This is a genomic window from Paenibacillus sp. B1-35 (assembly GCF_050474385.1).
In the GTDB taxonomy this organism is placed as follows: domain Bacteria; phylum Bacillota; class Bacilli; order Paenibacillales; family Paenibacillaceae; genus Paenibacillus_B; species Paenibacillus_B alvei.
The window spans coordinates 230,685-288,355 of sequence record NZ_JBCHVJ010000004.1; the positions used below are offsets into that span (position 1 = coordinate 230,685).

At 47.1% G+C, this 57,671-nt stretch carries 54 protein-coding genes (2 of these 54 cut by a window edge); 10 read left to right on the forward strand and 44 right to left on the reverse strand.

Annotated features, from left to right (window positions below):
- From ACQ5BJ_RS15295 to ACQ5BJ_RS15310, 4 genes are all read right to left on the reverse strand, one after another.
- A protein-coding gene (locus ACQ5BJ_RS15295) for a methyl-accepting chemotaxis protein (RefSeq protein WP_268620914.1) crosses the window boundary here: on the reverse strand, positions 1 to 1,067 show its 5' portion. It extends 208 nt beyond the left edge of the window; 1,067 of the gene's 1,275 nt are visible here — the first part of the coding sequence; the start codon lies at positions 1,065 to 1,067; the stop codon falls past the left edge of the window.
- A gap of 35 nt (positions 1,068 to 1,102) precedes the next feature.
- Positions 1,103 to 1,519, reverse strand: coding sequence for a disulfide oxidoreductase (locus ACQ5BJ_RS15300; RefSeq protein ID WP_005543394.1), 417 nt, complete (start codon positions 1,517 to 1,519; stop codon positions 1,103 to 1,105).
- Between the two features lie 76 nt (positions 1,520 to 1,595).
- Complete coding sequence (locus ACQ5BJ_RS15305) at positions 1,596 to 2,387, reverse strand: DsbA family protein (protein WP_430111314.1); 792 nt, start codon at positions 2,385 to 2,387, stop codon at positions 1,596 to 1,598.
- A gap of 356 nt (positions 2,388 to 2,743) precedes the next feature.
- Positions 2,744 to 4,063: a cell wall-binding repeat-containing protein gene (locus ACQ5BJ_RS15310; protein ID WP_268620911.1), complete on the reverse strand. Its 1,320-nt coding sequence runs from the start codon at positions 4,061 to 4,063 to the stop codon at positions 2,744 to 2,746.
- Positions 4,064 to 4,276: 213 nt separating this feature from the next.
- On the opposite strand from ACQ5BJ_RS15310, the gene ACQ5BJ_RS15315 reads away from it, so the two are divergent.
- Entirely contained in the window at positions 4,277 to 4,837 is a 561-nt protein-coding gene (locus ACQ5BJ_RS15315) for an N-acetyltransferase (protein WP_005543398.1), read from the forward strand.
- Between the two features lie 90 nt (positions 4,838 to 4,927).
- Here ACQ5BJ_RS15315 and ACQ5BJ_RS15320 read toward each other — a convergent pair whose 3' ends face one another.
- From ACQ5BJ_RS15320 to ACQ5BJ_RS15365, 10 genes are all read right to left on the reverse strand, one after another.
- Complete coding sequence (locus ACQ5BJ_RS15320; protein ID WP_430111318.1) at positions 4,928 to 7,252, reverse strand: heavy metal translocating P-type ATPase; 2,325 nt, start codon at positions 7,250 to 7,252, stop codon at positions 4,928 to 4,930.
- Complete coding sequence (locus ACQ5BJ_RS15325) at positions 7,224 to 7,664, reverse strand: ArsR/SmtB family transcription factor (RefSeq protein WP_005543403.1); 441 nt, start codon at positions 7,662 to 7,664, stop codon at positions 7,224 to 7,226. Before ACQ5BJ_RS15325 ends, ACQ5BJ_RS15320 begins: the two co-directional genes overlap by 29 nt.
- 264 nt (positions 7,665 to 7,928) lie before the next feature.
- Positions 7,929 to 8,867, reverse strand: coding sequence for a PD-(D/E)XK nuclease family protein (locus tag ACQ5BJ_RS15330; protein WP_005543405.1), 939 nt, complete (start codon positions 8,865 to 8,867; stop codon positions 7,929 to 7,931).
- Between the two features lie 288 nt (positions 8,868 to 9,155).
- The gene (locus ACQ5BJ_RS15335) at positions 9,156 to 9,830 is read right to left on the reverse strand and encodes an SOS response-associated peptidase (RefSeq protein ID WP_268598870.1); all 675 of its coding nucleotides are present in this window, start codon (positions 9,828 to 9,830) and stop codon (positions 9,156 to 9,158) included.
- Positions 9,831 to 9,920: 90 nt separating this feature from the next.
- The gene (locus ACQ5BJ_RS15340; RefSeq protein ID WP_005543410.1) at positions 9,921 to 12,944 is read right to left on the reverse strand and encodes a DEAD/DEAH box helicase; all 3,024 of its coding nucleotides are present in this window, start codon (positions 12,942 to 12,944) and stop codon (positions 9,921 to 9,923) included.
- Positions 12,941 to 14,569: an SWIM zinc finger family protein gene (locus ACQ5BJ_RS15345; RefSeq protein WP_268620909.1), complete on the reverse strand. Its 1,629-nt coding sequence runs from the start codon at positions 14,567 to 14,569 to the stop codon at positions 12,941 to 12,943. Before ACQ5BJ_RS15345 ends, ACQ5BJ_RS15340 begins: the two co-directional genes overlap by 4 nt.
- Before the next feature lie 240 nt (positions 14,570 to 14,809).
- Positions 14,810 to 15,865 carry a PTS sugar transporter subunit IIC gene (locus ACQ5BJ_RS15350; RefSeq protein ID WP_268598872.1) on the reverse strand — a complete coding sequence of 352 codons (1,056 nt, stop codon included), beginning with the start codon at positions 15,863 to 15,865 and terminating at the stop codon, positions 14,810 to 14,812.
- 143 nt (positions 15,866 to 16,008) lie between these two features.
- On the reverse strand, positions 16,009 to 17,328 hold the full coding sequence (locus tag ACQ5BJ_RS15355; RefSeq protein WP_430111326.1) for a Ger(x)C family spore germination protein: 1,320 nt from the start codon (positions 17,326 to 17,328) through the stop codon (positions 16,009 to 16,011).
- Positions 17,325 to 18,425: a GerAB/ArcD/ProY family transporter gene (locus tag ACQ5BJ_RS15360; protein WP_005543417.1), complete on the reverse strand. Its 1,101-nt coding sequence runs from the start codon at positions 18,423 to 18,425 to the stop codon at positions 17,325 to 17,327. Before ACQ5BJ_RS15360 ends, ACQ5BJ_RS15355 begins: the two co-directional genes overlap by 4 nt.
- Before the next feature lie 26 nt (positions 18,426 to 18,451).
- A complete protein-coding gene (locus ACQ5BJ_RS15365) occupies positions 18,452 to 20,089 on the reverse strand; it encodes a spore germination protein (protein ID WP_289356937.1) in 1,638 nt (545 codons plus the stop codon).
- A gap of 425 nt (positions 20,090 to 20,514) precedes the next feature.
- On the opposite strand from ACQ5BJ_RS15365, the gene ACQ5BJ_RS15370 reads away from it, so the two are divergent.
- Positions 20,515 to 21,387 (forward strand): AraC family transcriptional regulator, encoded by an 873-nt coding sequence (locus tag ACQ5BJ_RS15370; protein WP_430111331.1) that lies wholly within the window; start codon positions 20,515 to 20,517, stop codon positions 21,385 to 21,387.
- Between the two features lie 56 nt (positions 21,388 to 21,443).
- Here the strand turns inward: ACQ5BJ_RS15370 and ACQ5BJ_RS15375 are convergent, their stop codons facing one another.
- On the reverse strand, positions 21,444 to 22,634 hold the full coding sequence (locus ACQ5BJ_RS15375) for a stalk domain-containing protein (RefSeq protein ID WP_430111334.1): 1,191 nt from the start codon (positions 22,632 to 22,634) through the stop codon (positions 21,444 to 21,446).
- Positions 22,635 to 22,814: 180 nt separating this feature from the next.
- Positions 22,815 to 23,618, reverse strand: coding sequence for a DUF2935 domain-containing protein (locus tag ACQ5BJ_RS15380; protein WP_005543421.1), 804 nt, complete (start codon positions 23,616 to 23,618; stop codon positions 22,815 to 22,817).
- A gap of 176 nt (positions 23,619 to 23,794) precedes the next feature.
- Here ACQ5BJ_RS15380 and ACQ5BJ_RS15385 point away from each other — a divergent pair, with 176 nt between their 5' ends.
- A complete protein-coding gene (locus tag ACQ5BJ_RS15385) occupies positions 23,795 to 24,157 on the forward strand; it encodes a hypothetical protein (protein WP_005543422.1) in 363 nt (120 codons plus the stop codon).
- Positions 24,158 to 24,326: 169 nt separating this feature from the next.
- Here the strand turns inward: ACQ5BJ_RS15385 and treC are convergent, their stop codons facing one another.
- The 11 genes from treC to ACQ5BJ_RS15440 form a co-directional block, all read right to left on the reverse strand.
- Positions 24,327 to 26,027, reverse strand: coding sequence for an alpha,alpha-phosphotrehalase (gene treC, locus ACQ5BJ_RS15390; RefSeq protein ID WP_430111337.1), 1,701 nt, complete (start codon positions 26,025 to 26,027; stop codon positions 24,327 to 24,329).
- Between the two features lie 75 nt (positions 26,028 to 26,102).
- Positions 26,103 to 27,515 carry a PTS system trehalose-specific EIIBC component gene (gene treP, locus ACQ5BJ_RS15395; protein WP_268598873.1) on the reverse strand — a complete coding sequence of 471 codons (1,413 nt, stop codon included), beginning with the start codon at positions 27,513 to 27,515 and terminating at the stop codon, positions 26,103 to 26,105.
- Between the two features lie 257 nt (positions 27,516 to 27,772).
- On the reverse strand, positions 27,773 to 28,489 hold the full coding sequence (gene treR / locus ACQ5BJ_RS15400) for a trehalose operon repressor (protein ID WP_005543424.1): 717 nt from the start codon (positions 28,487 to 28,489) through the stop codon (positions 27,773 to 27,775).
- Between the two features lie 231 nt (positions 28,490 to 28,720).
- Positions 28,721 to 29,203 carry a hypothetical protein gene (locus ACQ5BJ_RS15405; RefSeq protein WP_197267444.1) on the reverse strand — a complete coding sequence of 161 codons (483 nt, stop codon included), beginning with the start codon at positions 29,201 to 29,203 and terminating at the stop codon, positions 28,721 to 28,723.
- 381 nt (positions 29,204 to 29,584) lie between these two features.
- Positions 29,585 to 30,409: an urease accessory protein UreD gene (locus ACQ5BJ_RS15410; RefSeq protein WP_289356934.1), complete on the reverse strand. Its 825-nt coding sequence runs from the start codon at positions 30,407 to 30,409 to the stop codon at positions 29,585 to 29,587.
- The gene (gene ureG / locus ACQ5BJ_RS15415; RefSeq protein ID WP_289356933.1) at positions 30,410 to 31,021 is read right to left on the reverse strand and encodes an urease accessory protein UreG; all 612 of its coding nucleotides are present in this window, start codon (positions 31,019 to 31,021) and stop codon (positions 30,410 to 30,412) included.
- 34 nt (positions 31,022 to 31,055) lie between these two features.
- A complete protein-coding gene (locus ACQ5BJ_RS15420) occupies positions 31,056 to 31,742 on the reverse strand; it encodes an urease accessory protein UreF (protein ID WP_262866462.1) in 687 nt (228 codons plus the stop codon).
- Positions 31,735 to 32,190: an urease accessory protein UreE gene (gene ureE / locus ACQ5BJ_RS15425; RefSeq protein WP_005543433.1), complete on the reverse strand. Its 456-nt coding sequence runs from the start codon at positions 32,188 to 32,190 to the stop codon at positions 31,735 to 31,737. The genes ACQ5BJ_RS15420 and ureE overlap by 8 nt, the downstream gene beginning before the upstream one ends.
- A 10-nt stretch (positions 32,191 to 32,200) precedes the next feature.
- Complete coding sequence (gene ureC / locus ACQ5BJ_RS15430; RefSeq protein WP_005543434.1) at positions 32,201 to 33,913, reverse strand: urease subunit alpha; 1,713 nt, start codon at positions 33,911 to 33,913, stop codon at positions 32,201 to 32,203.
- On the reverse strand, positions 33,910 to 34,233 hold the full coding sequence (locus tag ACQ5BJ_RS15435) for an urease subunit beta (RefSeq protein WP_430111344.1): 324 nt from the start codon (positions 34,231 to 34,233) through the stop codon (positions 33,910 to 33,912). Before ACQ5BJ_RS15435 ends, ureC begins: the two co-directional genes overlap by 4 nt.
- A 25-nt stretch (positions 34,234 to 34,258) precedes the next feature.
- The gene (locus tag ACQ5BJ_RS15440; RefSeq protein WP_430111347.1) at positions 34,259 to 34,561 is read right to left on the reverse strand and encodes an urease subunit gamma; all 303 of its coding nucleotides are present in this window, start codon (positions 34,559 to 34,561) and stop codon (positions 34,259 to 34,261) included.
- 552 nt (positions 34,562 to 35,113) lie between these two features.
- On the opposite strand from ACQ5BJ_RS15440, the gene ACQ5BJ_RS15445 reads away from it, so the two are divergent.
- On the forward strand, positions 35,114 to 37,525 hold the full coding sequence (locus ACQ5BJ_RS15445) for a S8 family serine peptidase (RefSeq protein ID WP_430111350.1): 2,412 nt from the start codon (positions 35,114 to 35,116) through the stop codon (positions 37,523 to 37,525).
- A 354-nt stretch (positions 37,526 to 37,879) separates the two neighbouring features.
- On the opposite strand, the gene ACQ5BJ_RS15450 is transcribed toward ACQ5BJ_RS15445, so the two are convergent.
- The 14 genes from ACQ5BJ_RS15450 to coxB form a co-directional block, all read right to left on the reverse strand.
- Positions 37,880 to 38,275 carry a DUF4367 domain-containing protein gene (locus tag ACQ5BJ_RS15450; RefSeq protein WP_430111353.1) on the reverse strand — a complete coding sequence of 132 codons (396 nt, stop codon included), beginning with the start codon at positions 38,273 to 38,275 and terminating at the stop codon, positions 37,880 to 37,882.
- A gap of 238 nt (positions 38,276 to 38,513) precedes the next feature.
- Complete coding sequence (locus ACQ5BJ_RS15455) at positions 38,514 to 39,155, reverse strand: RNA polymerase sigma factor (RefSeq protein ID WP_430111356.1); 642 nt, start codon at positions 39,153 to 39,155, stop codon at positions 38,514 to 38,516.
- A 121-nt stretch (positions 39,156 to 39,276) separates the two neighbouring features.
- On the reverse strand, positions 39,277 to 40,086 hold the full coding sequence (locus ACQ5BJ_RS15460; RefSeq protein WP_430111358.1) for a protease inhibitor I42 family protein: 810 nt from the start codon (positions 40,084 to 40,086) through the stop codon (positions 39,277 to 39,279).
- A gap of 374 nt (positions 40,087 to 40,460) precedes the next feature.
- Positions 40,461 to 41,747: an ABC transporter permease gene (locus ACQ5BJ_RS15465; RefSeq protein WP_430111361.1), complete on the reverse strand. Its 1,287-nt coding sequence runs from the start codon at positions 41,745 to 41,747 to the stop codon at positions 40,461 to 40,463.
- Positions 41,740 to 42,645 (reverse strand): ABC transporter ATP-binding protein, encoded by a 906-nt coding sequence (locus ACQ5BJ_RS15470; protein WP_430111364.1) that lies wholly within the window; start codon positions 42,643 to 42,645, stop codon positions 41,740 to 41,742. The genes ACQ5BJ_RS15465 and ACQ5BJ_RS15470 overlap by 8 nt, the downstream gene beginning before the upstream one ends.
- Entirely contained in the window at positions 42,642 to 43,547 is a 906-nt protein-coding gene (locus tag ACQ5BJ_RS15475; RefSeq protein WP_005543450.1) for an ABC transporter ATP-binding protein, read from the reverse strand. The genes ACQ5BJ_RS15470 and ACQ5BJ_RS15475 overlap by 4 nt, the downstream gene beginning before the upstream one ends.
- Before the next feature lie 21 nt (positions 43,548 to 43,568).
- On the reverse strand, positions 43,569 to 43,961 hold the full coding sequence (locus ACQ5BJ_RS15480) for a GntR family transcriptional regulator (RefSeq protein ID WP_005543452.1): 393 nt from the start codon (positions 43,959 to 43,961) through the stop codon (positions 43,569 to 43,571).
- Positions 43,962 to 43,998: 37 nt separating this feature from the next.
- The gene (locus ACQ5BJ_RS15485; protein WP_005543454.1) at positions 43,999 to 44,724 is read right to left on the reverse strand and encodes a hypothetical protein; all 726 of its coding nucleotides are present in this window, start codon (positions 44,722 to 44,724) and stop codon (positions 43,999 to 44,001) included.
- Positions 44,725 to 45,079: 355 nt separating this feature from the next.
- On the reverse strand, positions 45,080 to 45,544 hold the full coding sequence (locus ACQ5BJ_RS15490) for a DUF420 domain-containing protein (protein WP_005543456.1): 465 nt from the start codon (positions 45,542 to 45,544) through the stop codon (positions 45,080 to 45,082).
- 86 nt (positions 45,545 to 45,630) lie between these two features.
- On the reverse strand, positions 45,631 to 46,539 hold the full coding sequence (ctaG, locus tag ACQ5BJ_RS15495) for a cytochrome c oxidase assembly factor CtaG (RefSeq protein ID WP_005543458.1): 909 nt from the start codon (positions 46,537 to 46,539) through the stop codon (positions 45,631 to 45,633).
- A 118-nt stretch (positions 46,540 to 46,657) separates the two neighbouring features.
- A complete protein-coding gene (locus tag ACQ5BJ_RS15500) occupies positions 46,658 to 46,978 on the reverse strand; it encodes a cytochrome C oxidase subunit IV family protein (RefSeq protein ID WP_430111370.1) in 321 nt (106 codons plus the stop codon).
- Positions 46,979 to 46,982: 4 nt separating this feature from the next.
- Positions 46,983 to 47,603, reverse strand: coding sequence for a cytochrome (ubi)quinol oxidase subunit III (locus ACQ5BJ_RS15505; RefSeq protein ID WP_005543460.1), 621 nt, complete (start codon positions 47,601 to 47,603; stop codon positions 46,983 to 46,985).
- Positions 47,600 to 49,450, reverse strand: coding sequence for a cytochrome c oxidase subunit I (gene ctaD / locus ACQ5BJ_RS15510; RefSeq protein ID WP_051135070.1), 1,851 nt, complete (start codon positions 49,448 to 49,450; stop codon positions 47,600 to 47,602). The genes ACQ5BJ_RS15505 and ctaD overlap by 4 nt, the downstream gene beginning before the upstream one ends.
- Before the next feature lie 64 nt (positions 49,451 to 49,514).
- A complete protein-coding gene (gene coxB / locus ACQ5BJ_RS15515) occupies positions 49,515 to 50,588 on the reverse strand; it encodes a cytochrome c oxidase subunit II (protein ID WP_040734902.1) in 1,074 nt (357 codons plus the stop codon).
- Positions 50,589 to 51,134: 546 nt separating this feature from the next.
- On the opposite strand from coxB, the gene ACQ5BJ_RS15520 reads away from it, so the two are divergent.
- Positions 51,135 to 51,884, forward strand: coding sequence for a hypothetical protein (locus ACQ5BJ_RS15520; RefSeq protein WP_430111373.1), 750 nt, complete (start codon positions 51,135 to 51,137; stop codon positions 51,882 to 51,884).
- Between the two features lie 134 nt (positions 51,885 to 52,018).
- On the opposite strand, the gene ACQ5BJ_RS15525 is transcribed toward ACQ5BJ_RS15520, so the two are convergent.
- Positions 52,019 to 52,180, reverse strand: coding sequence for a hypothetical protein (locus tag ACQ5BJ_RS15525; RefSeq protein WP_367667489.1), 162 nt, complete (start codon positions 52,178 to 52,180; stop codon positions 52,019 to 52,021).
- A 204-nt stretch (positions 52,181 to 52,384) separates the two neighbouring features.
- Positions 52,385 to 52,573: a hypothetical protein gene (locus tag ACQ5BJ_RS15530; protein ID WP_005543464.1), complete on the reverse strand. Its 189-nt coding sequence runs from the start codon at positions 52,571 to 52,573 to the stop codon at positions 52,385 to 52,387.
- Positions 52,574 to 52,818: 245 nt separating this feature from the next.
- Here ACQ5BJ_RS15530 and ACQ5BJ_RS15535 point away from each other — a divergent pair, with 245 nt between their 5' ends.
- The 4 genes from ACQ5BJ_RS15535 to ACQ5BJ_RS15550 all read left to right on the forward strand — a co-directional run bounded on the left by ACQ5BJ_RS15535 (position 52,819) and on the right by ACQ5BJ_RS15550 (position 56,327).
- Entirely contained in the window at positions 52,819 to 53,844 is a 1,026-nt protein-coding gene (locus ACQ5BJ_RS15535; protein ID WP_430111376.1) for a serine hydrolase domain-containing protein, read from the forward strand.
- A 79-nt stretch (positions 53,845 to 53,923) separates the two neighbouring features.
- Positions 53,924 to 55,099 carry an MFS transporter gene (locus ACQ5BJ_RS15540; RefSeq protein WP_430111379.1) on the forward strand — a complete coding sequence of 392 codons (1,176 nt, stop codon included), beginning with the start codon at positions 53,924 to 53,926 and terminating at the stop codon, positions 55,097 to 55,099.
- A gap of 177 nt (positions 55,100 to 55,276) precedes the next feature.
- Positions 55,277 to 55,882: a TVP38/TMEM64 family protein gene (locus tag ACQ5BJ_RS15545; RefSeq protein ID WP_005543467.1), complete on the forward strand. Its 606-nt coding sequence runs from the start codon at positions 55,277 to 55,279 to the stop codon at positions 55,880 to 55,882.
- A 163-nt stretch (positions 55,883 to 56,045) separates the two neighbouring features.
- The gene (locus tag ACQ5BJ_RS15550; protein ID WP_005543468.1) at positions 56,046 to 56,327 is read left to right on the forward strand and encodes a hypothetical protein; all 282 of its coding nucleotides are present in this window, start codon (positions 56,046 to 56,048) and stop codon (positions 56,325 to 56,327) included.
- A gap of 109 nt (positions 56,328 to 56,436) precedes the next feature.
- On the opposite strand, the gene ACQ5BJ_RS15555 is transcribed toward ACQ5BJ_RS15550, so the two are convergent.
- Positions 56,437 to 57,219 carry a sporulation protein gene (locus ACQ5BJ_RS15555; protein WP_268620889.1) on the reverse strand — a complete coding sequence of 261 codons (783 nt, stop codon included), beginning with the start codon at positions 57,217 to 57,219 and terminating at the stop codon, positions 56,437 to 56,439.
- 316 nt (positions 57,220 to 57,535) lie between these two features.
- Between ACQ5BJ_RS15555 and ACQ5BJ_RS15560 the strand changes: the two genes are divergently transcribed.
- On the forward strand, positions 57,536 to 57,671 hold the beginning of the coding sequence (locus ACQ5BJ_RS15560) for a diacylglycerol/lipid kinase family protein (RefSeq protein WP_430111591.1). 788 nt of this gene lie beyond the right edge of the window; the window shows 136 of its 924 coding nt (coding positions 1-136); the start codon lies at positions 57,536 to 57,538; its stop codon lies beyond the right edge, outside the window.

The following is a 57,671-nucleotide window of genomic DNA, read 5'->3' on the forward strand; positions in this document are numbered from 1 at the left end:
ACTTCATTTGCAATATCATGAACAGCCTTCGATGCTTGCTTCGTCACATGAGCGATGGCGCTGAGGGCATTCGCAGCTTTGTCCTTCTTTGCAGCCTCCACGCTTACGATATTGACTTGCTTCGTAATCAATTGCACAGCCTGCACGACCTGAGACTGCATAAGCACGATACGGTCGTTAATATTGCTTACAGCAGAAGCACTTTGCTCCGCCAGCTTTCGTACCTGTGAGGCGATAACGGCAAATCCCGCTCCATGCTCGCCAGCTCTGGCAGCTTCAATAGAAGCATTCAAGGCGAGCAAATGGGTTTGATCCGCAATATCCCGAACCGTGGTCGATATATCGCCAATTTGCTCTGCCTGCTCACTAAGCCGCTGGACGGTATTGATCGAAGCCTGCCCCGATTCAGCCGCCATTAACATACCGTCGATGATCGATTTCAACATCCCTTCGCTCGCTGCAAGAGTTTCCAACATATCTTTGGTCATTCGCTCAGTCTCTTCCGCTCGTGCTTGTACAGCACCGGCAGAGGCATGTATCTGTTCAACTGACTTAGCAGCTTCTGCAGTCCACATCGCTTGCTGCTCAGCCCCGCGATTCATCTCATCTGCCGCACAGGAGATTTGTTCAATCTGGTGAGCAGCTTGCGTCATTGCCCCACTTAATGTCGATGTATTTTGCGTCGTGATATCTACACTGCTTTTAATCTCTGTTATCATATGCTGCAAATTGCGTACCATCTGGCCGAACGAGGTAATCAGGACATTGACCTCATCATGGAAGCGGTATGTTGGCAGTACCACGTTCAGTTTACCTTGCGCCGCCTCATCCGCCGCCTTCGTTAATTGAATAATCGGCTTTACGACCAGTCGTGCCGCAAGCCAGCCCAGCAGGCACGTCCAGAATACGCCAAGCATAAAGATGATGCCGTCATACAGCAGTTGATTCATGCTAGGTGCTAGATAGGGCTTTAGCACGAAGATAAATAACCCGCTTGTCGCATAGGTAACGCCAGATACCACCAGCATGCCGACAACCATTTTCATTTGCAGTCCCAATTTCATCATTTCATTCTCTCCCATCTCGTTGACAACACTACGCCTTATTCCTCTGGTTCGTTCTTGCGTCCGATAATCAGTAGAATCGTGATGAGTAGAAATGCGATAAACGCTAGCGACGGAATTGTAATCCAACCTTCCATGTAATCATAGTTGCACGGAACTCCTGATCGACAAGGAGTTAAGCTTGCCATTCCCGGTACCTTTTGCAGCAAGTAATGATAAATAGATACAGATCCGCCAATGATCGTAAGCGGAAGCGTGTATCTTACGATGCTCCGATCATTGCGGTATGCAGCTATGCCAAGCAAGAGAACAAGCGGATACATGAATATCCGTTGAATCCAACATAGCTTGCATGGTTCCCATAACAACACTTCACTCATATACAAGCTTCCACTGGTTGCAATCAAGGAGATGATCCAAGCAAAATACAATGCGTAACGCCGGATTGCGGACATATATCGTTCCTCCTGATTTAAATATTACTCTCAATACATCATGAATCACGTACAGCTTGTATACTCGTTGTATATGCTATTTCGCTTCATTCAATGCTTGTTCGATGAACGCTTTCAATTCACTGTAGCTGTCCCACTGCCCTGTGAACTCCTTGCCATTCACATATACAGATGGAGTTCCTGATACTTTGGCAAGATCCTTCAACTTCAAATCTTGGCTAATTGCATCTTTATGTGTTTGCTCGTCAATTGCTTTTTCTAATTTCCCAAGATCAATATCCGGCGACACCTGCTTCGCAAGGTCTAAGAGCAATGGGGTTGTTATCCAGTTGTCTTGTTCATTGCCTTGCGCATGATAAATTGCCTCATGATAGGGCCAGAAGGCTTCTGGCTTCTGAAGGAATACTTCCTCTGCGGCATTCGATGCCATGTAGGAGTTCCCAATAAATGGATAATTAATAAAGGAAAACTTTGCCTTACCCGTATCGATAAAGTCCTTTTTCAGCTGCGGAAACACGGTTGTTTCCCAATCCTTACAAGCAGGGCATTTGTAATCCCCAAATTCTACAATCGATACCTTCGCCTCTGAAGAACCTAGCGTTGGCTGGCCTGTCAGATCGAACTGTACGGCAGGTCTGCTCACCATCTCATCCTGCTTGATCTTCTCCCCTTGCTTGTTCAATACAAATATGAGCCCAAGAAGCACAACTATGGCTACAGGAATCATGAATAAGAAGATGCGGTCATTCCGTTTCTTATTGTTGCGTGAAGTTGGCACTGTCCGGGCTTGTCCCTCAGTAGATGCTGAAGTTGACGGCCTAACCTGCCCAGGCTGCTTGTTACGTTTGGATTTTGGAGTTTTTCCCAATTCATTCACCTCTTCTAACTTTTTTTCACCTTCCTTAAATGTAATGGAAAGCTGCCCATTTTTCCATTTCTTTTGTGCAAAATAAACGACTATTTATCAAAAAATTTCCACAAGTTTCTAAACCCCCTGCATAATCGATAATTAAAACCTATAAAAAGTATAGATGTTATATATTAGACCTATATAAGTACTTCTGTCATACTTTGACACCGCCATTCACTTCGAACGCCCTACTCCACTTGCTAACGAGGATGAAGCATCCTAACCTCTGATTTTCCGGCCATAAAACAGCAGCTTCCTTCCTCTAGTGATCACGTAAGGGGAAGGAAGCTTGAAAATTAACGCTTCACTGTAAATTATGAGCTATGGTGATGGGCGGCTCCATGCGCTGTGTCTCTCTTGGACTGAATCTCAAGCAGGGCATCTAACTCACTCTGTATTCGAGGGGCAACGGACACTTCAGCTCCAGTTAACCAGGCAGCATTATAAGGCCCTTCTGCTGGCGTATGCTCATAATGAGGCCGTATTGACTGCACATAATCATACACGGCCATCGGCACCTGATCGCCTTGCACCCACAACAGCGGAGCATGCTTGCCCAAATGAGCAAATGGAGCTTGAGCAATTGCCAGCCGCTCACTCCCTTGCTTCACAAAGGAGAAATTATGTCCTGGCGACGTAATTCCCCAACCGAACCCAGTCTTCTTATCTTTGTATCGAGCAAAGGCAATAGCTTGTTCTATCGGAGATGCTGCAGGAATGCGCTCAACTCGTCCGAACACCTGCAATTCATCGGTGACTTCCTGTGGAATGGTGTTCTCTGAGCCAAGTACATACATGACCGCCTTCTTACGACGCTTCGCGAGCGCGTCAGCTGTTGACTGCGGAATCCCCTGCTTGCTCACGTACAGTACGGGCTCTGGCATATGTGCAATCCAATTAACCGCAGGCAGGGCATAGGACGGATCATCGGAAGAAGCAATAATGACTGACATCGGCCGATCTTTGCTTACTCTTGCGTAATAATCGTCGATAGCAGCTGCAACGGCTGCCGGATTATCGCCAGCAATTACATCTACTTTTAGTCCCAACTTCTTCACCTCGTCTACCACTGTCGCATCCACCTTGCCTACAACGATCGCTTGCACTCCTTTATTGTCAGGCGAGCCTTTAGGCTTGAGACGCTGCAATTCTATTCTAGTTTCCTCCGGAATGCGGTCGGACTTAATATAGAGCAGCGGGCCATTATTGGGGAAATGAATAAGATCGGCAGCCGCCATTGCAACCGACCACTGTTCATCCGGTACAAGTACAACCCCATTAGGCCGCTGTTCGTCAATATACCCGGGCCATACTGTTCGAGATACAGTGACTGCCGCCTTCACGTGATCATCTGTATTAATACGCGTCATATTTTTCGTAGCAATCCAAGGTGCATGTGTCGCCTGCTCGTTCACTAGAGGCTCTCCGGCATAGAACGCTGCTTCGTCGGAGGCTACAGTCATCGTTGATCCGCACCCTGCCAGCACTATGCATAACAACAGCACTCCCCAGGAAGACGCGCGCATTAAGCGCGATCTTGCCCCCAATTGCCATGGACACATCCCTGTGGTCTGATCCCATTTTCTATCGTCCCTGTTACTCGTCTGATGTCTTGATATCCATGACTCATTCATGAACATATACCTCCCGTCAATCCATCCATATCTTGTAAGATGCCCGACAGATCCGGTTCTTACTCTTGATTTGTTTATTGATAGGAACGAGCAACTTTGGTACGTGCAAAGAAATACGTCAATGCGATACAATAGCAGCAAAATGAAATTCGCCTTACAACAAACGAGATTTGAACTACTAATACTAGGCGTGAAAAAGGGTGGGATATTGCTGTGAATGAGGGAATAATTCAACAGAAAACGTTGCCTAACGGACTTATTGCTGTTCGTGCGCTTTCAACTGATACTGAACATGTAATGGCACTGCTGCACAACACCGCCAAGTGGCTACAAGAACGAGGCTCTACCCAATGGAATGCATTGCTTCAAGGACAAGACACCCACAATACAGCGGACGCGATTCTGAACGGCGATGTCTTCTTATTTAAGCAGGAGGGGCAGATTGCCGGCATGGTCATATTGCTAACAACGCCAAGTCCATGGGATCGCTTGTTGTGGGGAAATGATTCCGTAGAGGAATCCGTATATGTGCACCGTCTCGCCATCAACCGTAATTATGCAGGTCAGCATGTCGGAAGTGGAATTCTAGCATGGACAGCAAGCGGCATCGCGTTTCCGAATAAGCGCAGCATTCGTCTTGATTGCATGTCCGGTATTCCAGCACTGGAGTCGTTCTATCGTGGAGCGGGCTTTGCGTACCAAGGTCGTACAGACAATGGATATCTACTATTTGAGAAGAATCTTGCGTTATTCCCCCCGGTCAATCAATCCTAAAAAGCAAGCCGACAAAAAACCGCCTGCCTCCTCCACAGATGGAGAATACAGGCGGTTTCTATTTTCGGATGCAGCTATGATGATTTTACGTTATTCTTCATGATCTCGTCCGAGAAGCACAGTCATACCAAGCAAAGTAACTACGATGGTCGCCCCCATATCGGACAAAATTGCAATCCAAAGTGTCAGCCATCCCGGGATCGTAAGCAGCAAGGCAATAATTTTCAAGCCAAGCGCGAGCCCGATGTTCCAGCGCACGATACGGTTCACCTTATGCGAAATCCGAATTGCGCTAGGCAGCTTCCCGAGATGATCCTGCATGAGGACGATATCCGCCGTTTCAACGGCACTGTCTGTTCCTTTGCCCATTGCGATTCCCAACTGTGCAGAAGCTAATGCAGGCGCATCGTTAATGCCGTCGCCAACCATAGCGACAGGGTATTTCTGACCAAGTTCCTTAATTTTATCGACTTTCTGCTGCGGCAGCAACTGTGCATACCAGTCGGTTACACCCACACTCTTAGCTACTTGTTCCGCAGATTGAGCATGGTCGCCTGTCAGCATGACCGTATGCTTCACACCAGCAGCGTGGAGAGCCGCAATCGTCCGCTTGCTTTCCTCACGAATCTCATCGGCTAATCCAAATACCCCTAACGGCTTACCGTCTTGTTCAGATACAACAACCACTAAAGTAAGCCCACGCGACTTCATTTGCTCCGCAGTTTTACGTGCCTGACGCACTCTTTCAGCCGAACCACCCTGCAGCTTATCCAGTACGCGCTCACTGCCTACCCAGTAGACGGCACCCTGAATTTCAGCCCGAATTCCTTCTCCCGCCACGGTCTCACTGTGTGCTGGTTCTTCGAAGGAAGTGCTTCCCTTCGCCTCCAGATGCCTCATAATGGCCTTGGCAAGCGGATGTAAGGAAGCCTGCTCAATGGAACCAGCGATCTGGTAGAAGCGATCTTCATCATATATCGCCTCATCTTGTACCGCAGGCTCCCCCTTCGTCAAGGTACCTGTCTTGTCAAAGGCCAGTGCCTCAATCTTGCCAAGCTGCTCCAGATGGACGCCGCCCTTGATCAGAATTCCGTTGCGAGCGTTGCGTGTAATCCCGCTGACAATAGCAATTGGCGATGATAGAATAAGTGCACATGGACAGCCGACAATCAGAACGGCAAGCCCTTGATAGAACCATTTATACCACTCTCCACCCATGAATAGCGGCGGTACGAGCATTACAAGTGCTGCAATTACCATAATGATTGGTGTATACACACGGGCAAACCGATCAATGAACAGTTCTGTCGGTGTTTTCGTATCCTGTGCTTCCTGCACAAGATGCAAAATTTTCGCCAGTGACGAATCTTCATACGCTTTATCAATACGTACCTTCAGGATGCCGTCGGTGTTCACACTGCCTCCGTATACCACATCATCAGCCGCTTTGGATACCGGCAAAGATTCTCCTGTAATAGCCGCCTCATTGACGGCGCTGTTTCCTTCAACGACCGTCCCATCGGAGGGAATCTTTTCCCCGGGACGCACCAGTACAACATCGCCGACTACCAATTGTTCAATCGCAATTGTTACACTTTGCCCATTGCGAAGCACGGTAGCCTGCTTCGGAGCTACTGCAAGCAAGGCTTCCATCGATTGACGAGCCCGCTCCATGCCGTAGCCTTCCAACATTTCATTCAGCCCGAATAAGATGGCGACGAGCGTCGCTTCTTTCCACTCTCCGATAACAACCGCACCAGTGAGCGCCACTGTCATCAGCGTATCCATATTGAAGCGCAGCCGCAGCAGGTTCCGAAGCCCTTTCATGAAGGTGCCATATCCACTAAGCAGCATGGCGAGCAGATACATGCCAATCAATACGCCGTAAGGTGCAGCATTGTCGAGTACGAATGTAGCAACATACAACAAGCCGGAAGTGCCCAGCAGCCACTTCATCCGATTCATATCCCCGTGGCTGTGATCATGTCCATGGCCTTCTGCATCATGGTCGTGATCATGTCCATGATCATGCTGATGTGCCTTACCGCTTGAATGGCTATGCGAGTGACTGTGAGAATGTCCTTCGTGACCATGTCCCTCGTGGGAATGCCCATGATCATGACCATCGCAAGCACACTCTGCGTGCGCATTGGCTGATGCATGCGCCGAGCTTGAAGCAGCCCCGCCTGATTCCACCAGCTTCGCGCCGTCTGTTCGCAAGATCCGCTTCACGGCAGTCAAGTCGATATTCTTATTCAGCTTCAATGTTCCACTATTATAGCTTAATGTCGCATCCTCACCATGCTTCAACCGGCGAATCTCGCCTTCCATCTCCCGTGCACAGTTCCCGCACGACAATCCTTGCACTCGATATGCAATTCGTTCGTCAGCCTTCTCTATGCCCCGCGTCGTCATGGCAATGCTCCTCTCTCAAATGTTCTAGTGTCATTCGAACGAGCATCCGAATATGATGGTCATTCAAGGTATAAAAGACATTCTTGCCATCCTTGCGTGATTTCGCGATTCCTAGATTCTTCATGACTCGCAAGTGATGCGAGGTAGTCGCAATGGATTGACCTGTTAATATAGCCATATCGCATACACACAGCTCTTCCCCCTCATCCAGCAAGCATGCCATCTTCATCCGGGTCGGATCCGATAAGGCCTTGAACATCTGAGCCATCCCTTGTACCTCAGTGTCCTCAACGCGGCCTTTCAAGGCATTAATTTTTACGGCGTCATAACATACAATTTCACATACATCTTCTTTATTGTGTGTATGCGATTGGATGTTCTCCAAATCATTCGTTGATCGCTGTGCTACCATTTTGTTCACCTCTTAACTATATTGTTGTTAATTTCATTGAAGATTAAGCGCATTAATCACATTCGCTTGAAAGTTGAATCATCCTTTGCTTAATCGTAATCATTACAATATTCAAAAGAATGTTTGAATGTTATCTGTAGTTGTAGTATATCTTATCCCATTCATAAATTCAAACGATTATTTTAATGTTCATAAAAAATGGGCTTCTCCCTACTATAACTAATCTCCTTATTGCTGCAATCGTGAGCGAAAATGCTTTCTCATCTACGATACTGCTTCCTCACGCCGTCCATACTCACATATGTCCAAATACGGACAACGACGGCAGCGCTTCACCTCTTCTGTCGGTTCGAACGCATCGATGGACATTGGCTGATTGCGCAATGGCTCTTCCAAATAATCTCGCATAAGCAGCATACTGTCGACGACATGACGTTCCAATTCCTCCATCTCTTCCTCATACACAGCATCCTCTACACAGCTCCCGCTAAGCAAATATTCCGTCCGGATATCAAGCTTTTCATAAGGCACCCCATACACACGATGCACATACAATCCATACAAGCGAAGCTGTGTCTTATTGCGCTCATCTTCCTGACCGGTCTTCCAATCTACAATGATATAATGGTCATGATGACGGAACATAACGTCCAGCTTAACAAATACGTTCGTGCTGGCCACCTCTATCGTGTTCAATCGCTCTAACTCCATAAGCCGTACATCCGAATCTTCCCGATATTGCTGCACACTGCGGCTGTTTAGGAACCGGTCTGCCAAAATGGGAATGCGAGTTTTAATCATTTCAATCGTCCGAGCTGGCAACTGCCCGCCATAGTACATTTCATGAAGCATCGTACGCTGCTTCGGCAGCTCCTTCCATGCTTCTACATCAAGGGAATCCGTATATGCCTGATTAAGTAGATTACGCACGCGACGCACGATATCCTCCGCATCCATCATTCGACCGGATTGATGCATCTGCATCAATGTCGCTTCTGCCATCTTATGCATCGCTTCCCCGAACACAAGATGCAAGTTGGTCATCTGTTTCAACTGATAAGCTTGTCTTGCCAATGGCGGCGCATCTCGAAACCAGCCATTATGCGAGGCATAATAATGATAATAATATTTGCGTCTACACTCTTCGAACAGCACATGCCGCGAGGGTGACCATGACCATTCCGGGTAAAGCTTTCGCTGCAAAGAAATCTCCCCCTTCGCCAAATCTTTCACCGAACAACGGTTTAATTAAGCTATTATAGCATGTTCACGAGTAGGGAAAAGAAACGTACCTCAGTGAATAAATGTTCTCGGTAACCAAGAAAGACAATACATGCTGAATAATGCAGAACAACAGGAACAGCCTTGACCCGTAATCATTGAGCCAAGGCTGTACATAATATCTTTCTATCTGAACCACCGCATCTGATCATTCAACGATTCCCTAATGATGTGATGATGTTGTATCCCCACTGTAACGTGCTCGTTAATTCATGGCTTAACCCAGCCAAGTCTCATATCCAATTCCTGAACACAGTCCGAATGGTCATATTGTTCATCCTCGATACGCGGTGTAACTGGGTAGAACATCATTCGTTCCGCTGCATATGGACGCAGCAATCGAGCAAGCGACTCGATCTCAGTAGATACCGGTCGAAGCCAAGCATCCACTTCCACAGGATCCAATATAGCCGGCATGCGTGTCTCGAATTCAGCAACAAGCTCATTTGACCGCGACATTAATAACGTGCATGTCTGCTGCACTCTTCCTTGTGCATCGCGCCATACCTCATACAGTCCTGCTACCCCGAAGACGCCCCGCGAACGCAGCACCATATGAACAGGAAGGCTTTTTTTCCCTTGTTGCCTCCAGTAGTAGAAGCCGCTGCACGGAATAACGCACCGTTGACGCTCCGTTAGCTTCCAATAAGCCGAATTGCTATGAACCGAATAAATATCGGCATTCAATGAATCCTTGCCCCAAAAGGGCACCATTCCCCACCTGAATTTATCCAGTACACGCCTGCCCTTAAGCTCTAAAATTGCCGGCACCGCTTGTGTCGGGCTAATATTATAGCGCCGTTGATAGGGATAGAGCACTTGCTCGATCTCAAATACCCGTTCAATCTCAGATAGATCTGCGGAAATTGCATATTTCCTGCACATGCCCATCATCCTCCTCATGGACAATATTGTCTGTAGAATGAGGATATTTATGCAGACAATTCCATCTGGAAGGATCGAGCTTGACTCCGCCTACTCCATTACATGTCTCCGCAATGCAAACAGCTCCCGCAATTCGGTTGGAGACAGCTCTGTAATCCACTTCTCTCCGCCGCCAATTACTTGTTCATTCAAGGTTTGCTTCTGCTCAATCATATCATCAATCCGCTCTTCAAGGGTTCCAAGGGCAATCAGCTTGTATACTTGCACATTGCGTGTCTGTCCGATTCGATACGCCCGGTCAGACGCCTGATTCTCCACCGCTGGGTTCCACCAGCGATCGTAATGGAACACATGGTTAGCAGCTGTCAGATTCAACCCCGTGCCGCCAGCCTTAAGCGATAAGATGAAAATGCGAGGCCGTTCTTCCTCCGGCAGCGATTCATCCTGAAATCGCTGAACCATGCGATCACGTTCAGCCTTCGGTACACTACCATGCAGAAATGGAACTGATTCCTTCGTGTTTCGCTCAAGTACTTCTTGCAGCAACTTTCCCGTCTCGGCATATTGTGTAAATATGAGACTTCGTTCCCCTGTCGAACGCAGTTCCTCCAGCATTTCCAACAAGCGCGTCAGCTTGCCCGAACGAGTGGAATCCCGTCCCGTTGCCCGATCTCGCAGCACAAGGGACGGATGATTGCATACCTGCTTCAGCTTCGTTATTGCAGCCAACACTCTGCCCCTTCGTTCCATTGGATCAAGCTGATCCAGATCCTCGAACAACGCGTGCAGCGTCTGCTCATACACCGAAGCCTGCTCAGCTGTTAACGGCACATAGACCTTCGATTCATTTTTATCCGGCAAATCAAGCTGAATCTCCGGATCCCGCTTTAGCCTGCGCAACAGAAACGGCTGCACAAGCCGCTGGACGAGCTTCGTCCACTCCGCATCTCGACTGCGCTCAATCGGATTGACGTAGGTTTTCCGGAACTGGGCCAGTGTACCCAAGTACCCTGGGTTGACGAAGTCAAAGATGGACCACAGCTCAGTCAAATGGTTTTCCATTGGCGTACCCGTCAGCGCTATTCGGTGCCTAGCACGCAGCTTCCGAATTGCTGCCGACTGCTTCGCATAGGGATTCTTAATATTCTGTGCCTCATCCAAACATACCGAATTCCACATAACCGGCCATAGCAGCTCGCGATCCATTAATGCCAGCGTATAGGTTGTAATTACTACATCGGCACTTTGAATCTCCTTTGCAAACCTTTCATCCCGAAGCCGATCAGCCCCATAATGCAAATATACCTGAAGATCTGGAGCGAATCGCTCCAATTCCTTCTGCCAGTTGCCGATTAGCGAGGTCGGGCAGATTAACAGGGAAGGCCCGGAATCCGGTTCAACTTCCCTCACTCTTAACACGTAAGCAATCCATTGTATGGTTTTTCCTAGTCCCATATCATCTGCTAGACAAGCGCCAAGCCCGAAACGGCGAAGGAACATCAACCAAGAGTACCCGTCAGCCTGATATTTCCGCAGTGTTCCGAGCAATCCTGCCGGCATAGCGCTTGGCGGAATCGATTCATGATGCTGGAGCATGGCAAGCCAGTGCTGCAACTGCTCATTCAGCTCTAATTCAAGCCGAAGACGATTGTCCCGCTCCATGTCCTCCTCCAGCAAGCCTTCCTCCAGCCGCTGACGCTCCATAGCCATATGATGTTCGAGCACCTCGCCGAATGTCATTCCGCCGCCATCCACCTGATTCATTAGGCGACGGATTTCCTTTACGTCGTCAGGATTCAATTGAATCCATTGGCCATTCAGCCGGACAAGCCTCCGATCCTCTTCAATCAGTTGGCGGAATTCTGCTTCACTTACGTCTACATCCCCGATTGCAAGTCTCCAATCAAACTGAATCATCTGATTAATACCCATCGTCGAAGCAGAGAAGGATCCTGCAGAGGATGGAACACGCGCTTTAAGCCGTGTTCTCATTTGACGTACTCGCTGCCACCAAGCGGGGACGATCACTCGAAATCCTGCCTCTGCAAGCAACAAGCTTCCCTCAGCTAAGAAGCGCCATGCTTCTTCTTCCCCAAGCCTCTCCTTCAATCGGCACCAAGTAGCATTAGCCGTTTTTTCTACCGTATCTATCTGGCCAATTCCGCTAGTTTCTTGAATTTTGATAAGTGGTTCATTATCGGAATCCTTCAATTGGCTGTTCGATGTCTCTTCAAGCCACGGGACGATCCGCAGCACCTTACGAATATCCCGAGACAGTCGTTCTTGCAGAAACGGCTTCCATGCCTCCGGGAAGTCTCCTGCTGCTGCCTTCACTTGACAGGACGTGTCACTCTCATCCATGCCTTTGCTCCATACGCATGCCACTTGAACATCGGGATCTCCTTTTTCCTGCAGCAATATGCGCAATGCCCACGGCATACGTTCCTGCTCCGGCTCATCAATACGAAGCACAACACGAAAAGGAGTCTCGTCAATCGACCATCCTATCATTTCCAGCCAATCCTGCTCGCTTGTCCACTGTGACCGCTGTGAAGGTATCCGCATCTCTTCCAGCTCCGGACGCACTCGCAACACTTCCGAGCGCAACAAATTCCGATCCTGATTGTCAGTCAACAATTCGGCCATCAGGTCATCGAACCAATCGACTAACTCCGGATGCTCTATTTGTTCAGCTTGATAAAGCAATTTGTCTATCGTCTTCTGCTCAGACTCGCTCAGCAGCAGCTCCCAGCCAAATGATCCCGCCTTCCATTTCTCGAAGGACGGCTCGAATCGGCCTTCGCGCAGCACCTCCATATACAGCTTCGCCATAGTACAAGCAATACGGAAGCTATCTCCCTGCTTCAGCTCCGTCCAGCGCACGCCTGGCGCCATCGCGACCGCCTCCAGCATTTCAGCCGCAGTAACCACAATTCCTTCGATCCGTCCCTCATTCTCTATGGGAAGCATCGTGCCATAGAAGGAAGGAGCATGCCAACCGAACAGCAAATGCTTCAGAGCACGTACGTCTCGCCGTATTCCACTATGGAACAACAGGAATGTCCCGTCACCTCGCTTCATGCATTCTACAATCCAAGGCGATTGTTCGATCATGTCAGCAGTGCCCCTCCCCTCAACTCTTCTTGAAATGCTCTTAGACGGGAATACCGTTCATGTAAGCAATCCATGTATCGTTCCCACGTATGAAGTGAACCACTGCGCTCATACATAGAGCGCAGCTCATGCAGCAAAGTGACGGCAATCCGATAATGATCTCGATTGCGCTCTTCAATATGCCGCTCAATGGCTTGATGGTATAACGGCAGCAGCAAACTTGGCGCAGCATCTGCAACTCGTCTCCATTCCGCCACATCCGCTTCCGCTGGCGATATGCGGCGTACCATTTGAATATCCGCCCAATCCCGGTACCTGCCCTGTTCTAATAGGAATGTGGACAAATACGGATATATGCCGGGCAGCAATACAAGCAGCAAATCATCAAGCTCTTGATGCATATCGGCATGGGCATCGTATGACCGCTTCCACAATCCCCAATATCGCTCTAAAAGTTCACGATGACGCGCTTGACTGACCATTGGGGCCAACGCCTTCAACCACATCAGCAGCTTCTCATGATCGCCACTGTCCATCCGCTCATCGGCATACTGCAAAAATCGCTCCGGATCATTATAGAAAGTAAGTGCATGCAGATGGCCAATTGCCCGTTCATCATAGCCTAACAAGGACTCGATATGGATGAGCGCAACCCGTATGGCGTCACGAAGGCGAGGCCGAAGTTCGGACAAAGGCTTCAATCGTTCCTGCAGACGCGTTCGCGCAAGGCGCAATTCATCTGGATGGTTCAATATTTCCGACCACACGAGCGCAAAGACTGCAAGCCTATCCACAGGCGACTCCTCTTCAGATAGGGCAATCTGCTCCGCTACTATGCCCAAATATCGGACATGCTCCCTATAATTTGTTGGAAGCTCTGAACGTTCAAATTTCATACACAGTTCCTTTAACTCCTCCATGCAAGGATGTACGGCATCATCCGCCGAAATATCCCGGGAATGGTATCCGCGTGCAGCCTGCGCATAGCGCTCTGCCATCTGCTGAATCAAGAACAACTGTACATGCATCCGCAGCAGCGTTTGTATCGATTTAGGCATCGCCTCGCTATCGCGATACAGCTGCTCTTGTACCCATTTCGTAATTTCCGTTACGGATGATTGAAAATCGGTGAAGGGCTTTGCATATTTTCTATGAAAAAAGAGATGCCACTCCTTTGCAGAAGCATCCTGTGAGAGTGTCATCTGGCTGGCGCGGATACGGCGTTCCCGCTCTGCCTTCTGTGCTTCGCGCTTGCGTGCAGCAGTGCGTTGTCTCTCGAGCTCGATGTAGGCATGACGGAAATCAGATAAATACAGCTCCGGCTTTTTACCCGCCGCTTCGCATAATTGGAAAAACACGGCCGCCTTATGCTTGCACCCACTTCCAGCCTGACACGTACACGTACTCTCCTCGACCCGCTTCATATGAAACCTTACATGATAGTGCTCTGTCTCATGTACATCAGCCTGAATGATCCGAGTCCGTCCCTCAGCCTTGCGCACACGGGACACTGCATGCTTGCGATAATATCGCCAGCCTTGCTCCAGCGTCGCGTACGTAAAGTGCTCCTTCATTTGACCGGCGAGCCGGTTGATGTCGTCCACAGTGACGTCCGGTTGCAGCAACGTGATTACCCTCCATTACTACGGCTATACTTCTCCAGACCTGTCCGATCGCAAGCAGCCGCAAAATTCTGTATCCTTTCAGTTTACACAAAAAAACCGGAATATAGAAGAAAAAGAGCGTCTCCAATATGGAAACACTCTTTACATCCTCTTGTGCGGGTTCATTCCTCGCCTAATTCAGTTCATTAAAACGTCTTGTAGAAAGGAACCCTCAAAGTTATGAAGAATGCTCCTTCCTGCTCATACCGTAGACTCCAACGTCCCTTCGGGTTCTTGGCTGTTCGATCCGCGAACCTCCGCTACCGTTCGAATCGGATAGCGGCGGAATACAATCGAGCCGAGAAGCCCCGCACCAGCGCCTGCTAATGCACATAGCACAGCTGCAATCGTAACGATTACAGGATCATTGAAGCCGTACATCACCATAAGACCTGCTATCGGCGTTGCCGTACCTGTCGCATTGTTGATGAGACCAAAGAGTGCCACAATCACGCCTGCAGCCGCCCCTCCGATAAAATTCGTCACATAGACCGGAATCGGATTGGCCGATATTAGATCCGCCTGGGTCAGCGGCTCTATGGCGACTGCAAGCGTTGTTCTGCGGTCACCAAACTTCATACGATGGAAAAAGACGAAGTTCATGAATGAAGAGCCCATAACTGACAAGGCTCCAATCGCCATAGGCAAACCGGTTAAGCCGAGCATGGCCGTCAGCGCCATCGAACTGAGCGGTGCTGTCGCCACTACAGTGATCACGCCGCCCAATATAATGCCCATAATAATCGGATTATTGGTAGCCGTAGCCGAGATGATGCTGCCAATATTGAGCAATGTTGCGTCAACAACTGGGCTTATAAGCTTGGCCAAGCAGCGTACCAAGGGCGCAGCTACTACAATACATGCAATTAGATCAAGTCCTGCCGGCACCTTTTTCTCGAACATCTTTACGAGAAACGAGACGATGTAGCCAGCTATAAAGCCCGGCAGAAGCCCTTGCCCCCCGCAAGCGACACCGAGCATTAGCGCATACACTGGCGATACTCCCATAGCCAGGGATACGAGCGATGCTGCGGCAACACCGCCGAGCCCCCCTGCCGTTATTCCTACTTCCCCTAAGAAATCCAGCTTCAGCATGTCTCCCCCGACATAACGGTGGAACGCTTCAACCAAAAAGCTGGCCACGGCAGCATTCGCCAAGGCTCCCATCGCCTTCATCCCGTTAGGCGCCTTGAAGCTAAATAAACTAAATAAAGATAGTACAAGCAGCAGCAATGCTGTTCCTTGAATGATTTGCATCTTCTCTCCCCCAATGCATGTACTGCAAGCAAATCATGTAGGTTTCGAAATCCGTAAGACTATATGTGCACTCATTGTAACAATTGAAGAGTAAGGTTGCACTGTATATAATACCCATCCCAGACTATGATTACATTATATACTTAACTTTGTGCCTCCGATTGTCGTTCCCGCATATTGGATGTGCCGTACTCTCGAATCGTCACTTTGACATCATATCGGATCACTGCTGTACTGAAAGTTTCATCCCAATTTTCCTTTTCTTGCTCCCACAGTCGAGGATAGGCGATGCGCAGCTTATCTCCGAATCTTAATACATCGGCACGATACTCCTTTTGCAGCTTATTAAACAGCTTCGTTACGAGTTCTTTAATTCGTTTCTCCGTATCTGCTTCCAAACGCTTTAAGAACTTGTTATCAAAGTCATTTCCTCCACTCATTTGTTCCCCAAGACGGCCATCCGACTCCACCCGCACATCGTATGATATTCGTCCATTTTCGACATGAGGAGTAATATGGCTCTTCACGTTTGTGATTTCGTATGCAGATATTTGGCCTGTGGCGTTATCCTTGCTTTTCACTATCCCCCCCTTGGCACCGCCCAGCACCCAGTTCACAGCCTCCATATCCTCTTCATTAAGGTAACCTAACTGCTTGCCTGTTTTGCCAGATATGACGGAAGCTCCCGACAATTTCAGCTCTTCATTAGCCGTGACTACATTTTGCAACAGAAAGCTGGTCATCGAATTCAGCTTATCTTGCAAATTGGTGAGGGACATCGGCTTCAGCAAACGGTTAGTCCGATAGTGATTATCTGATATTCCTAACAAACGGAGTGCAGGAATCTCCCCAGAGGTGTTGGTGTCCAATATTTCTTGTCCCGTTCCTTTACTGACATACACTAAGCAGCTTGGGCGAAACTCTTGTTCCCGCATGAAAAAGTCCAGCACTTCGCGAAAATTCATTTGTTTCGCCAACTCAGAGCCAATTACCAATGCTTTATAATGCTGCCCGAAAATCGGCTTCGATTCCTTGAGTGATATTTCTCTTGACATCTGATAGATCGAGTCTCCTGACAACGAAACATTTCGATACTTTTTCTTGTTTCCTGACGCTTCTTGACCTGATGACTGCTCCGGCTTCGCCATTTGATAAGTTAACACAAGTCTTCGTTCACGAGGGTAATCCGCATCTTTTTTTTCAAATTCCTGTTCCTGCTTCACGGCATGACCGAGATCAATCGCCGCTGCTACTGTGAAGTTCAAGTCCTCAATTTCCCGTCTGCTCCAACAGCCGCTCAAAAGCAGAAGACTGCAGGAGATAGCCATAATTCTCCTTGCTGTGCGCAGCCAACTTCCATTCTGGTGGATTTGATCGGTTAGTCGTTTATCTGCACCATTCACAGCCGGAACAGCAATGCACTGGCAATTCGCTTGTGCCTTATTTCCATTGTTCCTGCTCATTGCGCGCCAATTCTCCTTCTCCACTTCACAATGATGAGTAAAATAGCTGGCAAAATCCCAAACATGATCATGGCGACATCACTAATCCGATCTCCCATAGAGAACAGATCATTAATATTTCTTGGCGACATTGAGGCAAGATAAATGACCGGAATAAGCGCGTACAGCATCGGACGAATATCCTTGTTCACCATTCGCGCAATGCCAAGTGCAGCCGCATAATGGGTAATCGCATACGTTGTAAAGATTTGAATTACCCAAATAACCAGCAGCAAGGATTCATAGCGTTCAAATAGAATCCCTGGGTATTCGAAGCTGCGGAACAATGTTATCGTCGGCCAGGTTTGGCTGACTACACCGCTAATCGATAAGGCTCCAACTACCATTACTACTGTCACAACGTAGAAGAGCATCGGAATGAGTATCCCAATTACAACCGCACGGACAGCCTTTTTCGGTGTAGACATGTACGCCTGCAGAACAAGCAGTATTTCAAAGCCGGAGAAGGAAAGCCCAGTTGTCTTTACCCCGTTCAATACAGGGCCAATCCCTTGTCCAAGTACTGGCCTTAAATTGTTAACATCAAATATTTTAAAACTCAATAGCGCCAAGAACAGAATGGTCAATATCGTCAGCGGAAACACAATTTCGAAAAAGCGGGCAATCGCGGAAACCCCACCGACTATGATGTACATCCCCACCCACAGAAAAGACATGATCACAACCCAGCGCGGGGTTCCTTCAAGCAAGTACAGGTTCATCACTTCCGACATAGCCCGCACCATATTGCCAGATGTAGCTATGAAATAGATAATAATCGACGCATTCAGCACGATCCCTAGCCATTTTCCAACAATAAGCTGACTGTATTCATAAAAAGTTTTGCCTGGGTATTGCTGGCTAAGCTTCGCTACAATAATGCCGGCCACCATAGCTATAAGACCGCCGAGAATGACGGTCAACCAGATATCGGGCGTTTTAACCTTCTCCGCCGCTGCCCGGGGAAGCGTTAAAATGCCAACTCCTAAAATATAATTAGCCACAAATACAGCCGCCTGCTGTGTCGTTATTTTCTCATTCGACCCAATTTGACTCAAGATACTCCACAGCTCCTTCTATCAGCTTAATCTTCCCGGGTTGGATTACGTGTCCCCAGCATCTTAGGACGCTTCTTCATCAACCTTAGCGGTGCGCGCAAAATGAAATCCTTCCAATCTGACAACCGATAAGGTACAGCAGGACTCATATATGGTACACCGAAGCTCTTCAATTTAACTAGGTGACTGCATAGTAATAAGAAAAACAACACGACACCATACAAGCCGAGTATGGATGCGGCAAATATCGCTAAAAAACGCAAAATACGCAAGGAAATGCCTGCACTGTATTGGGGAATGGCAAAAGAGGATATCGCGGTTACAGCAACTACGATGACCATGAATGGGCTGACAATGCCCGCCCTGACTGCCGCATCCCCGATGACAAGACCGCCCACAATACCGACCGTTTGGCCAATCGGCTTCGGCAGGCGCAGCCCCGCTTCACGCAAAATCTCTAGAGACACTTCCATAATGAGCACCTCAATAATCGAGGGGAACGGAACACCTACTCGGGTACCCGCAATTGACAATGCCAGCTTCGTAGGAATCAGCCCTTGATGAAACGAGATTAAGGAAATATACAAGGAGGGGCCGAAAGTCGATACAAAAGCAGCAAAATACCGTAGACAGCGAACTAGTGTCCCTGCAATCCAGCGCTCATAATAGTCCTCTGGCGATTGGAGCAGCATCGTGAACGTCGCAGGGGCAATAGATGCAAAGGGGCTGCCTTCAAGAAATATCGCAACCCTGCCCTCTAACAAGGCACACAGCGTTCGATCCAGCCGTTCCGTACTTTGCAGTTGCGGAAAGGGAGACAAATAATTGTCTTCAATAAGCTGTTCAATATAGCTGGAATCAGGTAGATCATCAATATCGATTTTGCTAATGCGATCCAAAACCTCGGTCACAAGCTGCTTTTCCGCTATATCCTCGATGTAAGCAAGAACCATCTCTCGCTGTACCCTTTTCCCTACGCGGCGATGAATGAAAGTCAGTTTTTTATTTCCACCCTGCTGCCTAAGCAGCGTCATATTGTCAACGAGACATTCATTAAATCCTAGCCTCGGCCCCCTTACGAGTACCTCGGATGGCGGCTCATCCACGCCGCGAACTTTCACTTTCCGCGTATTGAACATGATTGCGCCGAGATGCCCTTCAATGAACAGAGCTGTATCCCCTTTTAATATGTCGTACGTGCAATCATTCACAATACGATTTTCCTTCATCGAGCCTACAGGGAGAGTATGCTCAACCAAGTACTCCTTCGTATACTTATAATCCGGGGATGCAACCGCTCCTCCTTGAGAAGGAGGCTGTAATTTCCCCATTAAGGATTCCAGCAAATGGGTATCAATGAAGTCTCGGTCGCTTATGCCTCCTACGAACACAAGCGCAGCACGTTGCGTTGTATAGCCAAGCTGGAACATACGTACATTGAGATCTTCCAGCTGTCCGAGATCTGCCTTGAGCATATCAAGATCCTCATCAAAATTGCCGATGAAGCCTTCATAAGCCGATTCAGGCTTCTGTTGACTCTGATCGGATTCCGCCTTCATCGTGACGGCCATAATCTTCGATAATATATACGGCACAATGCCTGCAATCGCCGCTTGTGCGAACGCTTGCCAACTTGGTATATAAGGCGTAATCGCCTGCCACATTTTTCATCACCTATCCGTAATATGCCCCGCCCATTTTTGACTATGCATTTCATGGAAGACGATGATGACGATTGGGGCAAAGCAGATATTTCGACCTTTTGCGGCTTTATTAAACCTATTAACGTAAAGAAGCGCAAACCATGTTGTTTGCAGCATCAAATGTTAAGGAAATCTAATTTAAAGTAGACAGCTATATTTTAGAATTAAATATTTATATAATAAAATTCGGCATTCAAGGGTTGTATTCGGCCTGTACTTGCTGCTATGGAGCAAGCCATCTTCAATGAACATTCGCAGAAAGACATCTGCGTCAGTCAGTGTAGAAGATGTAATTGCTTCACTACCATTCCGACCGTTTCCATACGCGAAATGTCGGATGTCAATCATTCAACCTCGATACAATGAAAGGGAAAGGAGGTCATGACATGGATATGCTGAAGGATATGAATCAAGCTTTGGCCTATATTGAAGAGCATTTGGATCAGGACATCGATTACGCCAAGGTGGCTCAGCTTGCAGGAACCTCGGAGTATCACTTCCGAAGACTCTTTTCCTACCTAGCCGGTATTTCTTTGAACACGTATGTCCGCAACCGAAGACTGTCCCAAGCCTGTCAGGAATTGCACATAAATAACATGAAAGTGATAGATATCGCAATCAAGTACGGTTACCATTCAGTAGACGGATTCACGAGAGCGTTCAAAGATTGGCTTGGGATCGCTCCTTCGGAAGTAAAAAGCGTTCAAGATCTGAAAGTATTCCCGCGCATGACTTTCCAACTCACCATTCGAGGAGGAATCGACATGAATTACCGGATCGAACAGAAAGACGCCTTCAAGCTTGTCGGTATTAAGCGTCGTGTGGCCATCGTATTCGAGGGCGAAAATTCTGCAATTGTGGAACTGGCGCAATCGATAACCGAGGACCAGCGAAGAAGGCTGCAAAGCTATCGAAACACCGATGTCACCACTGTGGTCAATGCTTCTTATCATTTCAGCGAGGATCGATATGAGGAAAAGGGGGAGCTGGATCATCTCATCGGATCGATTACGACGCTTGATGCTGATTTTGAAGGCTTTGAGGTTGTGGAGGTGCCTGCCTGTACATGGGTGATTTTTAACTCGGTAGGCCCCTACCCCCATACATTGCAAGAAACATGGGCAAGAATCGCTTCCGAATGGCTGCCTTCATCCTCCTATGAATTGATCGAGGTTCCCGAAATTTGTTTTAGTGGGAATTTGTCCGACCCCGAGCGGGTGTACAGTGAAATATGGATCGGCGTAAAAGAAAAAGCATAATAAGCAGAAACCCCTTGAATCGGTTTTATAAACGGATTCAAGGGGTTTTTCTATTGTCATTTATACACTTCAACAACGATTTCCGCCCAAGCACCACGATCAAATGCCGGAACATTGTCGGCGCTATAGAGTGTAATCAAATAGTATCCTTTATTTTGAAGCTTCACCGATCCTTTAAAGGCTTGTTCTTGGATAGGCATTTTTCCTTCCTTGATATCCTTATAAGGATCAGATTTTATAGCTTGCTTGTCATCATATTGCTGCACGGTAAAATTAAGCGCTCCAAGCTTCTCATTTCCAGCAAGAACCCGACCGGCAATATCGATTGAGCCTCCTTGCGGGATACGGAGATAACCGGACGCAGACTGATCGAACGCGATGTATTTTTTCCCCTCATCAGACAGACGGACAGGGGTGGTGCCTTCCTTCGAAACTTTCCGCATTACCGAAATAAGCTGTTCTCCACCCGAAACGGCTGTAATTTTCAGCGCATTTGGTCCGGGACGAAGAGGTAGGGTAAACTCGATTCGGTTATACTTTTGACCATCAAGCAAAATGTCCTTTTTCAAGACCTTAGCATGATCATTGCCCCCTAACCAGCCTCCTCCACTCAAGGCGGTCGCGATCGATGGCGTGTTCATATCCTTTTGATAAAGCATCGTAAAGGTTGTGCTGTCCTTATCTGTTTCCCACTTCGGCTTTAGAAGTTCGATGATTTTATTGCTCCACTTCAGCGATACCTTCTGGTTCGCTGTAGCCGGGGTAATGCCCAGGTAGGTCAAAGCTTGAATCGGTATGTACGTGACACCCTTGGCAACGAATGGCTGTGCAATGGTTACGTCCGGCAGCGCAGAGCCATTCTCCATATAAACCTTATCAGAGCCTATCCGAAAGAATAGCTGCTCAAGTGGTGGCTTAAGCTCACTATTCATGACGACCTGGACTTGCTGTGAAGACGCGTCGAACTTCAATACTTTAACGGCTTCTGTCGCACGCAATGTGCGAAGAGGTACAAAGACACGCCCGTTTTTCATGATCGGCTTATCAAGAGACAAGGACTTCCCGTCAAGTACGGCCTGTCCGTTATTCAAATCAACAATAAGCTCATGGGAAACACGATACATCTTGGCCGCATCCAGAGTTCCTTGTTCTGTGTCGGCTGGAGGAGCAGACTCCTTGGCTAATACATTCGATCCAACACCAAAAGCTAACGTAACAGCCATCAGTAAGGCTATGCATTTTTTCATATAATCATCTCCTCATTGTCTTGTCTCTTAGTTAGACGTGTCGATAATCTAAATGGTTTCGTAATTGAGAGTCTTTTTTACGACGCTCTCAAAGATAATTGAAGAAAGTCATCACTGCGTTAACCTTAATGAAATTTGAAACTTGCCACCAATAAGTAAAAGCCGCTTTGCAGCGGCATATTAAACCTTCTCTTCTATTCGCGGATGATCTGGATTGCATTCCGGATCGGGTACTAAGCCTATTTGAGCTAGCTTCATTAAATAATAACACTCTTCCCTCATCATATGATCTGGTATGAGCGGGGAAATGCGATCAAGCACCTCGGCCGACAGTTCTAAATCCTCCAGTTCCTTCAAGAAAGCCCTAAACAAATTCATCTCCATATCAATGTCAGTGTGAAATCTGCGAAAGGCGGGGAAATCCCGAAGTTGTGTCCGCATGTATCCCGCCATTTCGATGCTCTTCAAATAAAACTGTTGAAAATGATCCTCAAAATCTTTACTTTTCTGAATCAACCGCTTTTCTACAAAATCCAAATCACTGGAAATGGATGCAGCATGACCCGCTGCGTCAGGCAGCCAAAGGAAATCGTGGTGCAGCGCATCAAATTGGGGAACCGGCTTCCCTTCCAATAAGTTGGTTAAAATACGCAAGTATTCCTCAAGTTCATTCACCATGTGATTGATGAAGGTTGGAGTGAACGCAATTGTAACCCGACCAAGGATTAGGCGTTCAAGTATGCTCAGCTTAAATTGCCGCAGGTTGATTGTTAGCGTGTAGGCTTGTTGATTCAGTGTTCCGATCTCTGTATCCGATTGCAGTCCTCGAGCTTGTTGAAGAAGCTGATCGAATGCTTGAATAAATTGTTGTGCAGTCTGTATATCTGACGTTTCTTTCGGTGAAAGCGCATTGAAGATGAATCTCGCATGATCGCCTAAAATTTGCAGCCAGAAACGATGCTCAAACAGCGCTGATTGATTCAACGGTATGACCTCCTTTGTCGTTCTTACAAAGGTTTATGAAGGAGGCTTAAAATTAATAACTTAGAGATATCCCCGCATTTGAATTCATTGTGCCATTGTGCATAAATAACATAATGGCTAGACAACATAAGGAGGATGGAACATTCTAAACTATGGATGAAAAGGAGCAAGTCCCCATGACAAATACAAATACGACGATGCAAATCGAACAGCTTGCGCAACAATTGATTCAGCAAACAAATGCGGCAACGCAAAAATACCAACAGCTACTGCAACAAGAGCAACAAAACGCTGCGCGCTTACAGGAGCTTTCTAAAATTGAACAGCATGCGGCTCATGTGATTCAAACTGCGCTTCAAGGCCATCAAACAGCTGTACAACAATTGCAGCAAATTATCAACCTTGCTCATCAGACACATACGGCACCAACCAGTTATGCAACAGGGTATGTGACTCATACGTATCCACAGGTAGGCGCTATGCAACAGTCCGTCTCCAATGTAAATACTACTCCTCAATCGGGATATAGAGGCTATTAATTAACTAGACGTTAACAACTTAATTTAACCAGGAAAGCAGACAGCCGACTGACAAGATTATGTCTTAACTAGAAGACGTCAGATGAAGCTGTCTTCTTTTTTTCCACTTTCGAACTCAAAAAAAACAATGCTCGGCAGAAATATACGCCAAGCATTGCAGTTATTTTATCTAATCATGGGTTTCGATAAGAAAGGCTACAGATTCATAAGGGCGGAGCGTAAGCTGTTGGAACATGCTCGGTGTATCCTTATAATTGCTGATAAGGATGTGTGCTTCGCCGCTTGTAGTCGCTTCTCTTGGAAGCGCAAACTCCGCCTCTTCGCTGTAGAAGTTGCTGATAACGAGCAATCGCTCTGATCTGTATGTGCGCATGTAAGCAAATATGCGCGGATCGTCCTCCAGCAGCAGACGGTAGTCGCCATGTACAATAATGTCGTGCTGCTTGCGCAGTGCAATCAATTCGCGATAATGATGGAAGACGGAATCCGAATCGCGCAGCGCTGCTTCGGCATTAATGTCTCGATAATTCGGAGCCGAGCCGATCCAAGGGATGCCCGTCGTGAAGCCCCCATGCTCCGAAGCATCCCACTGCATTGGCGTGCGCGAATTGTCGCGCGACTTCTGTTGCAGTGCGGCCATTATGTCCGCTTCAGGAACGCCCTGCTTCTGTAGCAGGCAATGTGCATTGATTGATTCGATGTCCCGATACTCGCTAATACGTGAAAAATGAGGATTCGTCATGCCCAACTCTTCCCCTTGGTACACGTACGGTGTGCCCTGCATCAAGTGCAGCGTCGTGGCGAGCATTTTTGCCGATTGTACGCGATAGGCGCCATCATCACCAAAGCGAGATACTACCCGCGGCTGATCGTGGTTGCACCAGAACAAGGCGTTCCAGCCGCCGCCTTTATTCATGCCGACCTGCCATTCGCTCATGATCCGCTTAAGCTGAAGGAAGTCGAATTCAGCCTTGACCCATTTCTCCCCATTCGGATAATCGACCTTCAGATGGTGGAAATTGAACACCATACTCAGCTCATGCTCATCTGGGCGCGTATACTTAATGCAGTTATCCATCGTCGTCGACGACATTTCGCCAACCGTCAGCATATGCGGATATTGCGAGAATACGCGAGCATTTATTTCCTTCAGGAACTCATGAATGCGCGGACCGTCAGTGTAATATTTACGTCCATCGGCCGTTGCTGTTGCCAGCGTATCATTCGGAAAGCCCTGATCCTTGGATATCACATTAATGACGTCCAATCGGAATCCGTCGACGCCCTTGTTCAGCCAATAGTGCATCATGTCGTACACTTTATCCCGCAGCTCCGGATTCTCCCAATTCAAATCAGCCTGGGAAACGTCATATAAGTGCAAATAATACTGCTCCGTTGTCTCGTCATACGCCCAGGCGCTGCCGCCAAATTTGGATTGCCAGTTGTTCGGTTCCCCCCCGTTCACGCCGTCCTTCCAAATATAGTAGTTGCGGATCGGACTGTCCGTGCTGCTTGCAGCCTCCTTGAACCAGGCATGCTCCGTCGAGGTGTGGTTAACGACGATGTCCATAATGATGCGGATATCTTTATTGTGCGCTTCGTGCAGCAGTTTCTCGAACGTATCCATCGTGCCATATTCCGGCTGGATGCTATAGTAATCGCTAATATCATACCCATTGTCCTTCTGAGGAGACTCGTAAATCGGCGTTAACCAAATGACATCAATTCCGAGCTCCTTCAAGTAGTCCAGCTTGTCGATAATGCCCTGCAAATCCCCGATTCCGTCACCATTCGTGTCGTTGAAGCTCTTCGGATAAATCTGATAGATGACGGATTTTTTCCACCACTCCTGCTCCAATTGTTGTATCATTGTCTTGCACCACCATGTAATTCTTATTTTTTGTACGATATAGAATCGCTCTGTGTATTGTTATTAATGCCCCAATTATGCCTGACGCTTCGTCTTCCCGATAATAAGCGTAATGACGAACGGCACAATTAACGCCACTGCCATGCCGAGGAAGAATGGAACCCACTGCTGTGGGAAGATCGACAGGAAGCCCGGCAATCCACCGACGCCGATGGACACTGCCTTTACCTTAAATGCTGTGATGACGACTGCTCCCAAAGCGGAACCGATCATCGCTGAAATGAATGGATACCGCAGCCGCAGATTCACCCCGAACATCGCCGGCTCGGTAATGCCTAAGTAAGCAGATATTGCTGAGGTCACGGACATTCCTTTCAGCTTCTCATCCTTGGAGACGAACACCATCGCAAGCGCCGCCGAGCCCTGCGCAATGTTGGACAAGGCGAGAATCGGCCACAGGAACGTGCTGCCCGTGCTTGCAATGAGCTGCAGGTCGACAGCCAGAAATGTATGATGCATACCTGTTACGACAAGCAGCGCATACAAGCCGCCGTAAATAAGTCCACCCAACACAGCCGCGTGCTCAAAAATTCCAACGAAGGCCGATGTGATGGCATTGCCGATTGTGAAGGTCAACGGCCCGATCACGATGAAGGACAAAAACCCTGTAAGAAGCAGCGTAGTCGGAGCGACCAACAACAGCTTGAAGCCATCCGGAACGCGCTTGTTTAGAAAGCCCTCGATCTTTGCCAAGCAGAAAGCGGATACAAGTACTGGAAGCACTTGCCCTTGATAACCAATTTTTTCGAATTCAAAACCGAACAAGTTCCAGTGCGGAACCGTACCCTTCGCGATTGCATCTCCATATGCCCAAGCATTCAGCAAATCTGGGTGAATAAGCATCAAGCCAAGCACAATCCCAAGCAGCTCACTGCCGCCGAACTTCTTAACAGCCGACCAGCCGATCAGCCCCGGCAGGAAGACGAAGGCGGTATTGGCGATCAGGTTGATCATCTCCGCGAAGCCCTTCCACTGGGCATATACGTCAATGAAGGCTTGATCCGCGAAGAAAATGCCCTTGCCGGTCAATATATTGTTGATCCCCATCAATAGACCTGCTGTAATAATGGCCGGCAAAATCGGAATGAAGATATCTGCAAGCGCCTTCACAGCACGCTGCAGTGGATTTAGTTTTTTAGCGGCCACATTTTTAATGTCCTGTGTGGAAGCCCGTTCCCCGCCGCTAATTTGAAGCAACTTCTCGTATACCTTCTGTACGAGTCCTGGGCCGATAATGACTTGGAACTGCCCGTTCGTCGCAAATGATCCTTTGACAAGCTCATTCTTCTCCAATGCTTGCTGATCAACAATACTCTCGTCGTTCAATGCAAAGCGGAGTCGCGTTACGCAATGCGTAACCGCAGAAATATTATCTTTCCCACCAATGGCCTCTAAAATCTGCTCAACCGAACGTTGATCAACTGCCATATCGATGTACCTCCCTAATGGAATCGCTTCCATGTTGTTTGTTGAGACCATTATAACTTGTATAGACAGGTTTGTAAACACTTGTATAGACAAGTTGGCTTGTAATTAGTGGTAAAAAAACAGCGGTCGATCTAGGACTTCTTTTTCTCATCCAAGACTGCCGCTGTTTCTTATAGTTAGGTTACGTCTAATTTAAAATTCTTAAAATCTATCCGTTTTATCATTTGTATCGGAGTTCGATCTCGCTTAGAACCTTGTTAGCGTCTCCGCGCAAAGTCAGTAAATACGAATCGTTCAGGATGATGACGTGATTCGGTATACTCAAACAACGAACCGTCGTGCATATAAACATAGTTTTTTACCACGACGACGAAGCCATATGATTTCATAATCAAGTGTTCCCGATCCTTTGCCGTTGCAGGCTCCACCTGAATCACGCGCTGGGCAAATCCTATTTTGTGCCCTAATTGCTGCTCGATATAGTCGTATATGGAGCGCTCGGCGATTTCCTTCGTAAGGCCCTCCACCTTTTCCTTCAAAAAATAATTGATATCCAAAATAATGCGCTCTCCGCCGAGCTCACGCACCCGATGCAGACAATATGCCGTTTCGCCCAATGGCAGCTTAGTCCGCTCATGCAGCTTGTTCGTAATCGTTATTTCCTCAAAATAAGGTACGGTCGTCAAGAATTTCTGCCCGCTGCTTTCGCTTGCTTCCTTGAAGCTGACCAAACCGCCGAACGAGAACGTGATGGCATTATTGTCAAGCACATATACGCCCTTGCCAGGCTGGCGATTGACAAGCCCTTCCTCGACAAGCAGATCGAGCGCATTACGAATTGTTCCCCGGCTCGTGTCATAGATGACGCAAAATTCATGCTCCGAAGGTAGCTTTGTTCCCGATGCATATTCACCCGAAGCAATCTTGCCCTTAATATCTTCATAAATGGTCATGTACAGCTTACTTGTGTTCATAATTAATAGCTAACCCCCAATAATGCTTCCGTGCCTATCCTCCATTGCTTGCCTATATCATATCACGATTGCCGCAGCAGTTGAAAAGAAGGACGCCACCTCCGCACAGGTACCGCTAAACCAACAAAAAAGACACTGCCCGTGCAGCGTCTTTGCAATAAGCCAAATCTATCTCAGATATCACGTTTCCTTTATGGCACGGATATTTTCAAGCTGCATAAGTAATACAGCCTAATAGCTTGACAGCCCTTCTAATCCTACCTTTAACTCAGATAGACTAAATTGTTTAGGCAAATGATCTAATATATTTTGAAGTTTCTTTTTAATGATATTAATCATATTCTTATCAACTGTATTAGAACCGTGCATTTTATTAAACTCCAATATTATATCCGCATTCGAGTTAAGTACTGGCTCTATATTAATATCATGCTTCTCTAAATCACGCTTAATTAATGATAATTGAATTTGCGTATCATATAATCGATTCAGAATATACTTAAGATTGGGATCCTTCCATTCTGTTCTCTCATGTTCATTCCAATTTGCTACCTTATCTACGTTATTCTCATATATAACTTGAATACCATCCCGAGCTCTTTCATATGCTAGGGTTACTTCCCTGTCTATTTTTATATTCTGAAAATAGAGTCCACCTAAAACTACGTTTAAAATCAGAGAAGCTGTGAACAGGAGTTTTTTTAAGATTTTCATGTATCCTCCACAGAAAAAGGAACTGCCCGTATTCATCTAGTTAACTAGAAATGTTAACTTCCTTTCTTTTTAAGCAAACCCACTTTTCTATTTACAATTTTTTATAGCAAATGAAATTATACACTTAATTTTCTAGAATTAAACAGGTTAATTTTGGATGGGCAGGAGATTGCCCCATGAAGATTGCTTCATTTATTTACAATGACATATAGAAAAAGAACAGATTTCTTACGGCCTATCCTTTAAGATATCTATACAATCAACGCACTATCTGATAGAGTCAGTTGTTTTTTGTAGAAAAAAACCTGATAAACCAAGGTTCTTGGCTTATCAGGTAATTGATTGTCTCATATATATGCCATCTTAAAATGGGGATTTAATTTAGTATTTTCTGAGGAAGCTTGGGGTCGTATTGAAAATTGACTGATTTATAAACCGGTGGCAACACGCAAAAATTGCCTCTATCGTTTGAGTCGAGTTTGCTAGTACACGCGCCATCAGCCCGGACACCGGAAGCAAGGATAAGCCGATTCGGCAATCCTCATATTTCCCATCGATCTCAAGGTAAAGCCGATCCAAGAAATCCTGATCGACCTGTTCCGAGATCATCATCATCGACCCGAGATGCGAATACCCTTCCATAAATCCAAGGGAAGTCATACGGTGCGCCGCAGGATTCAATTTGATATGGTCATGAACCGCTAATACGCCATCCAAATAAATTTCGTTCATGAATTGCAGCAGGTCATAACTGAATTGCCGCCCATCGGGGGACCATCCGGAGGTGACGATTTCGGAATATAGCAGATTAGCTCCCTTTTCCATCCAAATGACCGTTTTTTGCTTATACCGCGCATGTTCATACCCGATGATCGGATCGGTAATATATTCGAGATAGCTGCCCTTCTTCAACCTGATTTCAACTTCTTGATAGGCGGGTTTCTTCGGCGTTTTATAGATTTTGGTCGCCGCTTGCGTCGTCAAAGTGAGCCGGGCACCTTCCTCCAATGAAACCTGCATCAGATAACGATCCCCGTCCAGATAACCTCCGCCCGGATTCAATATATAGTAACACGCCTGCCCCGAATCATCGTGATAAATTGGCCGCATCACTTTAAACGCGCCGTGGAAATACACGTCTCTGGCGACGGTTTTACCGCTTCTCTCCTCAGCATTTAGCCGAAGAACCCCCGTCCACTCCTCCATTTATTCTAGATCCTTCAAGAACGCATTTCTTTTGATCCAGTGGATGACTTGATCCAATCCTTTGTTATCCTTCAAATTGGTGAACACAAACGGTTTATTCCCACGGAAAACCTTCGTATCCGATTCCATCACTTCCAGGCTTGCCCCGACATAAGGCGCCAGATCGGTTTTGTTGATAATGAACAGATCCGATTTAATCATGCCTTGTCCGCCCTTGCGCGGAATTTTCTCCCCTTGCGCTACGTCGATGATATAAATCGAAAAGTCAACCAGTTCAGGACTGAAAGTGGCCGCGAGATTATCTCCGCCGCTTTCCACAAAAATAAGCTCGACATCCGGATGGCGCCCAATCAGCTCGTCGATGGCCGCAAAATTCATCGAAGCGTCTTCGCGGATGGCTGTGTGCGGGCATCCCCCGGTTTCGACGCCGATAATCCGATCCGCGGGCAGAACGCCGTTTTCCATTAAAAATTTGGCGTCTTCTTTTGTATAAATATCATTTGTAATGACAGCCATGCTGATTTCCCCTTCGAGATGACGGGTTAATTTTTCAACGAGCAGTGTTTTGCCTGCTCCGACCGGCCCACCGATTCCGATTTTAATAGGCCCCATAATTCACACGCTTCCTTCTGTTATGAAATTTTCACTAAGACATGAAAATCCGAATATTGACGCGCTCATGTTTCATTTGCGATAATTCCAGACCGGGTGATACGACGCCAAAATCCTCCTCATCCAATCGGACGATTTGTTCTACCGCTTGAATCAATCCATCCTGACATTGCTGCAGTACCTTCTGTCCTGCCGTTTGACCTAACGGAATTGCGCGCACCGCGTTTTGGACCAAGCTGGCGACGACTGAATATAGATAATATAAAAGGGTGGCCGTTCCGGAAACGCCGAGATGGTGCCCGACCATCGTAAACACGATGGCCGGATGTCCAAAACTCAGCTTAACACGGATGCGCTCCCTATAGATGGAGAAGACAGACGACTCATACAAAGATTGCACGAGGTTTAACATCCGGTCTCCCATCTTTTGCGTACCTTCCCTTGTCTCGCGGGGCAGATTTTGCACAAACAGCATCCGATCCAGTTTCCATATGGTGTCCATATCCCCAGACTGCAGCGCGTTAAAGACAAGGCGGGACGCAAGCCCGTCCGAGTAAACAAGCTGTTCATGAATATAGGTATCGAGCCATTCGGCAAATGTGTCCTGATCCCTAACCCGATCTTCCTGAATATACGTTTCTAGTCCGTAAGAATGGCTGAAAGCTCCGGTAGGAAAGTTGGAATCGCAAAGCTGAAATAGAGCCAGAGCTTGCTTATCCATGACTGTGGCCAATATGACGAAACGCCTGCTTCACTTTCCGGTTTTCCCTTACATAGGGAATATGCAACTGTACCAGTAATTCTTCTACAAGATAGTCGTATTGAACAAGCATTTCGTCTCCTTCGAATTGAGCAGGCAAATGCCGGTTGCCTAATTGATGCGCGATATAGCCCATTTCTTGCAGGCTGCGCGGACGAATTGCAAGTAAATCATCGGAGTGGACATCCACAATAATCATGTTCTTGTCGTCCATGTATAACACGTCGCCGGCCACCAAATCGCGCTGCTCTGAAAGACGAATCCCGATTTCATTCCCATGGTCGGTTGTTGCGCGCTGAATCCGTTTGACGAGATCGCTGCTTTCCAAATATACTTTCTCAATATGTCGGTTCCCGATTTCTTCCTTGTCCATTTGTTCGATATTTGCAATTACCTTTTCGATAATCATCGGCTTCACCTCAAAATAAGAAATAACGCTGTCCCATCGGCACTTTATCTACCGGTTCGCAGGTCATGAGTTCTCCATTGACCCGAACCTCATACGTTTGCGGATCAACCGTGATCTCAGGTGTTTCAAAATTCAACTTCATATCTTTTTTCGTTAATGTCCGGATACCATGCACAGGCAAAACGATTTTTTCGAGCCCTAACTGTTCGTGGACTTTGTTGTCAAAAGCGGACTGCGAAATGAAAGTGATGGAGCTTTGGGAACGCGCCTTCCCGTATTGCCCGTACATTGGACGGTAAATGACCGGCTGCGGCGTTGGAATGGATGCGTTCGCATCCCCCATCAAGCTATGGGCTACCATCCCGTTTTTGATGATCATTTCAGGCTTCACACCGAAAAATGCTGGAGACCAAATGACAAGGTCGGCGACTTTCCCAACTTCAACCGACCCGACATACTCAGAAATCCCGTGCGTAATGGCCGGGTTGATCGTATATTTAGCTACATATCGTTTAGCGCGGTTATTATCTGAAAGCTCACGGTCACCCGGAAGCGAGCCCCGCTGTTTTTTCATTTTGTCGGCAGTCTGCCATGTTCGTAAAATAACTTCACCGATGCGGCCCATCGCCTGCGCGTCTGAACTGATCATACTAAAAACGCCCATATCCTGGAGAATGTCTTCGGCAGCAATCGTTTCGCGTCGGATGCGAGAATCCGCAAAAGCAAGATCCTCTGGTATCGACGGATTCAGGTGGTGGCACACCATCAACATATCCAAATGCTCGTCGATCGTATTAATGGTATACGGCAGCGTCGGATTCGTGGACGAAGGCAGCACATTCATATAACTGGCGGACTTAATCAGGTCAGGAGCATGTCCTCCTCCTGCCCCTTCCGTATGATACATATGGATCACCCTGCCTTTGATCGCCGCCATGGTATTCTCCATGAAGCCGCCTTCATTCAAAGTGTCGGCATGAACCGCAACCTGCACGTCGAACTTGTCGGCTACGCGTAACGCATGATCCAGCGCCGAGGCGGTCGCTCCCCAGTCCTCATGCACCTTCAGCCCAATCGCTCCGGCCCGTACCTGCTCGGCAAGCGGTTCTTCTGCCGCAGCTTGTCCTTTCCCAGTAAACCCGACGTTAATCGGCAGCCCCTCCGCCGCCTGCAACATGCGGTGTATATTCCATTCCCCAGGAGTTACTGTGGTTGCCTTAGAGCCCGCAGCCGGACCTGTTCCGCCGCCAATTAATGTGGTCAGACCTGAAGATAGCGCCGTCTCGACCTGGCCTGGATTAATAAAATGCACATGCGTATCAATGCCGCCGGCGGTGACGATCCTGCCCTCCCCTGCAATAATTTCCGTCGCCGCGCCAATGACGATATCCACATGATCCATGATCAAAGGGTTGCCCGCTTTGCCGATCCCAGCTATCCTGCCGTCACGGATTCCAATATCCGCCTTATATATGCCGGTATAATCCAAAATGATTGCATTCGTAATCACGACATCCGGAATATCGTCGCCGCGAGTCGCAAGCGGATGCTGACCCATACCGTCACGGATTACTTTTCCTCCGCCAAAAACAACCTCATCGCCATAGGAGGCAAAGTCCTTTTCAATCTGGATAAAGATATCCGTGTCCGCCAAGCGAATCGAGTCTCCCGTTGTCGGTCCGTACATTTGTGAATATTGATTTCTGGACATTATAAAACTCATGATTGGCTTCCGCCTCCCACAGATCCATCCGTCTTGTTATTAAATCCATACACGCGGCGCTCCCCTGAGTAATCAATCAGTTCTACTTCTTTTTCATCCCCGGGCTCAAAACGTACCGCGGCGCCTGCAGGAATATTCAGACGCTTCCCAAACCCACTATTACGATCAAAAATGAGAGCTTCATTAACTTCATAGAAATGAAAATGCGACCCGACCTGTACAGGACGGTCGCCGGTATTTTTAACAGTACATCTCAAGACGGTTTTGCCGGCGTTGCATATAATTTTTTCCTTCTGCAAAAAGATTTGTCCAGGTATCATTAGACTCTCTCCCGTCGCAGTTCATTTATCGTATCGGATGGTGTACAGTTACCAATTTCGTGCCGTCTGGAAAGGTGGCTTCAACCTGGATATCGTCGATCATTTCGGGAATCCCGTCCATCACATCGTCGCGGGACAAAATCGCGGCCCCATATTCCATAAGCTCCGCAACTGTTTTCCCGTCCCGTGCCCCTTCAATAACTTCATAAGTAATCAGCGCAACAGATTCAGGATAGTTTAATTTAAGCCCCCTTTCCCGTCTGCGCTTGGCGAGATCCGCCGCAACAACGATGAGAAGTTTATCGATCTCACGGGGTAACAATTGCATCGTATGTGCCTCCTTCGATTTTCGAAACCGGTTTCGCACTGAAGAGAATGAGTCAATCCCTTGGTATACACCTTCCTTCTGATTCAATCCGATTGATTAATCAATCAAAAAAAAAAAAAAAAAAAAATGAAAGAAAGACCTAAATTTCATAATCACTGTCTGAATATTCAAGCAACAACTTGGTGGTATTTTTTACCTATATAATATAATAAAAAAACAGTAGAAACAAGAAATTTTGCTTCTACTGGCCCTATAATATATCAAAAATTCACAAAAAATATATCAGTTAGCAACCAAATCTATCTCCGCTATAACGATTACTCATAACTCGTAATTGTTAATCCAACACGCCATAATCACAAAAAATATTATCTGGTAATCACAGTAAAACTATTATAAAATGGGTTCATTACATTTTTGCCCAGTTATTATGATTGATTTTACAAATTGGGGAAAACATGTAAATCTATCATTTTGGAGGTGAGCTTATTCGTTAAAAATGCTAGCATTGTCAGACTAGACTATACTTTTTATACCTAGGGGGAATAATATTTGGCGAACAAAAACAACAAAAAAGTGCTTTCTCTGATCATGTCGATTGCAATGGCAATCAGCCTGATGTCACCAGCGGTGTCCGCCTATGAAGGATCCGCGAACAACTCAACCGAGAAGCTGCTCCACTTGCGATCGGGTACCATCAATCTCCAAAATGAAAATGAACAATACGGACTGCAATTTGATGAAGAAAGCACGCAACGCCAATTGTACGTTGTTCAATTCAACGACGTCATCACAGATTCCTCCAAACAGCTCTTGCAACAGGCAGGAGCGGAACTCGGAGATTATCTCCCTGACTATGCTTATCTCGTACGCATGAACTCGCAACAAGCCGCCATCCTCGCCACAAACGATCAGATTTACAGAATTACCCTCTTTCAGCCAGAGTGGAAGAACGGCAATCTCTCCACATCAGAAGACATTCCAACAAGCAACTATGTCATCTCGGTATTCAGGGGCAGTGAGGCAGAAGTTGCCCGCTCACTTCAGCAGCAAGCCATCCCCGTTACCGATGTACAAGAAGGCTATATTGAAGCTGTAGTAAGCAATGAATCACTCCCGCTTGTTCTTCATCAACCCGATGTCACCTTCGTCGAATCTAAGCCTGCCGATGAGATCTTCAACGACTTCGTTACTAATCAAGTTGGGGCCGCCACGTCGAATGGCGTATGGAGCAATGGATTGACCGGAAAAGGTCAAGTGGTTACCGTGGCCGACAGCGGCTTGGATTCCGGTAATCTAAGCACACTCCATAAGGATTTCGAAGGTCAGCTTCACACAGCGCCGGTTCCTATCGCAAGCGGAACATGGGCAGATACGAACGGACATGGCACGCATGTAGCGGGCACCGTGCTCGGTACAGGAGCAATGTCCAATGGGAAATATAAAGGCGTTGCCTATGGCGCCAAGCTATTCTTCCAAGCGCTCGGCTGCGGCGGCGACTCCATTTGCACAGGCGATGTACGCAATCTGTTTAGCGCCGCAAAGCAGCAGGGTTCAGCCATCCACACCAACTCCTGGGGTTCCCGCTTCAACTACACCTATAGCGCCAATTCTTCACGCGTTGACGAATTTACGTTCAACGACAAGAACTTCACTGTATTATTCGCCGCCGGCAACGACGGCCGGGGCGGCTACAAAACCGTCAATGCACCCGGTAACGCCAAGAATACCATCACTGTCGGCAATCTTCAAAAGTCAAATCCGAATCAAATTGCGGTGGGCTCAAGTAAAGGCTACACCTTGGACGGGCGGGTCAAGCCTGATGTTGTCGTCACAGGCTCCAACATTATATCCGTTCGTTCATCGGCTTCATCCACTCCTGCTAACCCGAATCAATATTACACCACCATGTCAGGCACCTCTATGGCAACTCCGGCAGTCGCGGGATCGGCAGCCATCGTTCGCGAGTTCTATACAGAAAACAAACACATAACCCCTTCCTCCGCGCTTATCAAGGCTACGCTCATTAATGGAGCTGAAGATGTAGGATATGGATGGATGAGCAGAGAGACAGGATGGGGACAGGTTAACCTCGTGAATTCACTTACCCCCACTGAGGGAAGAACCAATGACTTCATCGACAATACTACAGGTTTAAAAACAAACGATTCTATCTCCTACCGTGTCAAGGCTGAAGCTGACAAGCCTCTCAAGATATCTCTTGTCTGGAGCGATTACCAAGGTGCCGTTCAAGCTGGCAAGCAATTAGTTAATGATCTCGATCTTGAAGTAAAAGCACCGACTGGCGAACTCTACAAAGGCAACTGCTTCGTACAAAATACGGCTAGCACAAGTTGTACCAACAACGATGATATCAACAACGTGGAAAATGTATATCTTTCAACTCCAACTACGGGTGAATATACCGTAACCATCAAAGGACACAATGTTCCGCAAGGCCCACAGTCATTTGCATTAGTTGTATCAGGCAATCGTTCCTCTATTCTTGGTCAAGCCCCTGAAAACCCAGAACCGATTGTACTGAAGGCGCCTGAGCAGTTGGCTGTAACGGCAGTCACGTATAATTCGGTGAACCTGAGCTGGAGCGATCCGAACACAGGAATTCAAGGCCTTACATACGAAATCTATCAACAGCAGCAAAAAATCGGAACCAGCAGTCAAACCAATTACACGGTAAAAGATCTTAGTCCCGGCAATACGTATACCTTTACAGTCAGGATCATCGCCGGACAAGGCAATGTCTCCCCCGACAGTCAATCGGTAACAGCTAAACTTCCAAAACCGGAGGGGAATACAGAGCCATGGCAGATAGGCAAACCATACAAGGTAGGCGATCTTGTCTCATATAGCGGTGTAATCTATGCATGTATGCAACCGCATACTTCCTTGGACGGCTGGGAGCCTTCTAATGTAACTGCACTTTGGTCGCCTATACAGGAATAGGGTAGACCCTTCAGACTAACCACCATCATGAAATTTGTTTGACTACTTTTGCTTCATCTCGTCACTGCTAACGAAGGAAGTCACCCCATTTCATTACCGAATGCGCAAAAAAGGCTATACCGCGGTTAAACGCGGTATAGCCAATTATTCACTTTTCGTTTGGCCCATAATCGATTCACACGCTTTACGTACCATCCATTTTGAAGGCCATCTCCGCCTCTCGGGCACACTTACATACGGATGCGTTTATTATGACCCAAAATGAACGCAGCTCTGCATTTCAAAAAATAGTTCAGCCCAATCGCTCTATCACGGGGAACGAAATGATCTATTTTTTCAATAAGTTTGAAGGTATTACCCCACTGACTTGATCATGGACAACAATTCTTCTTCACTGACGCCTTTCTTCAGGCTCAAGGAATACGAAAATCCATGCGAGTTCCATATTGCCAGTTCATATTTGCCTTGATTGCCTTTGATGGTCACCTGTTCATTTCCGATTTGAATGATGTTCGCGTCACCATACTCTTCATAGTTGCCGCTATTATCGTTCGTGCCGGGCGAAATCCTAAACGTCAGGCTGTTATTGGCACCGCTATAACGAATTTGAGCCGTCTCTACGCCTATTGAAAAGTAGCTCGTGTCCTCCACTTCAAACGGAATTCCCCCAATATCAGTTACTTCAAACCCGATACCAGCCACAAGTTCCTGCAGCGACGAATACTCCTTAATGCCAGGCGATACTAACACAGGGCCAGGGCCCTGGACGTTGGGGACTGTATCATCCTGATGATAATAATACGTAGTCACTAGGGTACCGGTGAGGAGAACCAGGCAGCAAACAGCCACGCAAGTGACTCTTTTGGTATGATGAAACAATCTCAGAAATCGTTTTTCTTGAGGGGTTAAGTCCGCGCTGCGAATGTTTCGCACGATCCGCTCGTGCATATCAGGAGTGACTGTTACCCTGTTCATGATCTCGTTATATTTATTCGGCAAAGTCATAATCCTCCTTCAAAACGATTTTGAGCTTCTCTCTGGCTCGGTGCAAAAGCGAACGGATCGTCGTTTCTTTTTTGTCTAATATCCGTGCAATCTGCGCGGTCGAATACCCTTCCTGGTAAAACAGATGCAGCACTTCGCGATAGATGACCGTCAGGTTGCTTACTGCCTCCCATACGAACTTCAAATCCTGCTCATCGTCTGAAAGTAGCCCTTCGTCCAGTTCAGCATCGTCGAGCTTCTCTTTAGACTTGATTTTATTTTTGCTGATGTTGATTGCCACCCGCAGTAGCCACGCTTTTTCATGTGCAGCATTTTCGAAACGAGGGACAGACCGCATGTATTGTAACAATGTATCCTGCAGTACATCTTCGGCATCGGTGAGATTGTGCAAATACGAATACGACAAACGCAAGATGGCCGTTCCGTGTTCCTCAAATAGCCTTTCTGTTTTGTACTGGATACCTTCCTGTTCCTCGGTTGAATCCTTGGCCACGGCATGTGCATATCCACAATTCCATCTTGAGGTCAATTTCCGAATCTGTGTCAGCAGCGTACTGCTCAAAGATAAAATATATCGCATATAGCGATACTTCGGATTGCTGTATACTTGTTCAATGATATCCAATGTTGACCTCCTACCAAGCCTTCCTCCTGATTCGATGATTAGACGAAATCGTCCCCATTCCTAAGAACAGGACGATCTCCTTTTATTTTTTGCGGAACCCATGTTGTGAAGCAACGGAGCATTAGTTTACTTTTACCGTATAAGTTAACATTTTTGCAGGCTTCTGCTCCTTTTCCCATGGCCGGGAGTAGGTGAATGTCAACGTATACGTACCTGGCTTGGTGGCTTTAAACGTCCATGTTTTTTCATCCCCCGCACCTAATGCGAAAGATTCGCCCTGATTAGGCTTTCGGCTCTTCTCTGCCACAAGTTTAATTCCGTTTTGATCGGTTACATAGCTCCAGGAGTATCCGGTCGATGTGTTCTCTTCCATGTTTACGCTGAAACATTGCCCCGTTTTCACGCTGTTTACCTTATCCACTCCCAACACAGCCGGAGACTGCTGTTTTTCAGCTATTTTATCCTGTTCGGTCACTTTAATCATGTACACTTTCGTATCCGCAGCCTTCTGCTCCTTTTCCCATGGCCGGGAGTAGGTAAATGTCAACGTATACGTACCCGGCTTGGTGGCCTTAAACGTCCATGTTTTTTCGTTCCCCGTACCTAATGCGAAAGGTTCGCCCTGCTTTGATTCTTGGCCCTTCTCTGCCACAAGTTTAATTCCGCTTTGATCGGTTACATAGCTCCAGGAGTATCCGGTCGTCACATTTTCCTCTAGCGTGATATCGAACGTTTTACCCGCTGCAACATTAATTTCTTTTAGGTGATCGTTCTCCTTTTTCGCAGGCTTGATTGCATCCGTGGCCTTGTTGCCGCCTGCCGACTTCACGGAGGTAATGCTGGCATAAGCATTACCCTGAATACTCATGCTGCCAACAGACAAACAAGCCGCTAGGCTTGCAACCGTGATCATAGATTTCGTAATTTTCATTGCACTTTCCTCCCATAATTTTTATTTAAAATGAAAGGGTACAGAAAGAGCCTCATTTACCATTGCAAATATATCAGCATTCCTTCTGTTTTTCGACATTCTATTATGTATACAAATGACGAAACGAAATTGTTGCAAACCCTCAAAAAAAAAAAAAAAGAAACATGCTTTTATAACCTGCTTTCTCAATCACTTGCCCCCAAACATGATATACATAAATAAAGGTGGATAAATAGAAAAAACCTGATAGACCAAAGGTTTTGGCTTATCAGGTAAATATACATTGTCTCAAACATATACCATCATTTGTCTCTTTTATTGTTGTAATCAGTCCCAATTATAACTGTTACTCGCATCACAGTAATCATGTATCTCTAAATCTTGTACGCTTTCATCGCCTTGCGGATTTCTTTCCACGATGGACGCTTGCCATACATAAGGACGCCTGTGCGGTAAATCTTCGCAGCGAGCCAGCCAAAGAACAGAATGGATACAATCAAAATCGCAATGCTCACCCAGAATTCCCACCATGCTGCACTGTCTGTCCCGATGCGCAGCAGCATCGAGGTCGGTGTGAAGAACGGGATATAGGAACTTACCTTCACCAGTAATGTATTCGGTGTCGAGACGCTAAAGATTGCAATATAGAATGCCGCCATCGTGAGCAGTGAAATCGGCATAGCCGCCTGTGCCAAATCTTCCGTCCGGCTTACGATCGAGCCTACTGCCGCGAATAGTGTTGCATACAGGAAATAGCCAAGTACATAGAGCAGCAATCCGCCGCCTACTACCGTCCAGTCAATCATCGAAATATCAAAGTTGAGATCCTTCAATGGAGCCGCATTGTGAGGCAGCAGGAGGTTAATAACAACCACTGCGAAGAACACAATAATTTGCATCAGTCCGAGTAGGAACATCCCGATAATTTTCCCGAACATTTGCGCCAGCGGAGAGACGCTCGTAATGAGTATTTCCATAATACGCGAACTCTTCTCTTGTGTAACCTCGGATGCGATCATGTTGCCTGTCATCGTATTTGTCATGAAGAACAGCACAATTAACACCATCACGACAATAATGGAAATTCCTTTTTGCATCGGATTCTCTTCCGTCGCTTTCTCGCCTTCCTTCACGATCTTCTGTGTATCAATCGTAACTGGCTTGCTCAGTTCTGCCTTCTGCTGTTCGGTAAGTGAATTCTTAACGAGCCACTCTGTCTTCACCGCGCTTAAACCGCCGGTAACTGTCGCTTCATCGCCATGTCCAAGCTCATCCTTGCCGTGGAACACAACCTGCGGAAACGCTTGCTTCTCTACATTGCCCGCTGCATCCTTCTTCGGATCGAACTTCAGATAGCCTTCCAGATCACCGGAGTCCACCTTCTTGCGCAGTTCCTCCTCAGAAGCAGACGGAACAAGCTTCAAGTCGCTGCTGCCGTGCTTCGTCAGTTGCTCCTCGAATGACTTCGCAATTTCCGCATAATCACCGCCCTGTACAAGACCAATCGATGTTGGCTCATTGCTCGAAAATTGAGAGATCAAAAATGGTATGTTAACCCCAACTGTCATAATGAGTGCTAATATAATTGTCGTAATGACGAACGACTTCGTCATCATTTTCGTCTTCAACGTGAATCTGATGACCGTCCCCAAGTTATGCATTAGATTCGCCTCCAACTGCTTTAATGAAGATCTCGTTCAAAGTCGGCTCTTTCAGCTCGAACTGCTGCACCGTCGCTTGCGCCATGGCCAGCTGCAGGATATCCTGCGCGGCGGCTTCATTGGAAATGCGCAGCTTATAGCCGTCTCCGATTTTGGATACGGATTGAACACCTGCAATGCGATCTAAACCATCCACATCTCCACTCGTACGCAAAATGACATGTTCACGCGGATATTGAGATTTCAAATCGCGCAGCGAGCCTTGAACCACTGCATTCCCCTTTTGCAAAATAGTAAGGTTCTGGCACAGCTCCTCTACATGCTCCATCCGGTGCGTAGAGAACAAAATGCTCGTTCCTTGATCGCGCAGCTCCTTAACCGTCTCCTTCAACAGTTCCACGTTAACGGGATCCAACCCGCTGAATGCTTCATCCAAAATAAGCAGCTTCGGCTTATGCACAATGGCGGCAATAAAGCCTATCTTCTGCTGATTCCCCTTAGAAAGCTCCTCGATCTTCTTATTGTAATTCTCCGGTACATTGAAGCGTTCCAGCCAATATTTCAGATTTTTATCCGCTTCCGCACGCTTCATCCCGCGCAGTTGTGCTAAGTACGTTACTTGCTCGCTGATCTTCACCTTCGGGTACATTCCACGTTCCTCTGGCAAATATCCGAGGATGCGAGTCAACCCTTCATGATACGGCTTGCCATGATACGTAATAGAACCGCCATCCGGATAAATAAGACCAAGCACCATCCGCATCGTCGTCGTTTTCCCGGCGCCATTCGCGCCAAGCAATCCGTAGATTTCTCCTTCTTCTACCTTCAAGCTAAGACCGTTCACGGCTGTCTTGTCACCGTACTGCTTCACAACTTGCTGCAACTTTAATGGATTCATTGCGCGTATACGCTCCCCTCAATATGCATCTCAATCATATAAGCTAAAATGTCATCCAGCTCCAAGGCATGCGTCTGAACGACCTCAATTCCCTCATCCTGCAAAAATCGTTCTAAGTGAGTTGCATCATATGCAATTAGCCTTGCTCCAAAGCGCTCTGATACAGCCTTCATCAACCCTGGCGCACCCTCGTAATCTGCTGCCTCACCGTTTACAACGAACAACTTCCAGGCATCGAATAAGGCATCTTTCTCTATAAATTGAAGGATCTTGCCCTTATGCACGATCAGAATATAATCCGCTAATCGCTTCACCTCATCTACGATGTGCGTGGCGATAAGAATAGTGCGCTTCCCATCCTGCAGAAACTTATGCAAATCGTCGATCATCATGCGCCAAGACAGTGGATCGAACCCAGAAGACGGTTCATCAAGCAATAGCAGCTCCGGCTGTGGACACATGGCGACGATCAAGTCCAGCTTGCGCCGCATGCCCTTCGACATCTTGCCCAGCCTCTGCTTCGGTGACAGCTCATACTTCGCCATTAGCTGGTGATAAAGCTGCCAATCCCATAGCGGATACCATTGCGAGATAAAGGATACAAGCTGCTCCGGTGTTAAATCATCGTACTCTGAATCGGAACTTTCACCTACATAGCCAATACGCGCCTTCACAATTGGGCTTAGCTCCGGCACTGTTTTCTGCTGCATGACATCTACCGTTCCTTCATCAGGTTGAACAAGCCCCATGCTCATTCCGAGTATCGTCGTCTTGCCAGATCCATTCGTGCCGACAATAGCAGTGACACAGCCCTGCGGAATGCTTAGATTTAGTGGGCCGATATGGAAGTTATCGCGCTTCTTAACTACCTGCCTCATCTGTATCACATCTTGGTTGTCCAACGCTTCTCCCTCCTTGTCCCATTAGCTTCCGCTACGCTTGCGCTCGATGATTTCACGGAGCATCATCATCAGTTCCTCTGTCGATACATCCACATGCATCGCAGCCTCGACAGCCTGTTCAAGCGCACGCTCAATCGCTTCCTTCCGATACCTGTCACGCTCTGCCGCTTGAACCGGTGTTACAAATGTCCCTGTGCCCTGCTTCGTTCGCAGCAGCCCTTCATTCTCCAAGTCTTGATATACCCTTCTTACTGTAATAACACTGCATTGGAGCTGATTGGCAAACTCGCGTATGGACGGAAGCAGCATTCCCTCTTCTACCTGCCCGCTCAGGATAAGTGCGCGAAGCTGGTGCTTAATCTGGGCATACAGCGGCTCAGAGCTGTTCTCATTAATTTGAATAGGGATAAACACCGCTCCTCATCACCTCCTGATTTATTGCTGTTCTCCTTTATATCCAATCTCGCTTCAAAACGATTTTGCGCAATCGGTTCATTCCGATTACATTCGAATTGACAATGACGACTATAGACAATACGATACTGATCCAAGGATGCGATTCTGCTACGCCTACTGCACTCTGCAAGATGCTTTCATTGGCTGCCCCTGCCAGAACGGACACAACCGTTATAATACCTAGTAGAATAAATGAGTATCTCATATATAATCGCCCGCTCAGGCTCACCTCAAGCGAGATATATACCCAGCTAATAGTTATAGCGAACGCTATCAGCATGAGTACATAGGAGATGCTGCTGATCCAGCCCAGGCTTCTGATTTTCTCACTAAGCATGTATTGCCCCACTAACATGACGCTCATATTGATGAACAAAGCCACGAGCATCTGCATTGTACGTGAAAGCACTACGGTCTTCACATCGATTGGGAGTATGCGCAGCTTCCGTATCCACTTCGTATACGAGTCATCCTTCATATAACGCATCGATCTTCGGGTGAAAAAGAAGCCAAAATTCGGGATCGTTACAAGAAACACAAAATCCGTCATCCCTTTAAGCGCTTTCGATGCAGGCTCAACGCCATTCAGAAGCGCTTTCAGCATCAGACCGCTCATTACGGCCATATAAGCACTGAACACGATCGTCATGAATATTCCCCACTTGAATCGGATCAGATCGTTCCTTACAATTTTCCACGCATCTCGATAATGCCCACGCATCCCAATATCCCCCCTCGAGCTCTATTTACAGCCCTTCCCCACTTTAAACAGGAGATGTGCTTATCTAATGATCACTGTGCTTACTGTGTATATCTTTATACACAGTATAGTGAGTAATTCCTCCATTTGTCAATCCATCATTAGGGAAATCTCAACACTCCTCCTCGTCGCCTTCAAATTATACCGTTCACGATCTGTTCTCCTTTGATGTCTTTTATCACGTAAAAAAAGCCCGTTCACGAGCACAAGGTGCACATAGAACGAGCTTTTATCACGCAACAGCCTAGAGCCTATGTAAAGTAAATGATCCATGAAAAGCAGCTTGGCTCCCCTTCATGGATCGGATTCAGATCGATTACAGACCAAAAATTGCGTCTAGTACCGGCTTCGTATGGCCGCCTGGGTACAAGATATACAGTAAGATATATACAGTAGCCCCTGTAATAGCGGTAATGAACCAAATTACCGAGGTGAACTTGCCCAGCTTGCGATGCTTCGCATAACGCCCTTTATAGCCCGTATACAATGTCGTCAAGCCGAACACAGCCGCTACAGCCGCGAGCACGATATGGAACAACAGGAAGACTAGGTAATATACCTTGAGATCATCCGGGCCGCCCCATGCGGTATTGCCTACAAAAATCGTGCGGGACATATAGATAATGAAAAAGATTAACGCAGCTACAGCTGCCGCGAACATCGTTTTCTTGTGCTGCTCCCGCTTGCCCTTAATAATTTGAGCCCAACCGATAGCGACAAGAATAGCACTGACGACGATGAAAGTCGTACTGATAGTTGGCATAATAAAGTACAGATCCACGAATGAAACGCCCTCCTCATTTGCATCGGCAATGAAGCAGTCCAATTTGATCTGCTTCTGCTTACGCTACCCATTATAGAGCATTTTTACGAATTCAACTGCCCTTCTACTGCGGTGTCCACAAAATCGTCATCATCTCTGCTCTCACGTCTGAACCAATGAACGAACACATAGAAGAGGATGCAGCCGTACATCGTTTCTTGAATCAGCTTCATTAAGATCCCGCCGAGCTGTTGATCCTCAATTGGCTTGAACCAATTAAAAAAGTCGGGGCCATCAAATGCGGCAAGCATTTTTACCGGATCACCGGATATACAATACCCCATTGCTTGTACCCAGGCTTCCTTGTCCACATAGGTGGCATAAAGAGGCTCGCTCGCAAATATGATTAACGCACACGCAGGGGTAATTAAAACACCATTCAAAAAGACATAGCCCATCTTTTTCACATCTGATAATGAGTTCCACTCCGGTACCGGAACAACGATCGGCCACCACATAAGCATCGAAGCAATAAACAATACAATATAGTAAAGGATATGCTCCGTGTAATGAGTCATGACGTAATCATGTACAGCTGGCACATGATAGAAAGAGAACAAGGTATTGAATAAGACAGCGCTGAGAATAGGATTCGTAAATAGCTTCAAGCGCCTCAGCGGCTTGCGATCCAATACATAACGCCATAACCAGGACGGAACAGCTAATAACAGAAGCGGCGGCACAATAATATACGACAATGCCATCATCGCCATATGGAAGGTGAACATCATATGACTCATCATGTTAATAGGCCCGCCTTGGGCCATATAGAGTAAGCCTGTCCCAATCACGAACATCAGCTTCTTCGAAGCTGGCACCGGTTCAGATGAAGGGAACCGATCCCGAAATGGCCCCGTCAGTCCGAAGTACAACACATTGATTAGTACCGTCGCTGTTAGGAACAACGGACTCCAAACATCATAGAAACTGAAGTATTCTGTCAACCCAAACATCTATGTTCAGCCCTCCTCTTCCTGCAATCCCCTGAGACGCCACTATTTCGCCACATTTATCCCTATTACGGAAAAAGAGGCGACGCTCCTTCGCGTCCCCTCTTCTCTCCTATCCGACTTACCACCATACCCAATATACGGCCATAATAATGGCTGTAAAGGCTATGATGGCTCCGAGTATCATAAACATGATCGGAATCATATGTCCTTTATCTTTCATGTGCATCCAATATCCCATCTGAATGACGACCTGCAAGACCGCCATAACAAGAAGGAGGATAACTGTGAACGTTGGGTTCACTTCACCCGCTGCACCTACAGTAGCAAAAGCAATCAGGGTGAGCACAATAGAGAAGATGAAGGCAATAATATGCTTCTGCTTGCCTTCGTGCTTATGCCGACGCTTCGAGTTGTCTGATGTTACTTGGTGTGTTGTCACTTGGTTAACCCACCTTTCCCATGAGGTATACAACCGTGAAGATGAATACCCATACAACGTCGATAAAGTGCCAGTACAGCGCGGAAACGTAAATCTTCGGTGCTGTCACCAGATTTAAGCCTTTTTTCATCGTTTGCAAAATAACGAGTGTAATCCATACGACACCAAAGGCAACGTGCGCGCCGTGGAATCCGACGAGTGTATAGAAGGATGAACTGAAGGCACTCGTTGTAAACGTATGCCCTTCATGAACATATTCAACGAACTCGTAAATCTCCAAGCATAAGAATCCCAATCCCAACGCGACAGTAACAGCGAGCCAGCTGAGCATTGATTTTATTTCTTTGCGATGCATCGCTTGAATCGCGAATACGCTCGTTAGGGAACTCGTCAACAAGATCAGTGTAGCAGCTGCTATCATCGGAAGCTTGAACAGCTCGGAAGCGGCAGGGCCATCACCAATTTGATTGCGCAGTGCAAGGAATGTGGCGAACAGTGTACCGAACAATACAGCCTCTCCACCGAGGAACAACCAGAAGCCAACGACCTTGTTGCGGCCTTCTAGGGTTGCCTTCTCCGGCTCATGAGGCCATTGCCCTTCTGCGTGATGTGCTGGTGCACTCATGCTTTAACCCCCTTCTGCTCCAGCTCCTCAGGTTCGATATGGTAACCGTGATCGTCCTTGATCGAACGCAGGAACATGCAACCGAATGTAATCAGCAAGCCGAAGCCTGCAACGATATGATTATGGAACAGACCGTTCAACAATGCGTTGTTAAACTCATCCTTCGCGAACATGAAACCAAAACCTGCAACGAATAAGCCTACTGACATCATGAATGGAAGAATGGATGGCGAAGGCATGTGGATAGAACCGATCGGTTCTGCAGCTTGCATCTCCGTGTTGCCTTCCATCTTTTCTTTCCACCAAGCATCGTAACCGCGAACAAGCGGAGTTTGCTTGAAGTTGTACTCTGGAGGTGGAGAAGGAATTGTCCATTCAAGCGTACGTCCATCTTCCCAAGGATCGTTGCCCAGATTTTTTGGCTTTCTTGACGTAATTGCGATGTTGTACAAGAACATAAGAACGCCGATACCCATCATAATTGCACCTATTGTACTTACCAGGTTCATTAGATCGAACCCCTGATTCGGCAAATACGTAAACACCCGACGCTGCATGCCAATCAAACCGAGGAAATGCTGTACGAAGAATGTTAACTGGAAACCAACCCAGAACATCCAGAACGTAGCCTTGCCCAATCCTTCATGCAGCATGCGCCCGAACATCTTTGGCCACCAAAAATGGAGACCAGCGAACAAGCCAAGCACCAAGCCGCCTACGATAACGTAGTGGAAATGCGCTACAACGAAGTACGTATCATGGAACTGGAAGTCAGCAGGCGCGGAGGCCAGCATGACGCCCGTAACCCCACCCATAACGAATGTTGGGATGAAGCCTACTGCATACAGATTGGCTGCGGTGAATTTAATCGAACCGCCCCACATCGTGAACAGCCAGTTGAATATTTTAATACCGGTTGGTACGGCGATAAGCATCGTTGCAATCGAGAACAGCGCATTCGCTACTGGCCCAAGGCCAACTGCAAACATATGGTGCGCCCATACCATGAAGCCCAAGAATCCGATCAAGATCGTAGCGAATACCATGGAGCTGTATCCGAATAGCCGCTTACGAGAGAACGTACTAATAACATCGGAAATAATACCAAATGCCGGCAAAATCAAAATGTAAACTTCAGGGTGACCGAAAATCCAGAAGATGTGCTGCCAGAGCACCACGCTTCCCCCATTCGGTACATAGAAAAAGTTCCCGCCGAACAAGCGGTCGAACATCAGCAAAATCAAACCTACCGTTACAGCAGGGAATGCAAACAGAATCAGTGCGGACGTAATGAAAGACGCCCACGTAAACATCGGCATGCGCATGAAGGACATTCCCGGCGCGCGCATATTAATAATCGTCGCCAAGAAGTTAATCCCCCCGATGAGTGTACCGAGACCTGATATCTGCAAGCCAATCGTGTAGAAATCGACGCCATGCGTTGGACTGTAATCTGTATTAGATAACGGTACATAAGATGTCCAGCCTGCATCAGGAACGCCGCCCATCAGCCAGCTCAGGTTCAGCAGCAGGCCGCCGAAAAAGAATGTCCAGAAGCCTAATGCGTTCAAGAATGGAAACGCAACGTCGCGAGCCCCAATTTGTAAAGGAATAATTGCATTCATTAAAGCAAAAATAATCGGCATAACACCAAGGAAAATCATCGTAGTACCGTGCATCGTAATCAATTCGTTGAATGCTTTTGCACTGACAAAATCATTCATTGGCTTAATTAATTGTATCCGGATCAAGATGGCTTCAATACCGCCAATACCGAAAAAAAGCGCTCCGGCAAGAAGGTACAGAATGCCGATCTTCTTATGGTCGACCGTCGTCAGCCAATCCATCAGGCCGCGATGTCGCTTCACCGTGTGAGCCAAGGTCGTTACCTCCCCTAGAAGATGCTAAAATCTACTGCTTATTGATTGCTTTCAAGGAATCAAGCTTGTATTCTGCCAAGTATTTCACGATGCCATTGAGCTCTTGCTCGGACAACTTATCTTTGAATGCTGGCATCTTATTGCCTGGCTTCACTTTCTCAGGATCCTGAATCCATTGGCGAAGATGCTCTTCAACCTTCTTCTGATCCAGTGTCTCATCAGCAGTTTCCCGGTTCAGCATGATACCAGCAACTGCTTCACGGCTACCAAACCCCTTCAAGTTCGGTCCCATGGACGGCTTATTATCGATAGCATGGCAGGACAAGCAATTTTGCTTGAAGCTTTCTGCAACTTGTGCGTCACCTTCGAACGGTTTTGGTTCAGCCTTCATTTCATTAACCCAAGCCGTGAACGTGTCTTCGCTGACCGCCTTCACTTTAAATTCCATAAATGCGTGGGAGTATCCGCATAATTCGGCACACTTCCCGCGATACACGCCCTCTACGTACGTCTCTATGTACATCTTGTTGACGTTACCGGTAGGGTTCGTATCCATCTTGCCCGCAATGGATGGAAGCCAGAAGGAGTGAAGAACATCAGCTGTCTTCAGCTCTAGCGCAATTTTCTTTCCATTCGGAACAATCATGTCCTGAGCTGTTGTAATTTCGTACTCAGGATATTCGAATTCCCACCAGTACTGGTGCCCTATTACCTTAACCTTAATTGCATCCTTGTCTTGGCTGTAATCCTCAGCGAAAGCAAATACATACTTCACTGTCGGAACTGCCAAAATAATGAGGAGGATGATCGGAATGACCGTCCAAATCACTTCAAGCTTGTGGTTCCCTTCGACTTGCTTCGGAATTTCGTTCTGTCCCGGTCGTCTGCGATAGCGAAGGACGACATAAATGGAAATACCGAATACGACAATAACAACTAGCGTCATAATCGTAATCGCCAACTGCATTAATCCGAACTGCTTGTCTGCAATGGGCCCCTGCGGATTAAGAGCCGATATATCAGCACGACCGCAAGCACTCAGGAGCAAGACGAGTCCGGCAAACAGTGGAAGTAGTCGCTTCACTGCGTGCCACCGATTCATCATTGATCAACCCCACTTTGTACGTTTTCGCTGATTACCCCATCACATGCTGTGTCGAAATCTAATATGCAGGTGTGCCTTTGGCCCAGAAGTGATTCAAGCTGCCGTTCATCCAATTGAGCCAATATTAACCATTCGATCATCGCGCAACTCGCCCATTACGCAATGAAGGCGCATGCATATTCGATTCGAACCGGTAATATTTCTCCATCAGAAGCCATTCTTCAAAACGAATGCCTTCAGGCAAAACCCGGTTTTGAACACGGATGTCGTAATCCTGTCAATTACTACAATCACTTACCTAAATATAATTTCCATATATTTATTTGTCAATGTTTCCCGGTCAGTTCACAAAGTGTTCAAAGACTGCGAAAAACGGCTTTATATCAGTATTTGTAAACGGTTTCAACAAGTGAGATGAGTCTCCTTGACTGTGTCGAAACCACTCAATTTCTGGCAGTTAGTTGCCTGTTATGAACACAAAAATCTATAAACTGCATACTCGAATGTTGAATTTTGAACACTAAGGGAAGTAAACAAGGAGGTTGAATGGAGTTGTCAAATGATGTTCACAACAATAAGCACTGCGTTCACCGGATTGTCACAATCAGTATCATTGCTGCCCTGTTTCTTACATCCGCTTGCGCTGGCATGGAGGCTGAGAAGTCGAAATCGCCAAGCGGCAACACGAAGGCCAACTACGCTGATCGGAAGATAAGGGAGCAGTCCACCCCCTCCCCCAATCCATTGCCGCAGATGCACAGTGAGGGACAAAGCCAGCAGCAGCAATCAGGGAACTATTCTTCAAAGCAGATCACGAAAGCAGATCACCCTTCCCTGTTCATTAACCAATCCGTCAGCGATACCGTCGGACATCTGGATGGGGTTAGTGTAGCCTATGTCCTGCAGCGCAAAGATACAGCCTATGTGGCGCTCACGCTTGACGGTGCAGGTCTCGGCACGATTGGCAGCGGCGGCAAGCATGAGCAATCGCAAATCGGCGCACCGGATACGGCTCGATATATGGAGCATGAAGCGAATCGCTGGCCGCCAAGGTTCATTACTTCCGACAGTCCAGTCCGCACTGTCAAAGAAAGCAATAAATTATCAGACGAGCTTTTGCACACCATTGACAAGACAGTTCGAAGTAAAGCTACGGGGATTAAGCATGTCAGAATTAGCGCCAATATGGAATTATTCAACGGTCTGACCCCGTACGTCATGCATGCTTACCCAGGAGATTCACTACAGTTCGCTGAGGGAGACATTATGAAGCTCATTCATCGCACGATGCGTTGATCCAGCTAAAGATCTGCTTGCTTAGAAAAAGACCAACCTAATGCTGTGCGAACGCTGCTGTCTCGTAGGGGAGAAATGCGGACTGCATTCCTCCCCAAGTTTCTTCCTTAATATATATGAAAAATATTTGAACATTATTGCCTAGTCGTTCGTTGAGCGTTTTCTACAAATCGATCAATTTCTAAGGTTGTAACGCCTGGCGCAAGCCTTGCCGCTACTTCCCTATGACAGCAGGTCGCTAAATGCCCTGCCTTCTGCATAAGCTCCAGTTGTGCAGCAGTTTTCGTAATCGCCATGATCCGCCTCCTTCCTGCACTACGTGTCCAATGACAAGTATATGCGTGGAACTAACCATTAAGACATCATGCTCATGATGTTATTCTTGTAAACATGCAAACAAGGCGCCCCGTCTACCGGAGCGCCTATTCTGTACGTATTGTCAGTTATTCCTTACATTTGCAGGATTGCATTCAGTACTTTGTAACATCCAAGATAAACAGTTACGACGCACTGGTATCCATTTTGCACATTTCCAATTCTACAAGCTGAGTTAATTCATCTTCATAGCCGCCCATAATCCGATACTTCCGGATGTACTCTTTCACGAATTTCCGAGGATTTTTCGGACGGAAAATACGTGTCATCTCCAACAAGCTTTCTTTCACTTCGTTGTGACCTTTTGTTGCCATGAAAATTCCCTCCCAAAGCGTTGTAGATCGTGCTCCGCAACGGAGAATCAATTGGACTATCGCTTCACTTACTGGAATTCGCAACCTTTTAGTCCTAGTATATCATATTCAGCCGAACTGCAAAATCACACCAACATATCTTAATCATTTCTCCATTGGGCATGCTAGTAACAACATACAACGCATTATCTAGCTGTCGTAAGGCTGGCATTCCATTATTACTACAATAAACAGGAGCGATTTCAATGAATCAGCATTCCCTATTTTCGATTCATATTGACGCAGCCGAACGAGCCGGTATTGATCCATATCGATTGCAGCAGGCTTTGGATGAACTTATAAGACTGTTTCCACGCATGTATTATTTTGCTTGTGCGAACCAAGGGCAACTAATCGCCGAAGTAAATACAGAAGGCACAGTTCCGGGTCAGCTATATGACCTTCGCTCCGCTACAAAGAGCTTCATTTCTGTTCTTGTGGGCATTGCTGTTCATCGTGGAGAGATGCCTCCGCTCCATGAACCGATTGTTGATTATTTGCCGCAAAGCATCGGTCAACGGCGCAAACAGGATCCAGATTGGCGGCGAATTTCCTTCAAGCACCTGCTTACAATGACTTCTGGCCTGCTCTGGGAGACAGGTAATCGGCTCGGTGAGCGCTGGATTCGTCGTTTTCATCATAGCAGCAGTTGGCTTAAATACGCCCTTCGGCTTCCCGTTCATCCAGAACGAATTGGACATTTTCAATATCGGAGTATTGATTCGCATTTATTATCTGTTCTGCTTACCTCCTGTACAGGAATACGAGCAGATGACTATGCAAAACAACATTTGTTCGCACCGATCGGAATTGAACATTATCGCTGGGACATATCGCCTGACGGACATGCTGCTGGCCATATCGGACTCTATCTATCAGGACGTGATATGCTCCGATTCGGCCAGCTTATTCTGGATAATAGAATTCATAAACCATCCAACCATGAAGGATCAAAAGGGATTGATCGCGTCGTACCAGCAGAATGGATAATCGAATCCCATTGTCCCTATTCGTCCGGATTGCCCGCTTACGGTGCTTACGGATACCAATGGTGGCTTCATCGCCTTGGCAATGAAGATGCAGCCTGTGCCGTTGGACATGGCGGACAAGTCATCTATGTCATACCATCACGCTCCATGACTGTTGTGTTCGCCGGCTGCCCCCGGGTATGCCGCTGGAGACATCCAAGGCGATGGATGGAGGACACGTTGCTGTCAGCTACATATTCTTAATATGCAATCCGAACTGTCGCCGCTGGCGACAGCTACTTCCGCACGATATAATGGTATAATCAGGAAAGGAGCGTTGTATGTGAAAGGAATTCGTGCATTAAGCATGGGGAAAGATATTTGGCTGCTCGCTGTCATTTTGTTCTTCGTGGAGTTTGTGCGTGGAGCAGCGCTCGTATCATTCATCCCCATTTACGGCGAACACACGCTGCATATCAGTCTGGCGATTATCGGAACAGCGATTACTGCACACTACTTGACCGATACTGTACTCAAAACAGCCATTGGATATTTGCTCGATCGCTTCTCGCCTAGACTGATTATCAATATTGGCCTGCTCATTTCACTGGCAGGTGTTGCTCTATTTCATTACGGAAATATCCCATGGGTTTTCATCTTCGCCGCCGCCCTATATGGTGTAGGAATATCCCCTGTATGGATCGTATGTCTAACCAAGGTAAAGGAAGATCAGCGCGCAGCGCAAATGGGCTTCCTCTATATGATATGGCTAGTCGGAATGGGAGCCGGTCCTGTCGTGTTAAACTTCATTTTAGACTTTCAGCCTAACCTCTCTTATTGGCTGCTGGTAATCTTGTCTACCTCCGCTTGGCTGCTGAGCTTTTTCATCTCTGGCGACAAGCAGTCGGAACGCATCTCTGTTCCTTTGCGTGAGCAGTGGCAAGCATTGCGAGAGAAGCTAAAGGCTATCAAGCCGCTGCTGCCGGGTATGATCCTACAGACACTAGGAGCAAGTATGCTCGTACCGATTCTGCCTACATTCGCAGCAGAGGCGCTTTCCTTTACCGAGCACCGTGAATATTCGCTTCTTTTATTGCTTGGCGGGGGCTGTACAGTGCTAGGACTTGTTCCGATGGGCAAATGGTCGGATAAAAGCAGTCGCAAGCCATTCCTCGTTGTTGGATTCGGTATCTTTGCCTTGACGCTTGCGTCATTGTCACTGCACCCTTCAAAATGGGTTGCTTATGGACTCGCGGTGCTGCTTGGCCTCTCTTATTCTGCTGTGCTGCCTGCTTGGAATGCGCTTCTCGCCTTATATGTTCCATCAGGCCAGAAAGGATTAGGATGGAGCCTGCTATCCACAGTTGAAGGCATCGGTGTTTTAATTGGCCCCGTACTTGGCGGGGTTATCGCGAGTGCCTTTTCTGCCAGTACAGTAGTATGGATCAGCGCTGCTTTATTCGGTATCGTTTCTATTGTCTATTTACTATTCCCGTCACGATGGTTTGCAGAGCAATAGCTTGCACTGATATTTGCAGCGATTGGGTCTATATTCATCATGTGGGAACTGCGTGATTCTTAACCGCATGAAGCAGTACGTCTAAAGCTGCCGAAACCAATAGGCCGCTAATACGTTACATGTACTAGGATACTGAGCAGATATATAGTAGCTATCATCAACGGGGAGGAACTTATTTTGTGGGAGTGGATACATAACACCATTAACTGGCTTAAACATTTGGATCTTAATCAAGTCGAGCATTGGATGCAGCAGTATTCGAATCTAGGACCGTTACCTGGAATCATGCTCCCGCTCGTAGAGGCTGTTCTACCATTTTTACCACTCATCGTATTTGTTATGGCTAACGCAGCAGCTTACGGCCTGTGGCTTGGTTTCCTTTATTCATGGATCGGTGCAAGCCTCGGGGCATGCTTGGTTTTTTGGGTGGCACGCAAGTTCGGAGGGCGGTTCAGTACCTACCTACAGAAAAACCTGCCCTCGTCTAAGCGCTTCTTTACATGGTTAGAAACAAAAGGGTTTACTCCGCTGTTCATCTTATATTGTTTCCCATTTACGCCGTCAGCGCTTATTAATATCGCTGCTGGAATTAGTACAATCCCATTTCGCACCTTCGTGTGCGCCGTATTTGCCGGCAAGTCGGTCGTTATCTTCATTATGGCCTTCATCGGTCATGACTGGCAGGGATTTATCCATCATCCTTGGCGCATTCTCATTGCGGCTGCTGCTCTATTCCTGTTATGGCTTGGCGGGAAGAAGCTTGAGGCACATTACCAACTATGAACGAACATGATGCCGCACTTCTAATACGTCTCTCCTGTACGTATTCATACAAGGATATTTTTAAGTTGGCGGGGCACCTTAATAAGAGCTTTTGATGAGGTGGATATCCATCACTTAAAGCTTATCGCTTGCACGCAGCAAACGTGAAAGGAGCTCATGACCCATGACAGAAAATGAACATAAGATGAATCCGATATCAAGAGAACGTGTTGAAGTAGATGGCATTTACGCTAATGAATGGGGACGTGAAGAAGTATTGCATCGGGGCCAAACCTTCCCTTCCGATCCTCAGCTAGGCGCTTCAGAATGGGAGCTTCAACAATATCTGTTCGATAATCATCATACTGGAGGAACCGATCAGCGGCTCATAGCCAAATCCGATGATGCCGAACAGCAATCCAAGCAAACAAGTCCGCGCAAGCATACGGATCGTGGTGACAAATAAAGCAGCGCATATTCATACGTGTATGATCTCTATAGGGAGAGATTTTGGGCTGAATCCAGCTTTGAACCTCTCCCTTCGTCATGTTACAATGCAGCGTTACAGCAATCGCTTACAAGTGCTGCCGGATCATTTCTGCCAATTCACCAGCAAACCCTTCAGCACCCATCTTGCGCCATTCATTGTTCGTTAACGGAAAGCGAAGAAAATGATCAACTGTAGTGGACGCATCTACCAGCATCCCCCGCACATTACGGGCACGACCATTTAAAAAGACAAGAAGCTCTGTCTGATGCTCTGCTGCTAGAAAAATAAGCTCCATCTCTTCAATTTCCCCACGGAAGTAGGAGGTTGGGACGAATTCAAATTGTTGTACAAATGGGAATCTCCCGCCAATTCTCGGGGCATGAATACAATCCGCAGCCCGTAGACGGAAGCCAAGACGGTTCACTCCGTCGATGACAATGCTTTGCTCAACAGTAGGGATAATTTCGATTCGATCGTGGTCATTTGGCTCTATAGCACAGGTGCGTTCTATGCCCATATCTATCATCAGCCATACAGGGGTGTTATCGATCGTTAATGGAACCCGATTCGGAAGTACAATGGAGAACGGCACGTCCTTCGTCTCATTCGTACCCAATGAGAAGGATTCATAGACAATGTAGCGCTCGAGTTCACAATAGCTCCGTTCACTCCGTCCATCTAACTGACGTGCATAATTTGTAATTAATACAAGCTCAAGGCACTCGACATAGTGTGGAACATGACCTCCCCGCAGTTTCACAATTCCACGCGCTTCCTCGCCCGGCGCATATCTTCCACGTTCCAGCAGCGTATCGATCTGAGCTGTGCCGAGACCGATGCTTCCAAGGAAACGATTGAACATGGACATCACATTGACCCTCCCCTGAACTATTTGCATGTACATGAGATGTAAATGGAAAATGTTTATGTTTCATATACCCATTCGACAGCCTTCCTCTTTTCCCTTTTCCGTCAGCGGAAGAAAAACTAGAATAAAGCGATGTTTCTCGTTATTCTCTCAAACATTTACAATTGATATAAACTTCCTGCTCAAAAATCCCCCCAAACTGTAGACGTTCTGCTATTATGGAATAGCAGAAAACAGCATAATGGTAAGTTGCAATCTCTATTTATACCTGTATGAACGTCTTTGATTCGGCAAACATGGGAGAGATGGAATCTTGATGCTCTTTGTAATCAATCAATATGCAGGCAATGGAAAAGGGCTGCTTACATGGCACTTGGTAGAATCGCGTCTAAAGCAGCTTGGTACGAAATATATCGCCTGTGTTACAGCAACGCCAGAAGAAGCAGAGAAGC

Excerpts from the sequence above, each read along its gene's own strand:
- ACQ5BJ_RS15460 (WP_430111358.1), bottom strand. The coding sequence starts at position 40,086 with ATGAAAATTACGAAATCTATGATCACGGTTGCAAGCCTAGCGGCTTGT.
- ACQ5BJ_RS15325 (WP_005543403.1), bottom strand. The coding sequence starts at position 7,664 with ATGGTAGCACAGCGATCAACGAATGATTTGGAGAACATCCAATCGCAT.
- ACQ5BJ_RS15340 (WP_005543410.1), bottom strand. The coding sequence starts at position 12,944 with ATGATCGAACAATCGCCTTGGATTGTAGAATGCATGAAGCGAGGTGAC.
- ACQ5BJ_RS15375 (WP_430111334.1), bottom strand. The coding sequence starts at position 22,634 with ATGAAAAAATGCATAGCCTTACTGATGGCTGTTACGTTAGCTTTTGGT.
- ctaD (WP_051135070.1), bottom strand. The coding sequence starts at position 49,450 with ATGGATTGGCTGACGACGGTCGACCATAAGAAGATCGGCATTCTGTAC.
- treC (WP_430111337.1), bottom strand. The coding sequence starts at position 26,027 with ATGATACAACAATTGGAGCAGGAGTGGTGGAAAAAATCCGTCATCTAT.
- ACQ5BJ_RS15355 (WP_430111326.1), bottom strand. The coding sequence starts at position 17,328 with ATGAGCAGGAACAATGGAAATAAGGCACAAGCGAATTGCCAGTGCATT.
- ACQ5BJ_RS15300 (WP_005543394.1), bottom strand. The coding sequence starts at position 1,519 with ATGTCCGCAATCCGGCGTTACGCATTGTATTTTGCTTGGATCATCTCC.
- ACQ5BJ_RS15435 (WP_430111344.1), bottom strand. The coding sequence starts at position 34,233 with ATGATACCTGGACAAATCTTTTTGCAGAAGGAAAAAATTATATGCAAC.
- ureG (WP_289356933.1), bottom strand. The coding sequence starts at position 31,021 with ATGGGGCCTATTAAAATCGGAATCGGTGGGCCGGTCGGAGCAGGCAAA.
- ACQ5BJ_RS15405 (WP_197267444.1), bottom strand. The coding sequence starts at position 29,203 with ATGAAAATCTTAAAAAAACTCCTGTTCACAGCTTCTCTGATTTTAAAC.
- treP (WP_268598873.1), bottom strand. The coding sequence starts at position 27,515 with ATGGCAGTTGATCAACGTTCGGTTGAGCAGATTTTAGAGGCCATTGGT.
- ACQ5BJ_RS15465 (WP_430111361.1), bottom strand. The coding sequence starts at position 41,747 with ATGCATAACTTGGGGACGGTCATCAGATTCACGTTGAAGACGAAAATG.
- ACQ5BJ_RS15555 (WP_268620889.1), bottom strand. The coding sequence starts at position 57,219 with ATGTCCATGTTCAATCGTTTCCTTGGAAGCATCGGTCTCGGCACAGCT.
- ACQ5BJ_RS15310 (WP_268620911.1), bottom strand. The coding sequence starts at position 4,063 with ATGAATGAGTCATGGATATCAAGACATCAGACGAGTAACAGGGACGAT.
- ACQ5BJ_RS15320 (WP_430111318.1), bottom strand. The coding sequence starts at position 7,252 with ATGACGACGCGGGGCATAGAGAAGGCTGACGAACGAATTGCATATCGA.
- ACQ5BJ_RS15535 (WP_430111376.1), top strand. The coding sequence starts at position 52,819 with ATGAATCAGCATTCCCTATTTTCGATTCATATTGACGCAGCCGAACGA.
- ACQ5BJ_RS15485 (WP_005543454.1), bottom strand. The coding sequence starts at position 44,724 with ATGCGTGGGCATTATCGAGATGCGTGGAAAATTGTAAGGAACGATCTG.
- ACQ5BJ_RS15350 (WP_268598872.1), bottom strand. The coding sequence starts at position 15,865 with ATGCAAATCATTCAAGGAACAGCATTGCTGCTGCTTGTACTATCTTTA.
- ACQ5BJ_RS15385 (WP_005543422.1), top strand. The coding sequence starts at position 23,795 with ATGACAAATACAAATACGACGATGCAAATCGAACAGCTTGCGCAACAA.
- ACQ5BJ_RS15520 (WP_430111373.1), top strand. The coding sequence starts at position 51,135 with ATGGAGTTGTCAAATGATGTTCACAACAATAAGCACTGCGTTCACCGG.
- coxB (WP_040734902.1), bottom strand. The coding sequence starts at position 50,588 with ATGATGAATCGGTGGCACGCAGTGAAGCGACTACTTCCACTGTTTGCC.
- treR (WP_005543424.1), bottom strand. The coding sequence starts at position 28,489 with ATGAACACAAGTAAGCTGTACATGACCATTTATGAAGATATTAAGGGC.
- ACQ5BJ_RS15550 (WP_005543468.1), top strand. The coding sequence starts at position 56,046 with ATGACAGAAAATGAACATAAGATGAATCCGATATCAAGAGAACGTGTT.
- ACQ5BJ_RS15470 (WP_430111364.1), bottom strand. The coding sequence starts at position 42,645 with ATGAATCCATTAAAGTTGCAGCAAGTTGTGAAGCAGTACGGTGACAAG.
- ureE (WP_005543433.1), bottom strand. The coding sequence starts at position 32,190 with ATGATTATCGAAAAGGTAATTGCAAATATCGAACAAATGGACAAGGAA.
- ctaG (WP_005543458.1), bottom strand. The coding sequence starts at position 46,539 with ATGTTTGGGTTGACAGAATACTTCAGTTTCTATGATGTTTGGAGTCCG.
- ACQ5BJ_RS15420 (WP_262866462.1), bottom strand. The coding sequence starts at position 31,742 with ATGGATAAGCAAGCTCTGGCTCTATTTCAGCTTTGCGATTCCAACTTT.
- ACQ5BJ_RS15525 (WP_367667489.1), bottom strand. The coding sequence starts at position 52,180 with ATGGCGATTACGAAAACTGCTGCACAACTGGAGCTTATGCAGAAGGCA.
- ACQ5BJ_RS15440 (WP_430111347.1), bottom strand. The coding sequence starts at position 34,561 with ATGCAATTGTTACCCCGTGAGATCGATAAACTTCTCATCGTTGTTGCG.
- ACQ5BJ_RS15335 (WP_268598870.1), bottom strand. The coding sequence starts at position 9,830 with ATGTGCAGGAAATATGCAATTTCCGCAGATCTATCTGAGATTGAACGG.
- ACQ5BJ_RS15365 (WP_289356937.1), bottom strand. The coding sequence starts at position 20,089 with ATGTGGCAGGCGATTACGCCTTATATACCAAGTTGGCAAGCGTTCGCA.
- ACQ5BJ_RS15410 (WP_289356934.1), bottom strand. The coding sequence starts at position 30,409 with ATGGAGGAGTGGACGGGGGTTCTTCGGCTAAATGCTGAGGAGAGAAGC.
- ACQ5BJ_RS15370 (WP_430111331.1), top strand. The coding sequence starts at position 20,515 with ATGGATATGCTGAAGGATATGAATCAAGCTTTGGCCTATATTGAAGAG.
- ACQ5BJ_RS15505 (WP_005543460.1), bottom strand. The coding sequence starts at position 47,603 with ATGAGTGCACCAGCACATCACGCAGAAGGGCAATGGCCTCATGAGCCG.
- ureC (WP_005543434.1), bottom strand. The coding sequence starts at position 33,913 with ATGAGTTTTATAATGTCCAGAAATCAATATTCACAAATGTACGGACCG.
- ACQ5BJ_RS15530 (WP_005543464.1), bottom strand. The coding sequence starts at position 52,573 with ATGGCAACAAAAGGTCACAACGAAGTGAAAGAAAGCTTGTTGGAGATG.